Source organism: Catenulispora pinistramenti (genome assembly GCF_018274385.1).
GTDB lineage: Bacteria > Actinomycetota > Actinomycetes > Streptomycetales > Catenulisporaceae > Catenulispora > Catenulispora pinistramenti.
In genome coordinates this window covers 1-57,671 of the sequence record NZ_JAAFYZ010000039.1, presented here as the reverse complement: position 1 = coordinate 57,671, position 57,671 = coordinate 1, and the positions used below count along the sequence as shown (strand labels likewise).

Below are 57,671 nucleotides of genomic sequence, written 5' to 3'. Positions count from 1 at the left end.
CAGCGGCGCGCCGCTGCTTGCCAGCAGCTGTTCGACCGCAGACGAGCCGTCGCCGTCGCCGTCGCCATCGAGGGAAACCTCCTCGATCGGCATCCGTGCCTGATGCCAGACCACCTGCACCGGCTCGGGAAGGCCATCCCACAACACCGCCGTCCGCAGGATGTCGTGCCGGTCCACCACCCGCTGAAGCGCGACCAGGAAGTCATCAAGACGCGTCCGGGAATCAAACCCCAACACAGTCGGAATCGCGTATACGTCATCGCCGTCTTCGGACCCGAGCAGGTAGTGGAAGAAGATGCCTTCCTGCAACGGCGCCAACGGATATACGTCCTTGACGTTCGTCGCACCGCCTGGAACGCCCGCGACTATCCGATCGATCTCGCCTTGGGTCAGCGCCACCAGCGGCAGCATCTCCGGCGTGATCGCCTGCGCTCCGGCGGGAATCCTGTTCGGCGGCACTTCGACCTCGCGCCGACCGGCGACTGCCGCGAGCCCGGCTACCGTCGGCGACGCGAACAGCGTCCGGACATCGATCGAGATCCCCTGCTCGCGCAGCCGCTCAACCAGCGAGACCGCCAGCAGCGAATGACCGCCCAGCTCGAAGAAGTTGTCATCGACCCCCAACGCGGGCACGCCCAGAACCTCGGCGAACACCTGGCACAAGAGCTCCTCACGGGCATCCGCGGGGCCGCGCCCGGAACCGCTCGCGTAGTCAGGCGCCGGCAAAGCTCGGCGGTCCAGCTTCCCGTTCACCGTCACCGGCAACGCGTCAAGCGCCATCACCGCCGACGGCACCATGTAGTCCGGCAACCCACCAGCCACATGGGCACGCAGCGAATCGGCCAGGCCATCATCGGCACCGACGGCCGGAACCACATAGCCGACCAGACGCTTATCCCCTGGCACATCCTCACGCACCACCACCACGGCCTGCCCCACCGACGGATGAGCCGCCAGCACCGCCTCGACCTCACCCAACTCGATCCGGAAGCCCCGGACCTTCACCTGATCGTCGGCCCGACCCACAAACTCCAGCGCCCCGCCCGCGCCCCACCGCACCACATCACCCGTGCGATACATCCGCTCCCCGGACCCACCGAACGGACACGCGACAAACCGCTCAGCCGTCAGACCCATCCGGCCGAGATAACCTCGCGCCAACTGAACACCGGCGATATACAACTCACCGGGAACACCCACAGGAACCGGGCTCAACGCATCATCGAGCACATAGACCTGAGTGTTATCCAGCGGCCCACCGATCGGTAGAACATGCGTGAGGTTCTCGCTCGTGTCCACCGCGAAATGGGTCGCACAAAGGGTTGTCTCTGTCGGCCCGTACAGCTGTCGGACCACGATTCCGGGAAGAGCCTCCAGTACCCGCCGCACTGCCGCGACGGAGACGACGTCCCCGCCGGTCAGCACCTCGCGCAGGCCCGCGAAACACTGCGGATCGTTCTCCGCGATCACCCGGAAGAGACCCGCGGTCAGGTGAAGATGCGTGAGCCCGTGCCGAGTGATCAGGGTGCGAACAGCCGACGAGTCCAGCTTCACCTCCGGGGCGACGACCACCACGCCGCCGGAGAGCAGGGGAGCCCAGATCTCGTAGGTCGAAGCGTCGAAGGCGTGCGGGGCGAGCATCAGCGCCCGGAGGGTGTCCGGGTGTGCCCAGCAATGATCGGTGGCCAACTCGACCACGTTGCGATGCGTCGTCCCGATGCCCTTGGGCGCTCCGGTGGACCCCGAGGTGTACATCACGTACGCCAGCCGATCGGGCAGCCCGGAAACCGGGAGAGCGACCGGCTCATCCGTGCCGGTCTCCGCGTCGACCAGGAGAAGACCAGCTCCCTGATTCGCCACCTCGCGGGCCAGGTCGCTCTCGCCCGCGGCCGCGTCCACCAGCATCAGCCGCACGTCAGCCGCCTGGACGATCCCGCTGACTCGGGCGACCGGAGAACGCTCGTCGATCGGCAGGTAGGCGCCGCCGGCTTTCAGGACCGCCAGCAACGCCACCAGCAGGTCCGCCGACCGCGTCATCAGCACCGCGACCAACGACTCCGGCCCCACACCCCGACCAACCAGCAACCGAGCCAACCGATCAGCCCTCGTATTCAACTCCGCATACGTCAGCTCCTGGTCGCCGAACACCACCGCCGTCGCATCCGGGGTCCGGGCCACCTGCTCCCCGAACAACTCCGGCAACGTGGCCGCAGACACGTCACGACCGGTGTCGTTCCACCCCCGCAGAACCTGCTGCCGCTCCCCCGCCGACAACACCTCCACCCGTCCGACCGGCTGCTCCGGCTCGGCGGCCACCGCCTCCAACACCCGCACGAACCACTGCGCGATCAGCTCCACCGTCTCGCGATCGAACAGGTCAACCGCGAAGGTGATCCCGCCGCGCAGTCCGGCCGACGCATTATCAGCATCGAACGCCTGGCCCAACTCGAACGCCAGATCAAACTTCGCCGCCGACGCAGCCGGCGCCAACAACTCCGCCTCGACGCCAGGCAACTCCAGAACAGCCTCGGCATTGTCCTGCAAGGACAGCATCACCTGGAACAACGGATGCCGCGCCAGCGAACGCACCGGCGCCAAGTCCTCAACCAGCCGTTCAAACGGCACATCCTGATGCGCGAACGCACCCAACCCCGCCTCGCGCACCCGACCCAACAACTCAACGAACGACGGATCGCCCGACACGTCCGTCCGCAATACCAGCGTATTGACGAAGAACCCGATCAGATCATCCAACGCCTCATCAGTACGCCCCGCAATCGGCGAACCGATCGGCACATCCGCCCCCGCCCCCAACCGGGACAACAACACCGCCAAGCCAGCCTGCAACACCATGAACAGCGTCACACCCTGCGCCCGCGCCAACCCCGCCAACCGCTCAAGCACACCGGCTGACACGCTCAACTCGACAACGTCACCGGCGTAGCTGGCGATAGCCGGACGCGGCCGATCGAACGGCAACCCCAGCTCCTGCGGCAGATCAGCCAACACCCGGCGCCAATACGCCAACTGCTCCGACAGGACGCTGCCGGGATCGTCCTCCGACCCCAACAGATCCCGCTGCCACAACGCATAATCCGCATACTGCACCGGCAACGGCACCCATACCGGCTCCGAACCAGCCAACCGCGCCGCATACGCCACCGACACATCCCGCGCCAGCAGTCCTCGTGACCAGCCGTCACCCGCGATGTGATGCACCGTCAAAGCCAGCACATGCTCATCCGGGGAAACCACCAACAAGACCACCCGGAGCGGAATCTCAGCGCTCAGATCGAAGACGTAGCCAGCCGCCGCAGCCAACACCCCGGCCAAGTCCTCAGCAGGACCGACCTGCCCGACCGTCAGCAACGAGCCGACATCCTCCGGATCCAGGATCCGCTGAAACGGCACCCCCTCCCACGTCGGAAACACCGTCCGCAGCGCTTCCTGCCGGCCGACCACATCCCGCAGCGCCGCGTCCAACGCCTCCCGATCCAGCTCCCCGCGCAACCGCAGAGCGACCGATTCGTTGTAGGCGGAGCCCGATTCCTCGATCCGGTTGAGGAACCACAACCGCTGCTGTGCGAACGACAGCGGCAGGAACTCGTTCTGCGCGGGCAGCGAATCGGCGGCGTCACGGTCAACGGTCATCTGAATCCACCCCTAGGAAACTGTCCGGCAAATGACAGAAGCACTGTCTTCGCGGGCTATCGCCGTGCCCGTAGCGCGGGCCGCTTCGTCTTCTCCAGCTTCCTGACTTGCTCGGCAAGCAGTGAGACTGATGGAAACTCGAAGAGAAGGCGCATGCTCAGTTCGACTCCCAGAGCGGATCGGACCTTGCTGATCGCCCGAGTCGCCGCCAGTGAATGGCCGCCCAGGTCGAAGAACGAGTCGTCGATGCCGATGCGCTCAATCCCGAGGACGTCTGCGAACACCTCGCACAGCGACTTCTCGAACGGATCGCGCGGCTCCCGGCCGGCGCCCTGCGCGGCGAAGACGGTCGCGGGCAGCAGCTTCAGGTCGACCTTTCCGTTCGCGGTCACCGGCATTTCGTCGAGGACCATCACCGTGGCGGGAACCATGTAGCCCGGCAGCTTCCCGGCCACGAACTCCCGCACCCGATCCGGCGTAACGTCCGCACCGTCGTGCAGCGTGACGTACCCGATAAGCCGGGCGTCTCCGAAGCGATCCGGCTGCGGAACCACCACCGCGTGCTCGACTCCGGCGAGAAGCAGGATCGCCGACTCCACATCACCCGGCTCGATCCGGAATCCTCGAACCTTGACTTGGTTGTCGCCGCGCCCGACGAATTCGAGCTGCCCATCTGCCGACCATCGCGCCAGATCGCCGGTCCGATACATCCGGGCGCCGTCGCCGCCGAACGGATTCGCGACGTACCGCGTGGCCGTCAATCCCGGTTGGCCGAGGTATCCCCGCGCCAGCTGGCGGCCGGCCAGATAGAGCTCTCCGACCATGCCGTCAGGCACCGGATCGAGCGCGGCGTCCAGAACGTAGACCTGCGTATTCCATACCGGGCGGCCGATCGGCACGGAGCCGTCGGGAACGCCCTGCCGCAATGCGGGCGACGCGGTCACGTCGACGGCAGCCTCGGTCGGACCGTACAGGTTGTGCAGGCTGGCGTCGGTGAGCTCAAGGAATTCATCGCGAAGATCGGGCAACAGCAGCTCGCCGCTACAGATCACCCGCTTCAGACTCGACGCGGCGTTGGCGTCGCCGTCCCGGAGTTCCCGAAGGAACGCGCGCAGCATCGAAGGGACGAAGTGGCATACCGTGATGCCCTCTTGCCTTATCAGCTCCGCGAGATAGCCGGGATCCCGGTGTCCGTCGGGCTTTGCCACCACCAACGTCGCGCCGACGCTGAGCGGCCAGAACAACTCCCACACGGAGACGTCGAAACTTGCCGGCGTCTTCTGCAGAACCCGGTCTGAGCCGTCGAGCTGATAAGCCGACTGCATCCACAGGATCCGGTTGACGATAGCCGAATGGCTCGTGACGACGCCCTTCGGACGTCCGGTGGATCCTGAGGTGTAGATCAGATACGCCGGTGAGTGCTGAGCGAGCACGATGTCCCGCTCGGAGCCGTCGTCGGATGTTCGCGCAGGATCGGACGCGTCCAGCGCTATCGTCACCTGATCCTCGCCGATCGCGCCGGCAAGGGTCGGCTTGAGCCCTTCGAGAGTGACGACCACGGTCGGCTCGGCGTCATCGATCATCACCTTGATCCGGTCCGCCGGGTAGCCGATGTCGATGGGAAGATAGGCGCCGCCCGACTTCACCACCGCGAGCACTGCCAGGACCAGCCACTCAGATCTGGGCAGACAGAGCGCGACGAACCGCTCCGGTCCGACGCCCTCGGCTCGGAGCGAGCAGGCCAGCCGCTCGGCGGCCTCATCGAGTTCCCGGTACGTCAATCGGGTGGCGCCGAAAACCACCGCGACCTGATCCGGCGTCTTGGCCGCCTGCGCGGCGAACAGGTCGGCGAGGGTGACCTCGGGGACCGCGTGATCCGTCTCGTTCCGGGCCACCAGCAGCGTCTGCCGCTCGGCCGGCGAAAGGACCGTCAGCTGCCCGACCCGGACCTGCGGACCGGCCTCGCGCACGCCGCCGAGCACCGAGAGCAGCCGCTGTGACATCGCCTCCAGATCGCTCAACCGAAAGCGCTCCGAGTCGGCCTCGATCTCGATGCCCAGGCTGCGGTTCTGCGCGTCCATGCGGACGTTGAGCGTCACGTCGTGCACCGGACCGGTGCTGATCGTCCGGAACTCGGCCTGGAGCTCACCGAAGCGCAGGTTCGCATTGAAGTTCATGATGTTCACCTCGACCCCGAACAGCGGGTCGGTACGTCCGGCGATCATCTTGCTGTCGTGCATCAGCTGCTCCAGGCGGTAGCGCTGATGCCCCATCACCGAGCGGACCTCGGCCGAGATACCGCGCGCCACCTCAGCGAAATCCTGCCCCGCATGCCCGGCCAGCCTGACCGGCAGGATGTTGGACATCATCCCCGGGATCGCCAGCAGCGTGTCCTTGGTCCGGGCCCCGACCGGCAGTCCGATCGGCACGTCGTACTGACCGGTCGACTTCCAGAGGAAGACGGCCACGTGGGCCAGCAACGTCGTCGACGTCGAGACCCCGATCTCCTTGGCGGCTTCGATGATGCCGACGGCGTCCGCTTCCGAGAACTCTCGGCGGTAACACAGGGTTCTGCTCGCGACCCGCACGCGGTTGCCGGAGAGCGTGACGGCCTGCGGGCGTTGGAGCAGCCGCTCGCGCCAGAACTCGGCGTCCTGCCCGATGTCGTCCCCCGCCTGGTATTCGCGGTCGCTCGCGACGAGCTCGGCCACCGCGCCGAACCACTTCGGGCTGAGTTCCCCGCCCTGTGCCAGCTCCGAATACACCTGGGAGATCCGCACCGCGATCAGGGCCGCACCGAAGGCGTCCACGACCAGATGGCTGCCCCGCAGGAAGAACAAGACGTGGTCCTCGCCGAGGTAGACAAGGGCGAATCCCTTGAGGCTCCCCGGCCCTTGCTCGTCCTCGCCCCAGATCTTGTTGCGCATCCACTCCTCGGCGTCCGCCAGCGGATCGGCCGCCTCGGCCAGGTCGAGGATCTCCAACTCGACGTCCTCGGCCGGCCCCACTATCTGCCGGACCCCGTCGTCGTCCGACTCGATGCGGGTCCGCAGGACATCCGCCTCGGCGGTGGCGACCTCGATGGCGCGGCGCAGCAGCGGAACGTCGAGGTCACCGGAGATCTCCAGATATTCGCCGATGTTGTAAACGCCCGGCGACGGCTCGACCTGCTGGGCGAACCAGACGCCGCGCTGCGCCGCTGTGAGATGTAGCGAATTACCCTCGCCGTCGCTGTTCACTGCTCGCTCCCCTTCGAATGCGGATACATGTCTGGCCCGGCGCACGGATTCGGCTTAGTGTCAGGGCTGGAAGGCAGGGCTAGAAGGCGGCTTCGTCGAGGTCCATCAGCCCGTCGTCATCCGCTTCGATGACCTGCGCTTGGGTCGAAAGCTCGGGAAGGACGGTGCGTGCGAAGAATCTGGCCGCGGTCACCTTGCCCTGGTAGAAGGCAAGGCCCGCGCCGTCGGTGCCGTCAGCGATGGCACGCGAGGCGACCTTCGCCTGGCAGAACAAGCGCCATCCGACGGCGAGGTCGCCCACGGCGAGCAGGAACCGCACGGTGTGCCGCCCGACCCGGTAGACGCTCTTCGGATCCTCCAGCGCCTCGCCCAGATATCCGAACAAGACCTGCGACATCCGCTGGACGTCCTGGAGAGCGCGGCTCAGCTGGTCGCGTTCGAAATCCAGCCGATCATCGTGGTCTGCTTCGATCGAGGCGGCGATCTCGCCGGTGAGATGGTTGAAGGCGATCCCGCCGTCCCGGGCGACCTTGCGGAAGAAGAAGTCCATCGACTGGATCGCCGTGGTGCCTTCGTAGAGCGTGTCGACCTTGCCGTCGCGGATGTACTGCTCGATCGGGTAGTCCCGCATATAGCCGGAGCCGCCGAACACCTGCAACGCGTCTGAGAGCAGATGCCAAGAACGCTCGGCGCCGAACCCCTTGATGACCGGCAGCAGCAGGTCGTGCACTTTCGCGGCGGCGGCGCTGTCACCGCCGAAGCCCGCTGTGCCGTCTTGCAGAGATGCGGTGTAGAGATAGAGACCCCGCATGCCCTCGGCATACGCCTTCAGCGTCATCAGAGTTCTGCGAACGTCGGGATGCCGCATGATCGGCACCCGCGGGGCGTTCTTCTCCAGCAGCTGGGTGAGGTCTGCGCCCTGCACCCGATCGCGGGCGAACTCCAGGGCATTGAGATACGCCGAGGACAGCGTCGAGATCGACTTGATGCCGACCATCATCCGGGCATAGGTGATCGCGTCGAACATCTGCGTGATGCCGTCGACGCGCTCGCCGAGCAGCCAGCCCTTGGCGGCCTTGCCGTGCTGACCGAAGGCCAGCTCGCATGTGGTCGAGGCCTTGAGGCCCATCTTGTCCTCGACGCTGGTCACGTAGACGCCGTTGCGCTCGCCGGTCAGTTCGCCGGCCGAAGGATCGAAGTGATGCATCGGCACGAGGAACAGGCCCAACCCCTTCGTCCCCCGCCGCGCCTCGACGCCGGGCCCTTCGGGCCGGGCGAGCACCAGATGCATGATGTTCTCTGTCAGCTCGCCCTGGGCCGCCGCGGTGATGAACCGCTTGACGCCTTCCAGGTGCCATGAGCCGTCCTCTTGGCGCACCGCCTTCGTGCTGATCTGCCCCACGTCGGAGCCGACGTCCGGCTCGGTGAGGACCATGGTCGAGCCCCAGTCCCGAGCGATGGCGAATCTGGCCCACTGCTGCTGCTCCGGCGTGCCGTTGTCGAAGATGATCTGCGCGGATATCTTGCCGCCGACATAGAAGTACAGGGCCGGATTGGCGCCGAGTATCAGCTCCGTGCAGGACCATGACAACGCGGCCGGGATGCCGAAGCCGCCGAGTTCGCCGCGGATCGAGGTACGGTCCCAACCGCCTTGCACCAGTGCGCCGACCGCCTTGACCACGGAGGCCGGCATCGTCACGTCGTGCCGCTCGGGGTCGAACGCAGGAGGATTGCGGTCAGCGTCGACCAGGGAATCGGAAAGCACGCCGGTGGCGAGACCTTCGAGCTCGCCGAGCAGCCGGCGTGCGGTCTCCTCGTCAACGTCCTGGAAGGGCGGCGCATTCAGCTTGTCCTGGACACGCAGCACCTCGAAGAGGTTGAACTCCAGATCACGGACGCTGCTCTTGTAATGGCTCATCTCAATTCACCGTCTCGCCGACATCGACTCGTGCACCTACGGAAAGGGACCGGCACGCCGCTACGAAGTCGACCAGCTCGTCGAACTTGTTCGACTTGGCGTCCACCGCGCGATTGACCACCTTGATGAGGTGCTCGTAGGCGTCCGTGTGGTCGTACGTGGCCGTGTCGGCGATCCGGAGCGCCCATCGCCAGTAGCCGCGGATCGTATCGGCCAGCGGCATCCGGAAGTCGGCGATGACTTCCCGCATCGGCTCTATCGCCGCATCGCCGTACTTCTTCAGGTACTGCTCAACCATGTCGCAGAAGAAGGCGAAGTGCCGTGCCTCATCCCGGCTCAGCCGGCCGAGTATCTCGCGCAGCAGCGGGTCACTGACCACATTCCGCAGGCGCTGGTAGTAGATCTGGGTCGCCTTCTCCTGCACCAAGGGATAGGTGAAGAACTGCACGGCGTGGTCGTAGTCGACGTCGAAGCGCTTTCGCCCCTCGATCGCGAGCTGGTGCCGCAGCGACGCGGGATCGGCGATGCCGGAAGCGATCTGGTACTCCTTGAGCACCCGGGCATGGGTGTCCTCTTCCTGCGCCCATCGCACCGAGAAGTGATACAGCTCCCTGTTGTGCTCGAAGACGTCCAGATCGACGGTGTCATCGACCGGGAAGAACTTGTCGTACATGGCGAAGTAGCCGGGCAGGTGGTCCTCTATCAGGGTGATGAATTCCACGGCCGACCGTTCCCCCTCGGTCAGCCGGTCGGCGTCCGCCGCACCCCAGTCGAAGCTGTGCTCGACGTCCCAGCGCCGATGCGGTGGCGTCGTGCGCAGGAATGAGCGAACTGCCGTGTCGACCTCCGCCGCGCCGATCAGCGTGGCGCTGATGCGGGCTGAGGCCGGATTCGAGTCGGCCATCGGTTGTCCCTTCACCGGTATTTGCCGCACACCAAGGCGTAGTGCTTTGTGGTGAACCCCCAGCCCGCGTTCGCTATCTCGAAATAGCGGAGCAGCTTGGCCGGCAGGCCGGCTTCGATGGCGTCCAACGCGTCCGCGTTGCGCTCGACATTGGCCATCCAGGCCTCGATCGTGCGCCGGTAGTCGTCGGTCAGATCGTCGACACTGACGATGGAGAACCCGGCGCCCTCCGCGGCTGCCACCAACGTCGCGAGCGGCCGCATGTCGCCGCCGCCGAAGACCGCGTCCTTGACGAACAGCGCGCTGTCGCGTTCGGCGAACTCGGCTTGCTTGGCCGGATTGCGGTAACAGCTGTCCGAGAGGTAGACGCGTCCACCCCGGCGCAGCGCGGACCAGCACGCGGCGAACACGGCGTCGATATCGGTGAGATGGGCGCTCGATCCCACCATCGAGATGGCGTCGAAGCCGCGCGGCTCCAAGTCGAGGTTCTCTATATGGCTGACGCGCAGGCTCACCCGGTCGTCAATCCCCATCTGCCGCGCGCGGCGTGCCACATAGTCGCACTGCTTCGGCGCCGGGCTCACCCCGACGACCTCACTGCCGTACTCGGAGGCCATGAAGAGGCTGAGCGATCCCCACCCGCTGCCGATGTCCAGGAGCCGGCCGCCGGGCTTCATGTTCAGCTTTCCGGCGATGTAGTGGAGCTTGTTCTCCTGCGCGACGTCCAACGTGTCGTCAGCGCTCTTATAGAGTCCGCAGGTGTACTTCATGCGCGCATCGAGGAACAGCTCGAAGACGGCGGGATCCTGGTCGTAGTGCTGATTCGTGTCGATGACCGTCATCAGAGCCCCTGCGCCTCGACGGCGGCCCGCACCGAGCGGACGACATCGTCGATCGTCTTGAGCGCGAAGACCTCCTCGTCTTCGAGCTCGATGTCGTAGGTGCGCTCGACCGCGGCGATGACCCTCAATACCTTGACCGAGTCCACGCCCTCGATCATGCGCAGGTCTGTGTCGTCGGCCACGTCGCCGACGGCCTGCCGGATCAGCCCGCTCACGGTCTCGGCGATGCTCTCGCCGGTATCCGTTGCCTTCATCGATCGCTCCTCAATGGTCTGCTCTCAATTTGGCGAGCTCACGCTCGATGAGAATGGCCTGTTCGTCGGTCATGTCTATGCGGTCGCGGTTCTCCTCGACGGCGATCGGGTGGTACTGGCCGACCGCGGAGACCACCAGGCCGCCGGCTTCGTCGAACACCTCGGCACGCGCCTGGTAAGGGCCGGGCGTCCCGCTGTCCGCGGTGGTCGTGGCGACGCACCGGTAGTCGACGCCGATGCTCGCCGACGTGATGAAGCGGACCCGTAACGTCGTGGTGAAGACCGGGATGCCGACGCGCAGGACAAGCAGGTTGCCCATGATCTCGTCGCATACGGTCGACAGGACTCCGCCGTGCACGACCCCGGGATGGGATTCGTAGTCGCGATCGAAGCGCAACGCGCAGGCGATTCCGTCGCCGTCCGGCTGGAAGGTGAGTCGCAGGCCCTTGCCATTAGCCGGCGAGCAGCCGAAACACCGGTAGTCGGGCAGCACGCGCCACGGCAACTCGATCGTCGCAGTCGGCTCGATCGGCTCAGTCTGCGCAATCTGCCCGCCGGAGGGTTCGGCCGTCATACGACGAGCCGATTCGACTCAAGCCGCTTCAGCTTCCCGCTGCTGGTGCGCGGGATGGAGTTCGGCCCGACCAGGGTCACCGCGAGTTGTTCCAGACCGGTCTCGGCGATCACTTTCGCCCGCAGCCGTTCGCGCAGCCGCGACCGCTCGTCATCGTCGTCCACGGTGGTCTCGGCCACCAGGACGATGCGCTCGGCGGCTTCCGAGCCCTCGATGAAGGCCACGCACCGCCGGCGGTAGACCTCGGCATCGGCGCGGATCAGGGCCTCGATGTCCTCGGGGTAGTAATTGACCCCGCGGACGATCATCATCTCCTTGATCCGCCCGGTCACATGCAGCTCTCCGTCGGCGAGGTAGCCGAGATCCCCGGTGCGCAGCCAGCCGTCCACAGTCAACGGCTGCTCTTGCGTGCCCACATAGCCCGGGGTGACCGGGGCGCCCTGCACCTGGACCTCGCCGACCCTGCGCTCACCGAGCACTCCGTCGTTCTTCGGGTCGGCGATGCGGAACTCGATGCCGGCGACCGGTCCGCCGAGCGCCACCACCGGCCGCGCGCCGGACGATGCCGAATCCCTGGGCACCGCGAGAGCGGACTCGGCCAGGGTGACGCGGTCGACCCAGTCCACTTTGGGCTCGCGGCCCAGCGGCGGGAAGGCCACCGCGAGCGTCGCCTCGGCCAGGCCGTACACCGGCAGCATCGCCTCAGGTCTGAACCCGGCGGGCTCGAAGTGTGCCAGGAATGCCGCCACCGAGTCCGCCGCGATCGGTTCGGCGCCGTTGAACGCGACCCGCCACCGGCTGAGGTCGTAGCCCGGCACATCATCGGCGGGAACGGCCTGGCGCAAAAGGTCGTAGGCGAAGTTGGGCATGGCGCACGCGGTGTGGCCCCCGTCGGACACCTCGCGCAGCCACCTCGCCGGGTCCTTCACAAAGGACGACGGCGACCAGATGCTGACCGGGATGCCGGTCACCACCGCGGCGAGCATGCCGACCAGACCCATGTCGTGAAAGAGCGGCAGCCAGACGCCCGCCCGGTCGCCGGGCCGGCCCAGATCCACGCCCAGCCGGATGGCGTCGAGCCCGGCCAGCAGGTTGGTCTGGCGAAGCCGCACGCCCTTCGGACGCGACGTGCTTCCCGAGGTGAACTGGACGATCAGATCATCGTCCCCTGATACCTCGGGGAACTCCCCCGCTTCGCCATGCGCTAGTTCGTCTGCCGGAAGCTGGGAGACACCTGCCAAGGCCTGCGCGAGCAACGATTTCAGCCGCGCGAGCTTGCGCGAGACGACGACCTGCCGGACCCCCGCCGCGGCCAGGATGCCCTGCACCTTCTCCGCGTAGCCATCGCGTCCCGAAGTGGGCAACGACAGGGGGCACGCGCACGCGCCGAGGCGGCTCAACGCGACCAGGGAGATCAAGAAGGCGGGTTCGTTGGCGAGCATCAGGCCCACGCGATCACCGCGCCGGACGCCCGATTCGGCCATGACGAGCGCCATCGACCTCGACTGTGCGCACAACTCGTCCAAGCGGAGTTCCACCCGCTCGTTGACGAAGCTCACCAGCTGCCCCGGTTGGGAGCGTGCCGTCCGATCCAGCTCTCCGTGCAAAGTACGACCGTTGTCAGACACCACGCCGTCCCCCACCCCTCGAAGGGCATCCCGTCAGATCAGGCGGCCCAACCGCCGGGAGTCTGGCGCACCGGTCGGGGGCCTTCCTTGATCACTTTCAGATCCTACGAGGCGACCCGAAGCGAGCGCAGCGCCGATCGGGTACCCCGATCGGACTCCCCGATCGCGGTATTCGGACCGCTGCCTGGGCTGGGAGGGTCAAGGCGGCCGCTCTGCGATCGCCGAACGGGCAGACTTGAGCAGACGAACAGCCTTGAGCGGATGAACGCACGGGCCTTCGGCTCGACGCGTATCAATACCCTGTATCAGGCCGTCGAACGAGAACGGTCGGGGACCCGGCTATCGTGAGCTGCCGTGATGGCGGGATCGCGGGACCGCACGCGTACCGCCTCAGGGCCCGAGCAGCGCGCCCGGGCCGATGACGCGCTGCTGGAACCGCTTAGGCCAGCAAGCCCTGCTGGAGCGCGTAAGCGACGGCCTCGGTCCGATTCGTGCAGTTCAGTTTCGCCAGGACGTTCGTGACGTGGCGTTTGACTCCGTGCTCTGAGATGCCGATCCTCGGGGCGATCTGCTTGTTGCTCAGCCCCTCCGAAAGCAACACCAGGATGTCGAGCTCGCGCTGGGTCAGCTGGATTCGCGGCCAGGCAGCGCTCAGATGGCGCCAGGGGCGGGGAGCCGGCCGGCGGCCCGGTTTGGCGGGCGGCTCGACCTGGTCGTCATCGGCGGCCATGCCCTGCAACACCCGGCTCAGGTTCTCGACGTTCAGCGCATCGAACGCGATCGAGCCGGAGGCGGCCTGCTCGGCGACATCGCCGAGCCGCGACGCGTCGCCGTTGTTCAGCACCATCAGGAGTTCGACACCGGCGGCCGCGGTCAGTTCCTGGAGCCTGGCCAGCGCATCGGGGTCCAGGGACTCAGAGGCCAAAACGGTGTCGGCGGCGCTCTCCCCCTGGTCGTCGAAGAGCGCGTCGACCTCGGTCATGGTCACGACCCTGGACACGAAGCTCATGGACGACAGCATCGCGACCAGCCCGAGGCGGATGACCTCGCTCGGTTCGATCACCGCTATCGCCCGGCGGGCCGGGTCGCCGCCGTCACCGTGCCGCCGGCCGGATGGGCGCCGCATGTCAGGAGCCTGACCCGGCGTCGCCTTCGATCACTGACAAGACAAGTACCCCCGCGCCAGCCGATTCGAACAGTACTGCCCGCCCCGCGACCGACTGAATCAGGATCCTGCTCTGACGGTCTGTCGCCGACAATACCCCCTCGGTCACACTGGATCAACCTTTCGCCGCGCTCACCGATCTTCTGGCGGCAAAGCATTTTTCTGACGCTGATCGACTTCTTAACGCAATGTTGTCGGAATATTGCAGACATCTGTCCGCACTGTTACGTTCCTCCGTGCATCGCCGCCCCTTGACGATCGCGATCACTTCATGGTCCTCACGTCGAAAGGAATCAGGGGTGTCACAGAAGATCCCAACACTGCGAAGAACCTTGGGCGCGGCGGGCGGCGCCGTCCTGATGGCCTCAGCTCTGACCGCGACCGCCACCGCCGCCACGACGCCCGCTTCCGCCCCGACCGCGGCCACCACCGCCACCCCGGCGGCAGCCACCGGCGGTGCCGGGGCGAGCCTGCCGTATACCGAGGTGGAGGCCGAGAGCCAGGCGACCAACGGATCCGTCATCGGCCCCAGCTTCGCCGCGGGCCAGCTCGCCGACGAGGCCTCCGGCCGCAAGGCGGTGACGCTTCAAGGCCAGGGACGGTACGTCGCCTTCACCACGCCGGTGGCCACCAACTCGATCGACTTCCGTTACAGCATCCCGGACACCGCGACCGGCTCCGTCTACAACGCCCCGCTGTCCCTGTACGTCAACGGCACCAAGCAGCCCGACTTCTCGCTGACCAACGCCTACTCCTGGTACTACGGCACCTACCCGTTCACCAACAACCCGAGCAACGGCAAGCCGCACCACTTCTACGACGAGGTCCACCGGCTGCTCTCCTCGACCTATCCGGCCGGCACCACCTTCAAGCTGCAAGTCGACTCCGAGGACACCGCCTCGGCCTATACGATCGACGTCGCGGACTTCGAGAACGTCGCGGCGCCGGCAAGGCAGCCGGCCGGTTCGGTGTCGGTGACCAGCAAGGGTGCCGACCCGACCGGCGTCGCCGACGCGACCGCCGCGTTCAACGCCGCAATAGCCGCGGCCGGCGCGGGCGGCACGGTGTGGATCCCGCCGGGGACCTTCAACGTCCCGGGCCACATCGCCGTCAACGATGTCACCGTCGAAGGCGCGGGCATGTGGTACTCGACCGTGGCCGGAGCGGCTCCCGGCTTCTACGGGAACGCCGCGCCCAACCCGAGCACCAAGGTGCACCTGTCGAACTTCGCGATCTCCGGCAACGTCCAGATCCGCAACGACAGCGCGCAGGTCAACGGCATCGGCGGGGCGATGAGCAACTCCACGGTGTCCGACATCTGGATCGAGCACATGAAGGTCGGGGCCTGGATGGACGGCCCCATGAGCAACCTGACCTTCTCCGGCATGCGGATCCGCGACACCACCGCCGACGGCATCAACCTGCACGGCGGCGTCACCGGTTCGACCATCGCCGACAGCAATGTCCGCAACACCGGCGACGACGGCATCGCCCTGTGGGCCGACGCCAGTATCGGCTCGGATTCGCACGACACGATCTCGGACGACACCGTCCAGCTCCAGCAGCTCGCCAACGGCATCGCCGGATACGGCGGCGACAACAACACCATCACCGGGAACCGCGTCGTGGACTCCGGCATCAGCCAGGGCGGCGGCATCCATATCGGCCAGCGCTTCTCGTCCACCCCGGTCGGCCTGTACACGATCTCCGGCAACACGATGCTCCGGGACGGCGACCTCGACCCGAACTGGAACTTCGGCGTCGGGGCCTTGTGGTTCGACGCGCAGCAGGCCACCATCACCGGGCCGGTCAACGTCAGCAATGCCCTGATAGAGCAGAGCCCTTACGAAGCCGTCCAGTGGATCCAGGGCACCGTCAACGGCGTCAGCCTGGACACCGTGACCATCGCCGGGACCGGCACCTTCGCCTTCCAGGACCAGACCGGCGGCTCGGTGGTGCTGAAGAACGTCACCGGGACCGGCATCGCCCAGGCCGACCAGTGCAAGACCCCCAGCTACAGCTGCGACGCCGGCAACTTCAAAATCACCGACGCCGGCGGCAACTCCGGGGTCCTGCCGACGAGTTGCACCACCACCAGCCCGCCGCCGGTCTTCCCGCCCTACCCGGGCACCACGGGCGCCACGCGCACTACGGGCACTACGGGCACTACGGGCACTACGGGCACTACGGGCACTACGATCCAGGTCGCTCCCGGCTCGCTCGACTCCACGAACCCCACGAGGAGCGCATCATGACCCTGAGAAGACGTACGGCGTCCGGATCACGTCGCATACGAACCCTGAGTTCGCTCATCACGGCCTTCGCCCTGGCCGCGGGCTCCGCCGGCCTGGCCACCACGGTCGCGGCGGGACCGGCGCGCGCCGCCTCGTCGCCCACCACCCCGATCTGGTCCACCCAGCTCGACTTCGACAACGGCGGCGCGGCCTGGTCGGAGTCCTACTTCGCCGGCCTGGCCGCCAAGGGGCTGACGACCGCCGAGTTGAACATGCCGTGGGGCACGATCGAGCCGTCGGCCGGTACCTTCAGCTTCACCATCTGGGACCAGGAACTGGCCAACGCCGCCGCGGCCGGGATCCAGCTCATCCCCATCTTCTGGTCGTCGGGGTGGGGTGGCAGCCCGGCCCCGTGGATCACCGACCTCGAGAAGGCCAGCAGCGGGGCGGCGGGTCAGGCCCCTGACTGGTGGAACGCCACCGAGCAGTCCGAGTACTTCACCTACGTCGAGGACACCGTCCAGAACTCGCTCGCGCAGCCCGCCGGGTACGGCGGCGCGATCCTGGACTACGGCTTCCTCGACGCGCAGTGGGACATCAACGGTTCCGGCGGCGGCTACACCACCGACGACATCGCCGAGTTCCAGAACGTGTACCTGCCCGACACCTACGGCACCATCGCCACGTTCAACTCCGATGAGGGCACGTCGTACGCGTCCTTCAGCCAGGTGCCGGCCGAGGCTGCCGGGCAGTCGTTGTTTGGGGTGTTCCAGGCGTTCCGGGCTTGGAGCGTCGAGCAGACCTACGGAGCTTTGACCGCGGCCGTGCGCAACATCACCGCGAACACACCGCTGTACTACTACTACGGCGGCGGGTTCGGGAACGCGACGAACTACGCCAACAACCCGGACACGTTCTACAAGCTGGCCAAGAAGTACAACGTCACCGTCATCGCCGACTCGGCCAGCAACACCGGCATGACGTTGGCGATGGCGAGCCTCGCCCGCGCCTACGGCGTGAAGATGGCCGAGGAGTGGACGGCGCCGAGTTCGGACTCTGAGCTCGCCGCCTATGCCGTGCAGTGGCTCGACAGCTATGGCATGACGTTCCCGCAGGCAGGCGGTGAGGACTTCTTCATCCATGACGGCACAAGTAAGGACACTGTCGGATTCCCCATCTACACCAGCTGGCTACCGACGCTCAAGAGTCTGTCGGGAACGTACCCGCAGCAGCCTGCCGCGCTGTACATCGATGTCTCCCAGGGCTACGGGAACACCGCCGGCGGCAGCTTGAACAACGTGGAGACCGAGGCGGCCAGCATCTGGAACAGCTTCCAGTCCGGGCTGGCCATCGTCACCAGCCAGGAGGTCGCCAACGGCGCGGTGAGCCTGTCCTCGTTCGCGGGGGTGCTGCCGCTCAACGGTGCGGACGCGAATCTGACCACGTACAAGAACGGTGGCGGCGCGCTCCTGACGTCTCCAGCACAGCTGACTCAGTATGCGAAGGCGTACGCGGTGGTCGACGCGCCGTCCGTCGGCAACGTGCAGACCGTGCCGGTCGTCGCCGCCAACCACACCAGCGCCTCACTGACGCTGGCGAACATCACCACCGGCACCGCCTACAACGCGCCGATCGCCGTCGACCCCGCTGGGCTCGGCCTGAACGCGGGCAGCTACTACCTCGTGAACGCCGCCGGCGCCGCGCTCCCGCAAACCGTCCAGGCGAACGGGCTGATCTGCGTGAGCGCGAGCCTGGCCGCGGCGAGCCTGGCCGAGTGGACCGTCAAGGCCGGGTCCGCACCCGCCGGCACCGCCTCCTCCGGCTGTCCGACCACGTACACCGGCGCTACGACGGTGACTGCCACCGCCGGCCAGGCCGGTGGCGGACTGGACTTCCTGAACGTCGGCGGCACGAACCAGGGCTCTGACGGGAATCTCACGCAGATCACCCAGGGCGGCCAGACCGCGTACGAGACCTGGACCAGCGCACAGAGCGGGGTCACGCCGGCGAACGTCTACCTGCGGCTGGCCCCGGCGTCCGCGGTCGAAGCGGCCTCGAACATCTCGGTGCAGGTCACGTACTGGGCGAGCGCGAGCCAAGGCTTCACGGTGCAGTACAGCACCCCGACGAACGCCTACCAGAACGGGCCGAGCGTCACCAGCCCCGGCACCGGCACCTGGGCCACCGCCACCGTGCAACTCACCGGCGCCCAGCTCGATGAGCTCGAGAACGGAGGCGCCGATCTCCGGCTCGCCGTCACCGCCCCCACGGCGCCGCTGATCGTGCGCAGCGTCACCATGTCGGTGGCGAACAACAGCGGCGGCCCGACCCTGGCCGCGACACCGAGCTCGCTGAGCTTCGGCAACGTGAGCGTCGGCTCGAACAGCCCGGCCCAGACAGTGACGATCACCAACTCGGGCACCGCGGCAGCCGCTGTCTCCGGCATCACGGCCGCCACCGGCTTCGCCGAGACGAACACCTGCGGCTCCAGCATCGCCGCCGGCGGCAGCTGCACGGCCAACGTCACCTTCACCCCCACCGCCGCCCAGGCCTACAGCGGTAGCCTCACGGTCAGCAGCAACGCGAGCAACAGCCCCCTGACAATCCCGCTCACCGGGACCGGCACGAACGCGAACACCAACCTCGCGCTCAAGCAACCGATCACCGCCTCCAGCGTGCAGCAGACCTACGCGGCCACCAACGCCAACGACGGAAACACCGGCAGCTACTGGGAGAGCCGCGACGGGACCTGGCCCAGCACCCTGACCGTCGACCTGGGCTCGACCCAGCCGCTCGCCGACACGGTCATCGACCTCCCGCCGCTGACCGTCTGGCAGACCCGGACCCAGACCCTGGCGGTGCTCGGTTCGAACGACGACTCGACGTGGACGGCCATCACCGCCTCCGCGACGTACACGTGGAATCCGAGCACTGGCAACACGGTGACCATCAACTTCCCGGCGGGTACGGCATACCGCTACGTCCAGCTGAGCTTCACCGCGAACAGCGTGCAGAACGGCGCGCAAGTCTCGGAGTGGCAGATCTTCGGCTGAGGCCGACAGTCTGCAATGCCGCCAGCCCCGTGGACCGGAGTCCACGGGGCTGGCGGCATTCATCGCGCGCAGTCAGCAGCCGATATCCCCTGGGGACCTTCCAACGGCACACATGCACGGCAGGCCAATTTGCCTAAGTAACTTAGGCAGATGCATGATGGTTGTCGGCAAAAAGGAGGAAGGCTATGGCTAGAGCGGGCCTGACCCCGGAGCGATTGACCCTGGCCGGTGCGGAGCTGGCCGACGAGGTCGGCCTCGACCAGGTGACCGTCTCGGCGCTGGCCCGGCGGTTCGACGTCAAGGTTGCGAGTCTGTACTCGCACCTGAAGAACTCCCAGGACCTCAAGACCAGGATCGCCCTGTTCGCCTTGGAGGAACTCGCCGACCGAGTCGCCGCGGCCCTGGCCGGACGTGCGGGCAAGGACGCTCTGGCCGCCTTCGGCGACGCGTACCGCGACTACGCCCGGGAGTACCCGGGTCGCTACGCTGCCGCCCAGCTGCGGCTCGATACCGAGACGGCAGCCGCGAGCGCCGGGGTGCGGCACGCCCGGATGACGCGGGCGATCCTGCGCGGCTACGACCTGACAGAGCCGGACCAGACGCACGCGGTCCGCATGCTGGGCAGCGTCTTCCACGGCTACGTCAGCCTGGAGATGGCCGGCGGATTCAGCCACACCGCCGTCGACTCGCAGCAATCTTGGGAGTGGACCCTGGACTCCCTCGACGCCCTGCTGCGCGGCCAGGCCAGTTCCTGACTCACCGGGGCTTTCGCCGCTAGCAGCGGCGGTCCGTCGCGCCGCGAACCGACACACCTGAACATTCCGAAAGGCAGCCTCGGACAATGACCACCGAGCACGAAAACTGGATCACCACACCGGTCACCGCGGACCTCCTGCGCGGTTTCCTCGACCTGGAACCGACCGCACGCGGGCTGCTGCCGCATCGGCTGCCCGCCCGGGCCCGGCGGCAGATCCCCGACGACCGACTGGCCGTGGCCGAGGCTCAGCCCTCCGGCGTGCGCCTGGCATTTCGCACCCGGGCCGCGACCATCGAACTGGACACGCTGCCGACCAAGCGGGTCTACCGAGGCTTCCCGCCTCCGCCGGACGGCGTGTACGACCTGCTGGTCGACGGACGGCTCACCGCACAGGCCACGGTGCCCGAGGGCAACGTCCGCACGATCACCGACATGGTCACCCAGTCCGCCGAACTGACCGAGGGGTCCGCCGGGACCGCCCGGTTCACCGACCTCCCGGCGGGTGACAAGGACGTCGAGATCTGGCTTCCCCACAACGAGATCACCGAACTGATCTCCCTGCGCACCGACGCCCCCGTCGAGCCGGCGCCCGACCGCGGGCACAGGGTGTGGCTGCACCACGGCAGTTCCATCAGCCACGGCTCGAACGCCGCCCATCCGACCGCCACCTGGCCGGCCCTCGCCGCGGCCCGGGGCGGCGTGGAACTGGTCAACCTGGGGTTCAGCGGCAGCGCACTGCTCGACCCGTTCACCGCCCGGGCGATCCGGGACACGCCCGCGGACCTGATCAGCATCAAGATCGGCATCAATGTGGTCAACACCGACGCGATGCGCCTGCGCGCCTTCACCCCCGCGGTCCACGGTTTCCTCGACACCGTCCGCGAGGGGCATCCGACCACGCCGCTGCTGGTGGTGTCCCCCCTCCTGTGCCCGGTCCAGGAGGACACCCCCGGCCCCCTCGCCCCCGACTTCGACGGCGGGACCCTGCGGTTCAGGGCCACCGGCGATCCAGCCGAGCGCGCCGCCGGACGCCTGACTCTCAACATCATCCGCGACGAACTCGCCCGGATCGTGGCACAGCGGGCGGCCGAGGACTCGAACCTGCACTACCTCGACGGGCGTCGCCTGTACGGCGAGAAGGAGTATGCCGAGCACCCGTTGCCCGACGCTCTGCACCCCGATCCCGCTGGACACCTCCGCATCGGCGAGAACTTCGCACGGCTCGCGTACAACGACGGTGCCCCCTTCGCCGCCAAGAGCAGCTGACCAACTTGCTCCCCCGCGGACCACGCTGATAGTCGGGGTCCCCACAGGGGGACCAGCATCGCCGCCTGCGTCGCCGAGCTCAGTGATGCCCAGCCGCGTCCGGCCGCCTACTCCGGCCAGGCATTGCCCTGGATGATCCCGACGAAGTCCGCCCGCACGAACGAGGGGTCGAAGTGCGCGAGGACGTCGTCGTTCATGGTGCCGAAGGTGGTGTCGGGGCGGCCGGCCATGCCGTCGTAGAACGCGCGCAGGATCCGGTTCTTGAAGTCCGGGCGCGGGTAAGCGGCCACCACGGCGGCACGCTGCTCGGGGCTGATCTCGTCCAGTCCCAGGCCCAGGACGTCGGTCTCGACGCCGAGCGTCACGACGGCGACGTCGGGTTCGAGCTTGAGCGGGATCTCGGGGGTGGTGTGCAGTGCGATGGCGAGCCAGACCTCGCGGGCCTCACGCGCCGGCCGGCCGTGGTCGAGCAGGAAGTCTCGCGCGGCGTCGGCGCCGTCGACCTCGAAGCGCTGGTCTTTGGTGCCGTAGGCGGTGGTCAGGCCGAGGTCGTGGAAGAGCGCGCCGACGTAGGCGAGTTCGGGGTCCACCTCCAGCCCCCGGGCCGCGGCCTTGAGGGAGCCCCACAGGAAGACCCGGCGAGAGTGGTTGAACAGGGTGTCGTCGGTGGCTTCGCGGACCAGCGCGGTCGCCTCGCGGACGAGTTGGGTGTCGGGCACGGTGATCCCGGCGATGACCTCCGACATGCTTCCTCCTGGAATCGGTTGCGTTGTTGACCGATTCCAGTCTTGGTCGCAGCCTGTGGCCCGAACACCGCGCCGCCGGACAGGCATCCCACAGATCCGGACAGCCGACGCGCCTAGGCCGATCAGCGCGGGCGCAGGCGAACCAGCACAAGAACCGATCCGGACAGCCCGGCTCAACCAGCCGCGCCGTGAGTACTCCGGAACCGATGCCGATAGGCGGCGGGACTGATACCGAGCCGCGCGACGAACGTCCGCCGCATGGTCTCAGCGCTGCCGAACCCGGCCTCGCGCGCACTCTCCTCCACACCGTGCCCGCCGTCGAGCAGGGTCTTGGCGTGGTCGAGGCGAATCTGTTCGACGAAGCGGGCCGGGGTGGTCCCGAGCTCGGTCGTGAACAAGCGCGTGAGCTGCCGGGTGCTGACGCCGACCCGCGCGGACAACGCCGCCGCGCCGTGGTCCAGGGCCGGTTCGGCGGCGACCAGGCCGACCAGCTCGCGCAGCTCGACCGTGCGCGGCGGCCGGACCCGCAGCGGCGCGGAGAACTGCGACTGCCCACCGGTCCGCTGCATGTACACGACGAGCTGGCGGGCCACGCTCCGGGCCAGGTCCGCACCGTGATCGCGCTCCACCAGCGCGAGGCTGAGGTCGATGCCCGCCGAGACCCCGGCCGAGGTGAAGACCTGGCCGTCCTCGACGAACAACGCGTCCGGCTCCACCCGGACCCGCGGATACGCGCGCGCCAGCAGCTCAGCGTGCTGCCAATGCGTCGTGGCCCGCCGGTCGTCGAGCAGCCCCGCGGCCGCCAGGACGAAGGAGCCGGTGCAGATCGAGACCAGGCGCTCCGTACGCGGGGACAAGGTCCGCACCGCGTCGACCAGGTCGCCCGGGATCGGCTCGGTCACGAGGTTGTCGCCGCCGGCGACCACCACCGTCTCGGGCGCGGCGACATCGGCGGCCCGGCCGTCGACGGGCATCCGCATCCCGACCGACGTGCTGACCGGCTCGCCCGAGGCGGAGACGTAGCTGACGGCGTAGCGGGCGCCGAGCAGATTGGCCGTGGCGAACACCTCGGCGGGTCCGGCGACGTCGAGCATCTTCACGCCGTCGAAGACGACGATCGCGACTTTCTGCTCCCGGGTGCCCATGGGGACATTCTTACCAGCCGTGGGACGGAGATGATCGCCTGAGGCTGACCCGGTTCGACTTCCAGATGGGCTCGGCCTGGCACCCCGGTACCACCGCCGTCGCGAGGAGTCCCCTCCGGTCCCAGGGTTTCGCATCTCCCCGCCCTTAGCGTCGAAGGTGCAGGTCGCAACTGGTACGCGGCCGGCACGGGAGACTGGAAGGGACCGGAGCCGTGATCGAGGCACGAGGACTGAGCAAGCGGTACGGGGACAAGACAGTGGTCGATCATCTGTCCTTCACCGTGAAGCCCGGTGAGGTCACGGGGTTCCTCGGGCCGAACGGCGCGGGGATACCTGCCCGCCGCCCACTGAACCGGCCACCGGCACGAAGGGACAGGTCATGCAAGAGGACTTCGCCGGCAAGGTCGCCCTCGTCACCGGCGCCGGATCCGGTATGGGCCGCGCCACCGCGATCCTGCTCGCCAAGCGCGGCGCGGCGGAGGTCGCCGAGCGCGGCATCCCGATGCGCCGGGTCGGCACCGGCCGGGAGATCGCCACCGCCGTCGCGTTCCTGCTCTCCGACGACGCTTCTTACGTCAACGGCGCCCATCTCGCCGTCGACGGCGGTTTCCTCGCCTGAGCCGCTTTTAGCCGCCAGCCGCTTGACACAAAAGTCAAGCGGCTGTTTGAGTTTCTCCCATGGCGACACACAAGGCGGATCAGCGCAGAGAAGCCGGGCAGCGCACGAAGGATGCCCTGGTGGCCGCCACGCTGGAGCAGCTGGCGCAGCGGGGCCGGGAGGGCCTGACGCTCCGGGAGGTCACTGACAGCGCCGGGGCCAACGTGGCGGCGGTGAGTTATCACTTCGGGTCGCTGAAGGGGCTGTGCGACGCGGCGATCGAGCACGCGCTGGAGCGGTATCTGGACGCGCAGATCCAGTCCCTTGAATCGCTCACTCCTGCCTCCGGCTTGGAGGACGTGGCCAGGGCGTTCGCCGCGCCGATGGTGCACGCGCTGGCAGCCGGCGGGCAGGAGTTGGTCGTCATGCGGACCGTCGCGCGGATCGGGATCGATCCACCGCGCGGCTGGGACCGGCTGGCCGGCAAGTTCGAGCAGACTCGGCGCGACACGCTGCGGGCGCTGAGGGCGAACCTGCCCGGAGTCGGTGAGCCCGAGGCGGTCTTCCGGACCCGGGCCGCGGCCGGTCTGCTGAACTGGCTCGCGCTGGCGCCGATCGGTGCCGAGCTGGCCGCCGGGCCGGCGGAGGAGATCGAGAGGCTGGTCGTCCCGGTCGTCGCTGGCGCATTCCGGGGGCTCCCGGCAGCGGGCTGACCTGGCCGGGAGTTGTCGGGCGGGAAACAATTCAAACGGACGCTTGACAGGGTGCGGAGCTCGGCGCAGAATCTTAAGCAAGCGTTTGAATAACCTTCTGGAAGGGGAGATCCATGAGCGACATCACCACTGGCGCCGACACCACCGCGACGGGCGGCACGACGGGCACCACGACGGGCACCACCGCGACCGACGCCGAGGCGATCGTCCGCGCCGCCTACCACGCGGCCGAGGGCGGCGTGCTGGACGTCGAGGGATTCAAGGCCCTGTTCGCCGAGGACGGCGTGTTCAACAACGTCGTCGCCGGGGAGAGCTACCGCGGCGAGCACCTGGGCGACCTGGTCGCCTTCATGGGCCAGCTGGCCCCCGACCTGCACCGCGACCTGCGCAGGTTCCACGTGATGGGCAACATTGTGGCCGTCGAGCTGAGCATCCAGGGCACCGTCACCGGGCCGTTCCCCACGCCGGCCGGCGTCCTGCCGCCCAGCGGCGCCAAGCTCGACATCCCGACCGCCGACTTCTGGTACATCGAGGACGGGAAGGTCAAGGAGTTCAACTGCTATGTCGGTGTCAGCGTGATGCTGGCGCAGCTGGGCGTGCAGCCGGACTTCGCCGGCGCTGTCGCGGCCTCGAACGCGGCGTCCGCCGCAGGCAGCTGAGACCGCCGCCGGGGCGCGGGCCGCGCGGCATCGGCATGACGCCGCCGCCGATAGCAAGATCCGCTACCTATCTGGTAGGTTCTGCCCCAGACAGCGACGACCGGCGTCAGCTGCTGCTGGGAGGTGGCGAGCGCATGTTCCCGTTGCAGGACCCCGCCCCCGTGACGCGCCAGCGGGTGGCCGACCAGATCGTCGAGGATCTGCGCACCCGGATCCTCGACGGCTCGCTGCCGGACGGTTCGAAACTGCCCGCCGAGCGGGAGTTGGCCGCGCACTACGACGTGAGCGCGCCGACCGTGCGCGAGGCGATCAGGGTCCTGACGGCGATGGGACTGATCAGGATGCGGAACGGGGCCCGGGCCACGGTGACGGCGCAGGGTGGTTCGCTGCTCGCGCTGTCGATCTCCTCGGTCGTGCAGTTCGAGAAGATGCAGGTCCGGGACGTGCTCGGGCTGCTCGGCGCGCTGAACGCCTACGCCGCCGAACTGGCGGCCCAGCACGCCACCGACGCCGAGCTCGCCGAGTTCAAGGTCACGGCGGCGCGCACGCTGGAGACCGGCGACACCCCCCGCATGATCGCGGACCTGAAGGCCTTCTTCGACCAGCTGGCCGAGATGTCGCACAATCCCCTGCTGACGGCGCTGTGCCGCTGCATCACCGAGATCCAGCTCGGCCTGGCCGCCAAGGTGGCCGGGTCGGGCCGGGACGGATCGGGCGGTCCCGGGTCCGGCCGGGACGGGTCCGGCCAGGACGGCTCGGCCCGAGACGGCTTCGGCGCGGTCGCCGCCTCGGTCGCCGAGACCCGCGTGGAGATCGCCGACGCGCTCGCCGACCGCGACGCGATCCGCGCCGTGAGCCTGGTGCGCGAGTACCACCGGCGCGTCGTCGACCGCGTGCAGTCGCTGCCCCGCGCCAAGGAGCTCGCCGAGTCCGATCCGGGGCTGCGGCAGGTTCTGGCGGGCTGGCTCAACGAGAACGTGCGGCTGGCGGGCGCCGCGGAGCCTCGACAGCGGTAGTGATCGGGCTCAGCCGATATCGGCCGTGAGCCCCACGCTCTGCACGCCGAAGACCGCGCAGGTCTCATCGTTCTCGGGCCGATCCCCGCTGACGCCGACCGCACCGACGACTTCCCCGTCGGCGTCCCGGATCAGCACGCCACCCCGGGAGGCGGCGACGCGCCCCTCGGAAATGGCGGCGAGCGCGGCGAAGAACGCGGGGTCACGGGTAGCGTGCCGGGCCCCCGCGGCACCGCCGACACCCATCCCGACGCAGCCCCACGCCTTCGCGTGCGCGATGCCGGGCCGCAGGATGCCGGCGTGATCCTCGCGCTTGAGGACGATCGCGTTGCCCCCGGGATCCAGGACGGTCACCGCCAGCGGCCGGAACCCGAGCTCACGCGCCTTGGCGAGGGCGGCGTCGACGATGTCAGAGGCCCGCTGCAGGGTCAGTGTGGTCATGGAGCCAACCTACTAGTAAGCCTTCCTACTTGAAAGACTCGGGGCAGGCTGGATCGCACCTCGTGACCTACCACACCCGCCCCGACCTCGGCAGTCAGCGCTCACCACAGCCGGACCAAGCGGCAGCCAGCCCCGCATTGACACAAACCTACTTGGTTGGTTTCCTGGAACAGGACCAGGAGAACCCCCTCAAGAAGTGAGTGCTGATGAAGATCACCGTCTACGACGAGAACGCGTTCAGCATGGACCACCCGCGCGGGACCGTCTCGTTCAACTACCTGCTGATGGGCGACCGCGGCAAGCCGCTGGAGAACTACCGCTACATCCTCGGCCGCAACGAGGCCGACTTCGTCATGCCGCGGCACCGCCACACCTTCGAGCAGGTGCGCCTGCCGATCGTCGGCGACATGGACGTCGGCGAGCAGGGGATCCTGCACGAGGGCGAGATCGGCTACTTCCCCGAGGGCCAGACCTACGGGCCGCAGAACGACCCGCTGGAGCCCGGTAAGCCGAACCGGGTCCAGCTCGTCCTGCAATTCGCCGGGGCGTCGGGCCTGGGCATGGGCGCGGGACGCGGCCGCGGGCCGGGCAACCCCGAGGCCCAGCGCGAACGCCGCGAACGCCGCCCGAACAAGTTCCCCCGAGCCCGCTACCAGGGCGTCATCAAGATGGACCCGGCCCGCTTCAACTGGCTGCCGGTCCCGGGCAGCGAAGGCGTCGAGCGCAAGTTCTTCGGCTCCTTCAGCGAGCGCGCGTTCTGGATCGACATGATCAAGATCGACGCGGGCGCCACCTGGACCAGCAGCAGCCAGGACGCCCGCCGCCTGACCGTCGTGCTGTCCGGCAGCGGCAGCGTGTCGGGCAGGGGCGGCGTGTCGGGCAGGGGCGGCGTGTCGGGCAGGGGCGACGTGTCGGGCAGGGGCGACGTGTCGGGCACCGAGATCGCCAAGCTCGGCGCGATCGAGGCCGAACCGGGCGAAGACGTGGACTACACCGCCGAGGAGGAGATGGTGCTCTACACCGTCGGCCTGCCCCCGATCCAGCTCCCCGCGGTCCCCTCGGACCAGTTCGACGAGGTCACCACCGACGGCGGCATCCAGTTCGAGAACCCGGCGGACGGCCGGGAATAGGAACGCCCACGTAGTTCTGCGCCAACTCGGCGGCCGCACTGCGCGAGGAGGCGATACGGGCCAGTTGTGACAGCTGGAGCCTGGTGTCGAAGGCGGACTGGTCGGGGTCGGGGTGCGGGGTCGTGGTCATGAAGTAGGAGAAGTGCTCCGCGCGCCAGACGCGTTCCAGGCAGGTCTCGGAGTAGGCGTCGAGGAGTTGCGTGGAGCCTGTCTGCTTCAGGTGGGTCAGGGCGCGGGCCAGGATGATGACGTCGCCGGTGGCGAGGTTCAGGCCTTTGGCGCCGGTCGGGGGCACGATGTGGGCGGCGTCGCCGGCGAGCAGGATGCGGCCGTGGCGCATGGGTTCGGTGACGTGGCTGCGCGTCGGGAGGACCGATTTGACGGTGATGGGGCCGCAGGTTTTTTTGGGGCTGGAGTTCGCGTGCCGGGTTGCTGTTGGGGTGTGGTTTTCAAAGCTTTTTACGCCTTCGGTCATAGTTGTGCCGGTTCGGGGTTCGGGTCGGCGGGTGTGTGTGTCGGCTGCCGGTTCGCGCGTTCACAACCCCGCCGCACCTCAGGCCTCTTCAACTCCAGCAAGTCGGAACAAGGGCAAGAGCCAGATCAAAGACCAGATCAACAGCAAGATCAAGAGCTGTGATGAAGAGCCGGGCCTCCGGCGGGCCTCGGCAACCTCAGGGAAACTTGCGCGGTTCCCTCGGGTGGCTGGGTCGGTCTCAGCGGCTGCGGTTTGTGGGGTGGTGCGGTTCGTTCCCCTCGGTCGCGTCGTCAGCCCGGGGGGTACAGCACCGGTGTCCGGGGGTCAAGTCCGCGCGCTTGCGGTCATGCGTGTGAGCTGCGGTTTTGATAGCGCGAACTTGACCCCCGGCCACCGGCACTGTAGGCGAAGCCCTGCCGACGCGACCGAGGGGAACGAACCGAAAACCAGCCGGAGAAATACAAAACGGGGGGTGCGGGTACCGGCGGCCCGGCGAGTTCGACCGCCGGTCCCGGTGCTGGCCAGCGCGCCGGTATCCGAGGTGCGCGTTCCGGGTTGGCGGGCGCCGGATCGGCACGGCGGCAACAAACAACCAATACCACCACCGGGATAGCAGGTTGCTGAGACAGATCGGCGAAAATCGGCTGCAGTAGTCGCCAAGCTGGGCCTTGTCCGGGTCTTCGAGACTCATCGCGGGCACGGCCGTCCAGCACCGCATATGGGCCTGTTAACTGCACTACACCCGGGCATGTTGTCGACCACCCAACCAGCTACCCGCCGCCACGCCCTCACCGGCAGCCGCAGCAGCCAACCGGTGTCCTCGTTCCCTGCGTTTTGTATTTCTCCGGCTGGTTTTCGGTTCGTTCCCCTCGGTCGCGTCGGCAGGGCTTCGCCTACAGCGCCGGTGGCCGGGGGTCAAGTTCGCGCTATCAAAAACCGCAGCTCACACGCCCGACCGCAAGCGCGCGGACTTTACCCCCGGACACCGGTGCTGTACCCCCCGGGCTGACGACGCGACCGTGGGGAACGGACCGCACCACCCCACAAACCGCAGCCGCTGAGACTAGATCGGCCACCCTAGGGAACCGCGCTAGTTTCCCTGAGGTTGCCGAGGCCCGCCGGAGGCCCGGCCCTTCACCACAGCCCTTGACCTTGACTTTGCCGTTGATCTTGCCCTTGCTCGGACTTGCTGGAGTTGAAGAGGCCTGAGGTGGGGCGGGGTTGTGAACGCGCGAACCGGCAGCCAAGTCACAGACCCACCACCCCGAACCCCGAACCGGCACAACTATGACCGAAGGCCGTAAAAAGCATTTAAAACCCACACCCCAACCGCAACCCGGCCCGCGAACTCCAGCCCCCGTTGTACTGCAGTCGCGCTGCCGTCAGAACAGCGTCGGCGCGTCCTCGACGACCGAGTACGCCTCATCAACAATCAGGACGCTGCGCCACTTGTCGAAGGTCGTGCAGGGGTGTGACACCGACAGACCGACCGCGTCACCGACCGCCAGTGGATGGTCGGCGGGGAGCCGGAGGATGAGGTGTTGGTCGTTGAGGGCCGTCACCTCTAGGCCTTGGGGATCCAGGGTGGCGGTGGCGGTGGCGGCGGCGGCGGCGTGGCTGTGGCCGTGGCGGCGGATGTGCCGTACTGAGGGGAGCCCGGCGTCGTGGGACACGTCGCGGCGGCCGATTCCGATGACGGCCGACTTCGGTTCGGGGCGGGAGAGCACGGTGCCCCAGACCTCCAGTGCCTCGCGGAGGCGGTATGGGCCGGTCGCGTGGCTGCCGAAGGGGGACAGCCGGTCGTAGTAGCCCCCGTCGTGGGTGACGTAGCAGCCGCTGCGCAGGACCAAGCGGGGGGCGAGGTCGGGGAGGGCTTGGACGGCTCGGTCGAAGTGGACGCTGCCGCCGAGGGTCACGATGCCGTCGAGCCGCTGCGCGAGGGCTGACAGGCGTTCCAGCAACGTATCAAGGCGGGGTCCGGGGTCGAGGATACCCTCGAACGCCGCGATGCCGCCGAGGGTGAGGGGTCCGGCCTCGATCCGGCGGGCCAGTTCGAGGGCGGCTGTGTCGTCCCGCAGGCCGGTGCGGCCGGCGGGGACGCCGAGCTCCACCAGGACCCTGAGTCCGGGGAAGGCCACTGACTCCAGGGCTTCCAGTGAGGCTGTCGAGTCGGCGTAGCAGTAGACCTCGCGGTCGCGCAGGACGTGCAGCTGTCGTAGGGAACCGGGGTCCACGACCTGGTTGGCGATGAGGATTCGGGGGGCGTCCAGGACCAGTGCCTGGCGCGGGTTGGCCACTGTGACGGCCCACGCGCCGGCCTGGAGCTGGCGGGCGACGATCGCGGGGCACATCGTGGTCTTGGCGTGCGGGGCGAGGCGGACGCCTTGGGCGCGGCAGTAGGCTGCCATGGTCGCGATGTTGTGCTCCAGTGCGTCACGCAGGACGACGGCTCGCGGTAGGGCGATGGTCCCGTCGAACAGACCGTCCGCCACATTCAGACCGTCCGCCACATTCAGACCGTCAGCCACGGCGCAGCACCTTTCCCGGACGCTCCGCGCCCACTTTGCCGTCCCGCGCCACGACCCGGCCCGAGACGATTGTCAGCGCCACCCCGGCCGGCGCCTGGCGGGGCTCGGTGAAGGTGGCCCGGTCGGAGATGGTCTCCGGATCGAAGGCGACCAGGTCGGCGACCGCCCCGGCCCGGATCCGGCCCCGGTCGGCCAGCCCCAGCCGGTCGGCCGGAGCGCTGGTCATCCGGCGGACCGCGTCGGCGAGCGCCAGGTCCCCGCGCTCGCGCACGTACCGTCCCAGCACCCTGGGAAAGGTGCCGAAAGACCGAGGGTGCGGCTTTCCCCGGCCCGCGACCGGAACCGCGTTGCCGTCCGAGCCGACCACGGCGAGCGGGTGGGACAGGAAGGCCCGGACGTCCTCCTCCCGCCGGTAGTGCAGTACCGCCTGGGCGGACCCGCCGTCCGGGGCCGCGCACAGGTCCAGTACCACTTCCTCCGGGGAGCGCCCCCACAGATCGGCGATCTGGCCCAGCGTCAGCCCGACGAGCGCCGGATCGGCGGCGTCGGAGATGGTGACGCGGTCCCAGTGCCAGGGGATGCCGCCGTACCAGCCCTCGCCGATGGCGGCGAGGGCCCGGCGCCGGTCGGCTCCGGCGGGGTCCTTCTGGACCCATTCGGGCAGGTACTGGATCAGCGCCGAGGAGGAGGCGTCGTAGGGGTAGACGTCGAAGCCGGCGTCCAGTCCCGAGGCGGTGGCCGTCTCGAACCGGCGCAGCGCGTCGGCGTGGCGGCCCCAGTTGGCGGGCTCGTTCAGCGCCAGGTGTGAGTACTGGAGCCGGACGCCGGTGCGGCCCGCCGCGCCGAGCGCTTCGTCGACAGCCGCGAACTCGCCGCCCGCGACGGCTCTGGCGTGGGTGGCGTAGAGCGCGCCGTGCCGGGCGGCCACGGCGGCCAGTGCCTCGATCTCCGGTGCCGGGGCGTAGGAGGAGGGTGTGTGGGTCAGGCCGGTGGACATGCCGTAGGCGCCGGCGGCGAGCGCCTCGTCCAGCAGCCGGGCCATGGCGGCGACGTCCTGCGGGGTCGCCGGGCCGTAGGGGTCGTCCATCGCGGCGATCCGCAGCGCGCCGTGGCCGACCAGCGTGGCGACGTTGAGGGCGAGCGGGCCAAGGGCCGCGCCGTAGGCGTCGAGCCCGGTCCAGCCGATCTCGGTCGGCGCGTCTCCGAGCCGGCCGAGGTGGGCGGTCAGGTTCGCGACGTGCCTGGGACCGGGCCCGACCGGGAACGCCGAGAAGCCGCAGTTGCCCAGGACCTCGGTGGTCACGCCCTGCAGGACCTTGCTCTCCCCGGCCGAGTCGTGCAGCAGGCTGACATCGGAGTGGGTGTGGATGTCGATGAAGCCCGGGGCGAGGACCAGAGCGGTCAGGTCGATGCTGTCAGCGGCGGTATGAGCACCCTCGCTGATCCGAACCTCGCTGATCCGGTCCCCGACGATCGCGATGTCCCGCCGGATCGGGGCGGCCCCGGTGCCGTCCAGGACCAGCGCTCCGTGCAGCAGCAGATCGGCGTGCACCGCGAACCCCTCGCCTCGGCCCTTGTGGATTCCGATCAGCGTAACTAGGTTTGCGGATCAGGGCAACGAAAATGGAACGCGAGGTTCATTAATGCGCATCGGCATCGGCGGCATCTGGCACGAGACGAACTCCTTCGTCCCGGAGCCGACCGGGCTGGCGCGGTTCCGCGCCTATCAGTACTTCGCGGGCGCCGATCTGGTCGACGCGCTCCGCGGCACCGGCACCGAGTTGGGCGGCGCGCTGGAGGCGGTCCCCCGCGCGGTCCCGCTGTTCTTCGGCGCGGCGCTGCCCTCCGGCCCGGTCCGCCGGGAGGCGTTCGAGGCGATGCTGCGCGATCTGGCGGTCCGCACCCGGGCCGCGCTGCCGCTGGACGGCCTGGTGCTCAGTCTGCACGGGGCGATGATGGCCGACGGGCACCCCGATCCCGAGGCCGAGATCGTCGGCACCCTGCGGGCGATCGTCGGTCCGGTCCCGATCGCCGTCACCCTGGACTATCACGCGAACCCGGGCCCGGCCCTGGCCGGCGCCGCCGATTTCCTGGTCGGCTACCGCACCTATCCGCACTCCGACATGGCCGAGCGCGGCGCCGAGGCCGCCGAGCTGGTGCTGCGCAACCCGCCGGTCGCCCACAGCCTGCTGCGGCTGCCGCTGCTCACCCCGCCCGCCACCCAGGAGCACCGAGCCGAGCCGATGCGCTCGATCCTGGCCGCCGCCGACCGGCTGCGCGCCGAGCCGGGGGTCTGGGCGGTCAGCACGCTTCCCGGCTTCGCCTACGCCGACTGCGACCGTCTCGGCTTCGCGGTCTACGTGGCCGCGGAAGCCCGGGCGGCCGAACGGGCCCGGGCCCTGGCCGCCGAGGTCTGGTCCCGCCGCGCCGCGTTCACCGCCGAGCTGAGCGATCCTGACGACGCCGTGCGCGAGGCGCTGCGCGAGCGGTCGAAGGGACCGGGCTCGGGCTCGGGCCCGGTGGTCCTGGTGGACGTGGCCGACAACGTCGGCGGCGGCGCACCCGGCGACGGCACGGCGGTCCTGCACGCGTTGGCCCGGCAAGGCGCGACCGACGCGGTCGCGGTGCTGTGGGACCCGGCAGCCGTCGCGGCCGCCCACGCCTCGCCCGGAGAACGGCTGGAGCTGCGGATCGGCGGCCACAGCGCCGACCTCATGGGCCCACCGATCACGGTCCGCGGCCGGGTCGACCGGCGCGGGCCGGTGACCTATGCCAGGGCCGGTGCCTACATGCGCGGTCAGCAGGTGGACATGGGCCGGGTGGCCGTGGTCGAGACCGGGTTCGGGAAGGCGGTGCTCACCGAGAACCGGGTCGCGCCCTTCGACGACGACCACCTGCGGGCCGTCGGCATCGTCCCCGAGGAGGCCGCCTTCCTGGTGGCGAAGGGCGCGATCGCCTGGAAGTCCGGCTTCGGCGGCTACGCCCGCAAGGCCGTGTACGTCGGCACCCCCGGCTACTGCCCGGCGGATCTGGCACAACTCCCGTACCGCTCGCGGCCCGCGCCGATGCACCCGCTGGAAAGCGTCGGCCGCGACGACCTCCCTTTCCTGCCCTTCCCGCCCCTCGTCGAGGACGGACACTGATATGCGGATCCTGATCACCGGCGCGCGCCGTGGAATCGGCGCGGCCATCGCCCTCGGGCTGGCGGAGGAGGACTTGGTCCTGCACCACCTGGGAGCGGCGCGGGAGTGCGAGGCCATCGCCGCCGGCTGCCGGAACGCCGAGGTGATCGAGGCCGACCTCGCCGACCCGGCCCGGGTGCTGGCGCTGGCCGCCGAGGCCGGTCCGGTGGACGTCGTCGTGAACAACGCGGCGTTCGCGTCCTACACCGCGTGGGACGCGGTCGCGCTCCAGGAGTGGAACACCGCGTTCGCGGTGAACGTGACCGCTCCGATGCTCCTGGCCCAGGCGCTCGCGCCGGGGATGCGGGACCGGGGCTGGGGACGCATCGTCAACATCACGTCGGCGACCGTGCGGATGGGCGGCCCGTCGGGTCCGGCCTACGTCGCGGCCAAGGCGGCACTCACCGGCCTGACCGGCTCCCTCGCGCGGAGCCTGGGCCCGTACGGCATCACGGTGAACGCGGTCTCCCCCGGCGCCATCCGCACCGAGAGCGAGACCGAGGGCCTGGGCGGGCGGACCCAGGAGCAGCTGGACGCGGACGTCCTGGCCCGCCAGGCGGTCCAGCGCCGCCTGGCGCCGGACGATCTGGTCGGGTGCGTCAGGTTCCTGCTCTCCGACGGTGCCTCGGCGGTGACCGGTCAGGTCATCGAGGTCGGCGGCGGCCTCATCGCGCTGTAGCCGTTCACTGCCCGGTGGTCGCTCGGCGGTCCCGGCGGGTGACGCCGTCGATGAGGTAGTGGGTGAAGCCGAGGTAGGCCAACAGGTCGCCGCCGGCCTCCACGCTCGGCCGGTCGGCGGACCCCCAGCCGGGCTCGTCCTCGACCCACGGCCGGCAGCACTCGTAGTACTCGGCGAGCGGCTCCCGATAGGCCTGATGCGCCAGGGCGCGGCTGGCGCCGGACAGTTCGCGCGCCTCGGCGAGCCGTCCGTCCGGCAGTTCCACCGAGACATCGAAAGTCGGGTCGAAGAAGGCCCAGCGGCCGTCGAGGCCGAGTTCGACCGCGGTGTGTCCGCAGCGGAGATTGTCGTGGTAGACGAAGCACAGACGACCGGCGACCCCGCCGACCTCGCACAAGGAAATCAGCACCCTGGCCTGCTCGTTGCACCAGCCGGCGCCGGAGGCGACGATGTCCTCCTCGGACAGGGCCCGGTCCGGCGGCACGCGTTCGTCCACGTGGTGCGGATGGACGACGTGCTCGTTGACCCACCGCATCGCGGCCTGGGCCCGCTCCCGTGCCGTGCCGCCGCCGAGCGTCGCCGCGATCGCCTCCAGGACGGGACGCGAGCCGGGCTCGTACTTCAAAATTTGATGCTGTGGCTCCGGCGGATACAGGGCACCGTCCGTCTCGGGGCAGTACCGCAGCTGGCACTGCGCCTGAATCCGGTCGACGCCGCCGACCCCGACCGCGGCGATCGCCGCATCCAGGCCGCCGGGGAAGCCCCGCGCGATGTAGTCGCTCAGCAGCATGGCCCACCACTTTCCAGCCGCGGTGCGCGCGCGGCCATCGCCGAGGGCTGCTCGCCCTCGGTCGGATCGGCATCGAGCAAATCACCGATCGCCTTGATCACGATAGCCTCCGACGTCGGCGCGACCCGCGACGGCGGCCCGGTCTCATAGCCGCCCTGACTGTAGGAATGCGTTGTGCCGATGTAGCCGGGGCCGTAGTCGCCATACGCGGCCAGCGCGACGAACAGGTCGGGGCGCAGCGCCTTGGCGAACAGCTGGTACTCCACGAACAACTCCCCCGGCAGGTGCAGCACCCGCGCCGGTCCCAGCCGCAGGCAGCCCACGTCGATCGTGCTCCCGGCCGCGCAGCGCCGGCTCCACGCCAGATCACGAGCGGCGGTGAAGTCAGGCCGCTGCTCGAAGGCCGCCAGCGCACCCCCGTCGGCCAGATGCGGCGCCAGCGGCAGCGCGATCGACCGCGTCTGCCAGTCGAGGTCCGCGTCAGCGGCGGGCACTCGGTTCGCGGCCGACGCCTCCAGAGCCGCCGCCAGGCCGTCTGCCAACCGCCCGGCCAGCACCGGGCGGTTGGCCGGGCTCCCGTCGTTGTATTTGCCCGCGGTGATGTTGCCCGCGGCGCCACAGAAGTGGACGAACACCGCCCGCGGATGCGCCGCCTGCACGCGGTCGCGGGCCATCCCGACGAAGTCGTGGGTGACGAGGCGTTCGCTGTAGTGGCTCTGCGGATGGGTCGCGTAGTAGGTCAGCGCCGCGAGCAGCACCTCGCCGTTCCACAGGCTGATCACCTGGGCGTCCGGATCGATGAGACCTTCGGGGGCGGCGCGGACGTGCGGCTCGGCGGTGCTGCTGTAGCGCACGTGCGCGACCGTGCCGTCCGCGCCGAGCACCCGCCGCGTCGAGGCCACCCGGTGCACGCGCGCCGCACCGGTCCCGACGTGGGTGACCTCGGCCGGGTGGCCGAGCGCCGCCCGCACCGCGGCCCGCACGCGCAGCAGCGCCGCGTCCACGAAATCAGTGTCGTGACCGCGACCCGGCAGACCGTGCGCGGCCATGATGGCTTCGGCGCCGGGATCGGAGCCGGGCGCGTCGTGCTGGTGCAGCGCGTGCACCGCGACCCGGTCCGGCGTGGTCCCGGCCGCCTCGGCCAGCACGGCCCGCCAGGCGTCGTGCCCCTCGCCGGCCACCCCGGCCCAGTCCAGCGCGCACAGCACCAGCGGCGGACCGGAGCCGAGCAGGATCACGCCCCGGCAGGTCAGCGCGTCCGTGACGGCCACCGCCGGGGGGACCAGCCCCAGACACAGCGGGCTTCCCGGCGGTGGCGTCACATCGGCCACGAAGGTTGCGACCTGCATGAGGGTGGTGCGCTCCTTCTGGATGCGATCAGACTCGGCTGATCGGACTCAGGTGATCGGACTCAGGTGATCGGACTCAGATGGTCGGACTCAGATGGTCGGACTCAGGTGATCGAGATCGTCGCGGCGGCGGGCGAGCCCACCGTGTAGGACGAGTCCGGCTGGATCGTGACACTCACGGTCCGGGTGTCGGTACCGGTGTCGGGACGGCGCGTGCCGAACGACACGGTGACCGAGGACTGCCCGGCCGGGATCACCGCGGCTCCCGGCAGCCCGTCGAAGTCGTAGCGCTGCCCGGCCGTCCCGCCGACCGCGTAGCTCACCGGCAGCGGCGCGCTGACATCGGCGCTCGCCCTGGTGAAGGTGAGCTGGATCGGCGCTCCGGCCGCGACCGTGGCCGCGGAGGCGGCCACCGAGACGGTCGCGGCGGGCAGCGCGGGCATGTGCGTGATGGCGAAGGTGATGTTGCGCGGGCTCGACCCCAGGCTGGTGGAGACGCCGCTCGGGTCGACCACCGTCAGCGTGCCGCTCAGGTTCGCGAGCGTCGAGTGCGCCGTGGTGTCGTCGATGGCCTGCATGAACGGCGGTGCCTGGTCGGTGACCATCAGGAAGTTCGAGAACACCACGCCGCCGTACTCGCTGACCGGAGCCGCACCGCTGAATCCGTCCGCCTGCAAGGTGAACGGCTTGTACGTGCCGGCCGCGTTGCCGAGGTCCAGGCTCGCGGTGTTCGTCAGCTTGAGCTTGGTGCCGGTCGGCGGCTGCACCCCGCCGTTGGGATCGACGCCGCCGGACCAGCTGTGGGCGACCAGGATGCTCCCGGAGTTCGGCGAGGTGCGGATCAGGGAGTTGCTGAGGGTCACGGCCCCGCCGGGGTCCTTGCCCTGGTCGCCGGGACCGGCATACATGAAGCTCGGCTCGGGCGCGTCCTGCCCGGCGGCCGCCTGCTGCGGGCCGATCAGGATGCGGTCCAGCGTGATGCCGATCGGGCTGGTGGTCGGCGCGCCGGTGAGCCAGGCGGACTGGACCAGCACCCCGGAGTTGACGTTGCCGCCCATGAAGCAGTCGGTGACCGTGATGTTGGCCAGCCGGTTGTAGACCGGCTGGGTGTAGGGCGAGGGCGGCTTCAGGGCGGGAAGCGGCTGGTCCGGCTCGAAGTCGATGCCCGCCGACGGTCCGGTGCCGTTGGAGTTGGTGAACGCGCTGCCCGAGACGGTCATGCCGTCGCACGAGTTGACGCTCATGCCGTTGCGCCGGTTGTTGTCGCAGTGCACGTTGACGACCGTGACGTTGCCGCAGTAGCCGTTCACGGCGTAGTTGCCCTTGGTCGCGGTGACGGCGATCCCGTCGCCGCCGGAGTCCCGCAGCGTGAGCCCCTCGATCCAGATGTCGCCCGCACTCACGAGCTTGATGACGTGCCGCTGCTCCCCGGTCGTGTACTCGCTCTTGTTCATCGCCAGCGTCGCCCCGTAGCCGCTGAGGGTGACGCCGACGATCCCGAAGCCGCGGTTCGCCGTCGTCGACCGCGCGGCGTTCCCGCCGTCGATGGTGAGCAGGCACTGGGCGTCGGGGTAGGCCCCGGGCCGGGCCTGCACTGTCACGCCGGGCTGGAACAGGACCGTGAGTTTGAGGGCTCCGTTGCTGATCGGCGTGTGGTCGATGAGCAGCGGGTCGGTGACCCAGTTCTGGCCCACGTCGGGGATGACGACGGTGGCCGCGGTGCCGCCGGAGGCCGCCGCGGCGTCCAGCGCGGCTTGGATTCCGCTGGTCGGGTCGGAGGGGGTGAAGACCGCTGTGAAGGTCGGGCCGCCGTCGGCGTGAGCCCGGCCGCCGGCCGCGATGGGCAGTCCCGCGGCGACGACGGCCGCCGCGGAGAGTTGGAGAAAGCTTCGTCGCTTGGGGCCGAGACTATGGTCCTGGGAGTGTGCCGACATCGGATCGTCCTCCGGTTCGGTCAGGCGGCTTGGATGATGATCGGGTTCGAGGTCACGTGTCCGCCCGCGGCGAGGAACGCGCGGGCCAGCAGGGTGTGCGGGCCGGGCTCGGCACAGACGGCGGCGATGTTCGGCGGCGTCGTGGAGTAGTCGATCCGCTGGCCGTTGTGGTAGAACTCCACGCGCTCGACCGAGGCGGGGTCCGAGGCGACGGCGGTGACGACGACCGCGCTGCCCGCCGCCACCTGGGCGCCGTTGGCCGGTCCGCTCAACACCAGCGAAGGCGAGGTCGTGAAGGTCGCCGCGGTGTCGCGGTGGTCGGGGTAGCTCAGGTACTTCGACATGTCATAGCCCAGCGCCTCGCCCTGCTGGAGCTTGGCCTGCACGGCGCGGACGCCGTCCGCGGCGCCGGCGAAGGCGGTGCCGGACCACCAGCTCATCTTCTCGCTGTAGAGCCACACGTATTCGCTGCTCTTGAGCGCCGCGTGGTAGAGGTTGTGCTCGTACCACTGCTGGAAATCGCTCTGTGCGTAGGTCTTGTAGCAGCCGTAGACGGCGGCGATGTTCGGTGACGCGTGGCCGAGCGTGAGGTCCAGGTAGACCGTGGAGGCCAGCACGTTCTCCGCCCACTTACACCGGTTCTCCGGCGACACCGCGAACCAGCCGCCGCGCTGGTACTGCGCGTCGTAGACCCACAGCGTGCTCTCGTCGAACCAGTAGTCGGTCTCGCTGCCGTCGTGGATCGTCGCCTGGGGGCCGCGCGCGTCGAGCATCCCGTCCACGAAGGACAGGAAGAGCGCGTAGGGGTTGCTGGACAGCTGGCCGCCGAGGAACGCCTGGTACTGCGGGGTCAGGTACCGGAGCAGCACGGACATGTGCAGGATCAGCACCTTGATGTCCGGCCGGGCCGCCTGGAGGGCGGACATGAACTGCCCGCCGCGCATGCGTACCTGGGCCTGCGCCTGCTCGAAGGTGTTATCGGGGAAGAGCGTGGCGTTGTACTGCCAGGCGACGTTACCCGCCGAGTTCTCCGGGTCCAGGAAGACGCCGACCGCGCCGGAGGCCTGGACGGCCTGGCCCAGCAGCCCCAGGTTGGCCTGGATCGCCGTCCACTGCGTGTCGTCGAACCAGTTCATCGGGGTCGCCGGCGGCCGGCCCGCGGTGAGGACCAGGAAGTTGTCGGTGAAGGTCTGCCAGCCGATCGCCGACAGCACGTCGAGCTGGATGCCGGCGGCGGTCAGCGGGGTGGGGTCGAGCGGGTTGACCAGCTTGGTCGCCCCCGTGCCGCCGGACAGGGCCGGGTTCTCGTAGAGGTTGAAGGCGACGCCGTCCAGCGGCATCTGCTCCATCGCCTGGATGTGGTCGCGCAGGTAGACCGGGCCGGGCACGTCCCAGCCGTACTCCACGAACTTGCGGCGCGCGGTGCCCGGCGTGCCCGCGGCGCCGGCGAAGGGCTTGGGCGCCGGTCGCTGTCCGGGCTTCGCGGGCGCCGCGGCGGCTTCGGCGCGCCCGGCGCCGAGCAGCACCGCGCCGGGCGCCGCGGCCCCGCCGATCTTGATGAACGACCGTCTGTTCAGACCGCTCACGGTGGCCTCCGGCTCAGGAAGGGGAGTGTTTCAGTGAATGAAAACGGGTTTTCATGGTGGCGTGGAAGTGAAGATAGAAGCCCGCGGACGGGGTGTCAACAGTCAGCCCGTCGCCCCTTGGGTGCGAAATTGAAATGAATGTTGCATTGAGTGAATCGCTTCGGTCATACTCCCTGACATCGCATCCACCGATCTCCCAGGAGCCGACCCGATGCCGCTCGCCCTCCACGGCGGAACCCCCGTCCGCACCGAGCCCCTGCCCACCTCCCTGGACTCCTCCGGGCGCATCCTCGGCCGGGCCGAGCAGGAGGCGGTCGAACGCGTCATCGCCTCCGGCGTCCTGTGGCGCGTCACCGGCACCGAAGTCGCGGCGCTGGAGACCGAGTTCGCCGCCTTGCTCGGCACCGCGCACGCCGTGGCCAGCACCTCCGGCACCTCGGCGCTGCACCTGGCGGTGGCGGCCGTGAACCCGGAGCCCGGGGACGAGGTCATCGTCCCGCCGGTCACCGACTTCGGGACCGTGATCGCGGTGCTGGCCTGCAACGCGGTCCCGGTCTTCGCCGACGTCGACCCGGTCACCGGCTGCCTGACCCCGGAGAGCGTCGCGGCGAAGATCACCAGCCGGACCCGCGCGGTGATCGCCGTGCACCTGTTCGGCGGCCCCGCGCCGATCGGGGAACTGGTGGAACTGTGCCGACCGCGCGGGATCACTGTCATCGAGGACTGCGCCCAGGCCTACCTGACGGTCCCGCACGGCGGCACCGGCTACGCCGGCACCCGCGGCGACATCGGCTGTTTCAGCCTTCAGCAGACCAAGCACATCACCGCCGGCGACGGCGGACTCACCGTCACCGACGATCCGGAGCTGGCGCGCCGGATGCGGCTGTTCGCGGACAAGGGCTGGCCGCGCGACACCGGCGAGCGCACCCACCTGTTCCTCGGCCTCAACTACCGGATGACCGAGCTGGTCGGCGCGGTGGCCCGGGTCCAGCTCACCCGGCTCGGGGAGATCGTGGCGGCGCGGCGCGCGGTGGCGGCGCGGCTGACCAAGGAGCTCGACGGCCTCGCCGGACTCCGGCTGCCCTCGCCGGAGGAGATCAGCCGGCACTCGTTCTGGCTGTACCCGATCCTGCTCGATCCCGAGCTCGTCGGCACGGACAACGCGGACTTCGGCGCCGCGCTGCTCGCCGAGGGCATCCCGGCCTCCGCGGGCTATCTCGACCGCCCCGTCTACCTCACCCCGGCGATGGCCGAGCGGCGCACGTACGGCATCTCGGGGTTCCCGATCGACGGACGGCATTACGCCAAGGGCGACTGCCCGGTCGCGGAGGACATGATCGAGCGCACTCTCGTCGTCCTGCAGTGCAACGAGCGCTACTCCGATCAAGACGTGGACGACATCATCACCGCGGTCCGCCGGGTCCATGCGCACTTCGCGCACTTCGCACACCTCGCGGGCTGAGGCCCGGTGAAGCCGACCGACGTCCGGATCGTCGCGGCGGTCCCGAGCTTCCGGCAGGTACCGTTCGCCGTGCCGCTGACCCTCAGCTCGGGCCCCATCACCGGACTCACCGAAGCAACGGTCACCGTGTCGGTGGAGGCGCGGAACGGCCGCACCGCGAACGGGGTCGGCAGTGTTCTGCTGTCCCACCCCTGGGCCGGCGGCACCGACGACGCCATGCGCGCCACCGTCCGCGGCCTGGCCGCCGCGCTGCCCGCGTTCGGCACCGCCGACCCGCTCCAGCACGGCGCGAGGCTGCTCGACCTGGTCGCGCGGTCCTCCGGGCCGCGCCTGGCCGCCGAGGTCGCGGCGGGCCCGGTCGACCAGGCCGTCCACGACGCCTGGGCCAGGGCCGCCGGGCTCAGCGCCTACCGCATGTACGACGAGCGGTTCCTGAACGCCGATCTCGGCGCCTACCTCGGCCCGGACTTCGCCGGCAGCTGGCCGGGCGATCAGCTCTCGGCCACACCCGCGACAACGCTGCCCGTGCAGCACGTCCTGGGCGTGGCCGAGCCGGCCGCCGACGCCGCCGGCCGGCACTGGGTCAAGCTGAAGCTGACCGGCCGCGTCGACGCCGACATCGCGCGGGTGCGCGCGGTCGCCGCCCACGGGGCGCGGATCTCGCTCGACCCGAACGAGGCCTACACCGGCGCCGCGGATCTGGCCCGGCTGCTCAGCTCGGTGCGGGCCGAGTACGCGGGGCACGTCGAGTACGTCGAGCAGCCGGTGCCCCGCGGCGCGCCCGGTCCCGGCGCCGCCGGTCCCCTCCCGGTCCTGGCCGACGAAGGGCTGCCGGACCCGCGCGAGCTGGACGCCCTGACCGGCTGGGACGGCATCGTGGTGAAGACCTGTCGCGGCCAGAGCTCGGCCCTGCTCGCGTACTGCTGGGCGCGGAAGCGCCGGCGGTTCGTGGTGCAGCAGGACCTCACCCACGTGGGCCCGGCGCTCGCCCACGCGGCGGTGTTCGCCGCGCACTGCTCCTACTCAGTGCCCGCATTCGAGTGCAACAGCCTGCAATACGCCCCGGCGGGGAACGCGGAGCTCTCCGTCGAGCGGCCCGGGCTGGTCACCGAGCGGGACGGCTGCCTTGAAGTCTCGGCCTCAGGCGTCGGCATCCGCTAGTGCGGTGACCGCGGACATCCGCCGGGCTGGCGAGCAGAGACCCGCCGCTCGCCCACGTCCCACCCCTATCCTCAAGAAATGGACGCCATCGAGCCCGCCGACGCCGCCCTCCGCGCGTCCGACGCCGACCGGGAACGCGCGGCGCAGGTCCTCCAGGCCGCCACGGCCGACGGCCGCGTGACCCCGGCCGAGCTGGAGGAACGCCTGGAGCGGGTCTTCGCTGCGAAGTCCCGCGGCGAGCTCGCGACGATCGTCAGTGACCTGCGACCCGCCCGCCCGGCGGACGCCGCGCCGACGGCCGCCAAGGACCTGGGCGTGCTCAGCGACATCAGCCGCGGCGGCGAATGGGTGGTCGGCGACGGCTACACCGGCACCGCGGTGATCGGCTCGGGCGTCATCGACCTGCGGAACGCCGAGTTCACCGGTTCGGAGACGACCATCCGCGTCAACGCGTGGGTGAGCACGGTCTACGTGGTCGTCCCGCCGGACGTCGAGGTCCGCGTCGAAGGCAAGTCGGTCCTCGGTGGCTTCACCCGCGGACGCGACGAGCCCGGCCGCGCCAGGTCCGCGGCACACCGGATCACCGTTACCGGCGTCGCCGTCCTCGGCACCGTCCATGTGGTCCACGAGCTTCCGCCCGACAAGCTGCGGCGGCTGCACAAGCGGGAGCAGCGCGGTATCGAAGGCTAGTAGCCGACCCGGCGAACAATCCCGGTCACCGCACCGGCGGTAGCGGACGCCTCCCGTCCGGGGCGGAGACCGTCGCCGCCCCGGATGCCGGCCCTGCGAGCGCCGCCATGGCGGGTGCTGATTCAGCGGATCCGTCCGGCCAGCGCACGGCCCACAACCGGTCGTGCAGCGCGGGAACGAACTGCAGCGCGGCGCCGACGACGTGGTCGGCCACGCCGCTGGCCGAGATCGGATCGCTCGCGCCAGCGCCGGCGCTCGTGCCGGCGTCCGGCGTCCAGAACAGGTCGTGGCTTTCGCGCCATGCCTGTAGGTAGGCCGGGTCTCCGGTGCTCACCGAACAGTAGGCCAGCAGACGTGCCAAGGTGTCGTGGTGCCAGTACGGCGGCGGGGTGGGCAGCGGGTAGACCTTGCCGGTCCGTAGATCCTCGTGGGTCCGGCGGCCGTCGTAGTCGTGCTGGTAGGACCAGCCTCCGGCGCCGCGTTCGGCCAGCAGCCAGTCGCCGAAGCGGAGCACGGCGTCGTGCAGGGGGCCGAGGGCCGCCTCGTCCGGCGAGGTCCCTTCGGGCCGGAGTTCCAGACGGTCCAGCAGGCCGCCGAGGGCCAGCAGCCCCATCCACGGCTTGGTGATGTACCCCATCCAGGCGTGCATGCCCGCGCCGCCGCCCTGGTCGCCGAAGGTGCCGTTGGCTCGCTGGCTCGCCGCCACGGTCTGTGCGCCCTCGTCGGCCAGGCGGAGGAAGTATTCGTCGCCGAGGTAGCGGTAGAGCAGGATCGCGGCGCGCAGGTAGCACGCGTCGCGGCCGACGGCGAGGCGTGGCCAGGAGTTCAGGTGCGTGGCGTGCGCACTTTCCACCACAGTCTGCGCGGTGCGCAGCAGGAAGGGGTCGCCGGTCTCCAGGTAGGCGGCGATCGTGCCCTGCATCCGGCTCATCGGCAGCGACAGCGCGTTCGGCGGGTGGCCGTGCATCCGCATGAGTTTCGCGGCGTGGTCGACCGCGATGTCAGTGATCGCATACGCGGCACGCAGCGCGTCCTGGTACCCGTCCCCGGTCCGCCAGGCGTCGAGCAGCAGCGCGTACGGGAGCTCGCCCTCCCAGCCGGGTTCGTAGCGCGGGCCGTCGGGCAGGTCCCACCGCTGGAAATCGTTGCGCGGGACGGTGGCGTCCTCGAACCCGCCGCGCACCATATGTTCGCGTACCCAGCGCCGCGCCGCCCCCAGGCTCCGCTCGTCGTCCGCGGTCGTGACCGGCAGCACGGATCGGGTGGTGAGCTCTTCGCAGAGGCCGTACCACCAGTCCGGCGCGAGATAGCGGACCACTGTGGGTGAGCGGTCGGACAGACTCAATGAGAAGCGAAGCGTCCGCGCCATTCCGCGCGGGAAGGCCCGGTCTTCGGACCGGAAGAGGAACGGGTCGCCGGTCTGCTCATCGGGACAGGCGCCGCCGAACAGCTCGACCCCGGCGTAGGGCTGGAGGACCACCCAACCGTCTTCGCTCCTGATGTCGCCGGGCCGCGTCGGAGTCGCCAGCCGGGCCACCTCGGCGAAGTCGAAGCGCGCGGCGCCGACCGTGAGCCGGCGGGACGAGCCGTCCCAGCGCTCAGGCAGGCCAGGGGAATCGGCCGGCTCGGCGGTCTGGATGCCCAGGACCGGGACGACGTCCTCCAACGCCAGCCCGTCGTCCACGAACCGCGCGTTGACATGCCGAGCGAAGACCTCGCACACGCCGTTGCGGTGCAGCCGCACATGGATGCTCGCGTTGAGCCAGTTGTGCAGGTGGACGAACGTGTTGGTGTAGCTGGGCTGCTCGCGGTGGTCGGCGCCGGTGAGGTGGCGGTGCGCGATCGTGCCGCCCATCTCGACCGTGAGGCGTTCCTCGGTCTGCTCCACGACGACCAGGCGGCAGGCCTCCCACCAATGCACCGTCCCGCCGGTTCGCAACCCCATCGCCAGGCCGACCGACCGGCCGCCGAACCCCAGTCTCAAGAGGCTGCGTTCCCAGACGTAGCCGGGCTCCGGGCTCCGCTCGAAGACCTCCGTCGCCGCCCACGGCGGAGAGCCGTCGCCGACGGCGACATCCCCTCGGACAACCGGGAGCATCGCCGGCGCGGCCCCGGCCTCTCCGGCGTCCGCCGCGAGAATCAGCCGGCGCGCGAACCCGGTGCCCGGCCACGCCCCCAGCCGCAAAGCATCAGTAGGCTGCCCGCCGAGCGACACCGGGCCCGGTTCGGCACGCGGCCACGGCAGCGACGTGAGCAGCAGCCCCGCCTCCTCCTCGTCGCCCACACGCGTCAGAGGCAACCCCTCGACCAGCCCCAGCAGCTCGCTCAGCACAAGCCCGCTCATCACAGCTTGACGGTGTCGCCGGTACGCGCGGACTCGTAGAGCCCCAGCACCGTGGCCAGCACCCGCCGCCCGTCGGCCGTGCCGATCGCCGGCGGCCGGCCGTCGCGGACGGCGGCGACGAAGTCCCGGTACTGGGCTTGCGCCGCACCGTAGATGTCGATGGCGTCACCGCCGGACAGTGCGGAGTGCTCAGGGTAGGCGGCCGTCTCGGCGACCCGCTCGGTCCCCGGCTGGAGGCGGGTCGTGCGCAGGTACCCGAGTTCGCGCTCGCCGACTTGGGCGCTACCGAGGTCGCCGTATACCGCGACCCGTGAGTCGCGCCCCGGGTAGGCCGCGGTGGTCGCGCTGACCCCGGCGACGGCGCCGGAGGCGAAGCGGACGGTCCCGACGAGCGTGTCCTCGACCTCGATCCGCTCGTGCGCGAGCTGTCCGGCCTGCGCCTGCACCGCGACCGGCTCCCCCAGGAACCACAGCAGCAGGTCCAGGGAGTGCACGCCGAGCGTCATCAGGGCTCCGCCGCCCTCGACGGCCGCCGTGCCGCGCCAGGGCGTCGAGTCATAGTAGGACTGCGGCCGCCAGCTCGTCGTCTCGGCCATGCCGGACGTGAGCCGTCCCAGGTCCCCGGCGTCGATCGCCGCCTTGACGCGGACGGCCGCGGGCTCGAAGCGGCGCTGGCTCATCACGCCGACGGTCAGCCCGGTCCGGCGCTCGGCCTCGATCACCCGGTCGGCGGCGACCAGGCTGATGTCCAGCGGCTTCTCGACCAGCACGTGCTTGCCCGCTTCCAGCGCGGTCACGACCGCGTCGGCGTGCAGGCCGTGCGGGATGCTGACGCTGATCGCGTCGACGTCCGCGCGCCGGCACAGCGCTTCCAGACCCTCGACCGCTTCGCAGCCGAGCTCCCCGGCCACCGCCGCGGCCCGGTCCGGGACCGCGTCGGCCACCGCGACCAGCCGGGCCTGATCGGGCATCGAGGAAATCACCTTGGCGTGGACCACGCCGTACGAACCACAGCCGAGCACTCCGAATCGCATGTCCTCATCAGACTATCCGGGGCGGCATTCCGTCAAGCAAAATGCTTATTTCATTTTTTTGGAGCGCTGGGGACACCGGCAGCACCGGCAGCACCCGGCAGGGCCGCCACGTCGGGGGCCGCGGTCAGCGTCGCCGCCGCGGCCTTCAGCGCGGTCGCGACCTCCTCGACCTGCCGCAGCGGGAACCGCGCCGAGGGCGCGCTCAGGCTCAGCGCCGCCGGGAACGGCGTGCCCTCGATCGGCACGGCCAGGCAGCGTCCGTCGATCTCGTTCTCGCCGTCGTCGAAGGCGTACCCCAGGCGGCGCACCCGGCCCAGCTCGTTGAGGTAGTCCTCGGGCGTGGTGATGGTGTTGGCGGTGCGCGCCGGCATCCCGGCGGCCAGTATCCCCCGCACCTGGGCCTCGGGCAGGCGGGCCGCGATGGCCTTGCCGAGCGCCGTGGAGTGGATCGGGTCGCGGTCCCCGCGCGTGGCGGCCAGCCGGACGCCCCGGCGGCTCTCGACGATGTCGAGGTAGATCGTGGTGTCGCCGTCCAGCACGCCGAGGTTCAGCGTCTCGCCGAGTTCGTCGCGCAGCCGCTCCAGCACCGGGCGCGCGCGCTGGCGCAGCACCTCCAGGTGCCGGGACTGCATCCCGACGAACCCCAGGCCCAGCCGGAACATGCCGGTGGCGGGGTCGCGCTCCACGTAGCGCCGGGTCTCCAGCGTCCACAGATAGCGGAACGCCGAGGACTTGGGCAGGCCGGTGGCCTCCGCGACGTCGATGAGCGACACCCCGTCGACCGACTCCTGCAGCAGGTTGAGGATGGCGCAGACCCGCGCGACGGCCCGCACCGAGTAGTCACGCTCCTCCGAGCCGTCCGCAGCGCCTTCCTCTGGGGCCTCTGGAGCTGGGGCCTCTGGAGCCCGGGCCGGCTCCGTCGGCTCCTCGGGCTCGTCCGTCCTCCGCTTGGCCGACCTGGTCACTGCCACCGCATGCCTCGTGTCTCGATCAGTGAATGATGTGTTTCATCTTATCGACGGAACGCCGGGAGCTCCAACCATGACGGGGCATCAGGAGCGTGGACGACGGTCAGCGTATAGCGGTCTGGCAGGGCCGCAAGGCGTGGCCAGGAAGCCGGGGCGACGCAGAGCCGGATCCGGTGGCCCGGCCGCACCCGCCACGCGGTCGAGCCCACGTCCAGCACGAGGTCCTGATCGCGGTCGGGCGCGCTGAAGAGCCGGTGGCCGTGTTCGGCGACCGGATAGGACCGGCCGTCCGGATACTCGTCGCACAGCCGGAGCACCACATCGGCGACGGCTGTCGAGGCGCGGACCCGCAGCCGCGCCCGGACCGTGCCGACCACGTCCAACTCGGCCGCCAGCGGCGCCGAGGTGTAGGTGAGGACGTCGGGCCGGCGCTCGACCTCGGCCTGGTCCGCCGGGCCGGGGCGCGGCCACACGCCGAACAGCCGTCCGCCGAGGGACGGCGCCGGATCGTGCGGATCGTGCGCGACGGTCCGCGGGCCCAGGCCGACCGTCGCAGTCCCCTGTGAAGCCTCGCTCAGCACGCCGTCGGCGCCCAGCCGCAACGTCCGCCGCCCGGCCTCGGCCTCCGTCTCCGGCGGCGGCCAGTCCGGCAGCTCCAGCCACCGATCCGCGCCCATCTCGAAGACCGACACCGTCACCCCCAGATCGGCCGCCTCCGGCTTGAGCGCGGCCCGCAGCCAGCGCAGGCGCTCCTCCGGAAGCCCCACTCGGGCGGCCTCGGCGTTCACCCCTTGGTCCAGCTCCCCCGCGACGCGTCCGCCGACGTCGCCGTGCGTCCACGGCCCGACGACGAGCCGCTGCGGCTTCCCGCTCCGCCGGGCGGCGCGGAAGGCGGCCAGCGCGCCTTCGCAGAACACGTCGTGCCACCCGGCGACATGGAACCCGGCGACCGGCGGCGCGGGCCCGCCCCCGGAGATCGCCGCCCAGTACTTCTGCTTGGGCGAACACTCCCAGTTCCTTGCCGGTGGAAAGATCTCGTCCCACGGTTCCCGTGCAGTCGGATCAGGCGCGAGATCACGCAGCTCCGCCGCGCGCCGGGCGGCCGCCTCGTCCGGCGCGGACCCGCTCGCGGCCAGCCCCAGTGCCCAGGCGCGGGTGAACCCGAGGACCGGCACCCCGCCCTCGAACGTCCAGCCCTCGGCGAACCCGGCGGGGCTGACGTACGGCGAGATCGCGACGAGGCCGGGCGGCCCGGCCCGGGCGGCGAGCCACTGCGTGGCGGCCCGATACGAGGCGCCGAACATCGCGACCCGCCCGTCCGACCACGGCTGCCGGGCACACCACCGGACCGTGTCCGCGCCGTCCGCGATCTCCTGGTGGAAGGGTTCGAAGACGCCGCCGCTCTCGCCCCGGCCGCGCACGTCCTGGACCACCACGGCCCACCCGGCCCGGGCCATCCCGACGACGTCCTCGACCTGCCGTGAATGGGCCCGGCCGTAAGGCGTCCGGGAGAGCAGCACCGGCAGCGGCCCGCCCCGGTCCGGACGCAGGACGTCGGCGGTGAGGACCGTCCCGTCCCGCATCGGGACCCGGGCCGTCTCGACGATCAGGCCCATGCGGTCAGGCCGTCCCGGTATCGGCCGTGAGGGCGGCGTCGACCCGTTCCAGCGCGTCGGAGAGCTCTGCGTCCCCGTGCGCGGCCGAGACGTACCAGATGCCGCGGCCGGCGACCCATACCCCGTGCTCGGCCAGCAGCCGGGAGAATTCGGCGTACCGGACGAGGTCCAGCTCTCGCAGACCGCTGAGATCGCGGACCGGCGCGGAGCCGCCGACGGACCGCGGCCCGCCGAAGGAGACGTGGAAGGCCGCGGGCAGGCCCTGGATCCGCAGCGGCACCTGGTGCTTGTCGCCGAGCCCCGCCAGCCCGGCGCGCAGCCTGGTCCCGTGCTCGGCCACGCGCTCGTACGGCGGATCCTCAGTCAGCACCTCCAGGGTCGCCACCACCGCGGCGGCGGCCATGACCGAGGCGTTGAAGGTCCCGGAGTGGTTGACCTCGCCGGTGCCGAACCGGCCCATCAACTCCTCGCGCCCGGCCAGTGCGCTCACCGGCCAGCCGCCGGCCAGCGCCTTGCCGTACACGGCCAGGTCCGGCGTGACCCCGTAGTGCTCGGCCGCGCCGCCGAGCGCGAGCCGGAACCCGGTGATCACCTCATCGAAGATCAGCACCGTCCCGTGGGCCGTGGTCAGCGCGCGCAATGCCTCCAGGAAGTCCGGCTCGGCGACGATCGCCCCCTGGTTGCACATCATCGGCTCCACGATGACGGCCGCGATCTCCTCGCCGTGCGCCGAGAACACCTCGGCCAGCGCGTCGGTGTCGTTGAACGGCGCCACCAGCCAGTCGGCCAGTGCGTCGGCGGGCTGGCCGAGGGTGCCGGGGCGACCGCCCTCGGCCCCGAAGTCCATCAACACGTTGTCGATCCAGCCGTGGTAGTGCCCGGCGAACCGCAGCAGGCGGCGCCGTCCGGTGGCGGCCCGGGCCAGGCGCAGCGCGCCCTGGACCGACTCGGTCCCGGAGACCCCGAACCGGACCAGGTCCGGCCACCGCACGGCCGCGATGAACCGCTCGGCCGCCTCGACCTCCAGGGCGTGCTGCGCGCCGTAGACCATGCCGGAGCGCACCGCCCGGGCGACCGCCTCGGTGACCTGCGGGTGGGCGTGGCCGAGGAACGCCGGCCCCTGGCCGAGCAGGTAGTCGACGTAGTCATTGCCCTCGACGTCCCACAGCCTGGGCCCGGCGCCGCGCTCGAAGAACACGCGCGGTGCCAGGAGCCTGACGTTCGAGCTGACGCCGCCGGGTATCACGGCCTCGGCGCGGTCCCGCAGCCCCGCGGTCCGGGTGGCCGCCTGCGACGTGGTCACGCGCGGTCCTCCGGCTCCGGGATCCAGAACACGGCGTCGGCCTCGATGTCGAAGCCGGGCAGCGCGACCGGCACCGTCGTGCGGGCCGGATAGGGCTCACTCAGCCGAGCCGCGCAGACCCGGTTCCACTCGCCGAAATGCGCGTGGTCGCTGAGGTAGGCACCGAGCCGGACGGCCCGGTCCAGACCGGTCCCGGCCGCCGCCGCGAGCGCCGCGAGGTTGTCGAACACGGCGTGCGCCTGCTCGGCGAAGGTCTGCCCGCACCGCTGCCCGGCCGCGTCGAAGGGCCCTTGGCCGGACACGAACAGCAGGTCACCGACTCGTAGCGCCGGGGAGTAGGGACCGGCCGGGGGCGCTCCGGACGGGCTCGCGACAGCTTCGATCACGACGACGCTCCTCATTAAGAAATGAAATACTCGTTCTGCTCACTAAACTAGAGCCCAGAAAGCAAGGAGCGTCAACCCTCGCCTCCCGCTACCGCCGGGCCAGGGCCCCGCCACGCACGCTGAGCGGCACTGTCAGGTGCGGAGACCCTTGACAACGAGAGGCGGGAGGGTCGAACCTCTGCACAGCAGAGTTTCAGCAACCGATACGGCGAGTTCACTAACGGAAGCGAGTGAGCCATGCGGCGACGACAACCTCCCCTCCTGGCGGGTGTGGCTCTGGCGGGAGTGGCGCTGTGCGCGAGCGCGTGCGGCGGCAGCAGCAGCGGTGGCGCCGGCGCGGCGGGTTCCGGGGCAGGCGGCGACCACCTGACGATCTGGAGCCAGTGGCTCAAGGGCCAGCCGGGACAGCAGTTCCTCCAGGCCGCCGTCGACGACTTCCAGAAGCAGACCGGCATCAAGGTGACGGTGCAGTGGAAGGGCAACGCCGTCGTCAAATCCCTGCTGCCGGCGCTGAACTCCCCGGATGTGCCGACCGACGTCGTGGAGACCAGCGCCAGCCAGATCCAGAACGTGCTCTACCCGGCCGGCGGCATGCTGGACCTGACGAGCGCCTACCAGCAGCAGGTGCCCGGCACCGGCCAGACGGTGGCCCAGGTCGTCGGCCCGGCCGCGACCTCGCTGGCCACGCCGACGGACGCCGCCGGGCAGACCACGGGCGGACCGGTCGTGGTGCCGTACTGGGCCTCGGCGACCGGCGTCGTGTTCTACAACGGCCAGAACTTCCCGGCGCTGGAGAGCGCCGCGCCCAAGGACTGGGACGCGTTCTTCTCGATCCTGGACGCCCAGAAAGCCAAGAACCGCCGGCCGTTGGCCCAGGACGGCAGCGTCACCTCCTACAACGCCGTGTTCTACAACGACTTCCTGGCCTCGATCCTCGGTCCGGACGCGCTGAACAAGGCCGAGACCGACAAGACCGGCCAGACCTGGAAGCAGCCCGGCTACCTGCAAGCGGCACAGCTCGTGGAGCGCCTGGCCAAGGGCGGCTACTTCACCGACGGCTATGACGCCTCGAAGTTCCCCGCGATGGAGAACAAGTGGGCCAACAACGACGCGGACTTCAACGTCAACGGCAGCTGGCTGCCCAGCGAGGTCGGCCCGGTCGCCGCTCCCGGGTTCGACTACCGGTCGTTCGCCTTCCCGGCCGTGGCCGGACACAGCGCTCCCCCGCTGAACGTGACCGTGAGCGGAATCGGCGTCCTGAAGTCCTCCAAGCACCAGGCCGCCGCTGAGAAGTTCGCCGCCTTCCTGCTCCAGCGCGGTTATCAGGAGCAGGTCGCGACCGAGATGCAGAACATCCCGATCGCCAAGGACGTCCCGGCGCCGCCGGCGGTCCAGGCGGTGAAGCAGGCGATCGACGCCGGGCAGGTCAACACCGTCCGCTCCCCGGCCTCACTGGCCGACTACAACGCGAAGATCTACTTCGGCCTGGACGACAAGCTCATCTTCGGCAAGCTGAGCGCCGCGCAGTTCATCGACTCGATGAGCTCGGACAGCGCCGACTACTGGAAGTCGAAGGGCTGAGGATGGCCTCGGCAATCGTGGTCGGCTCCACGACGGAAGACGGCCGCCGGCCGGTCGGGCCCGGCCGGCGGCACTCACCGTTCCACCGTGCGCGCCGGCGGATGTTCGTCCCCTTCGTCTACCCGGCGCTGGCCGTCTACATGCTGATCATGGTCGCGCCGACGCTGTTCACGCTCTGGCTCAGCCTCAACCGGTGGGCCGGCGCCGGGCCGATGCAGTGGGCCGGGCTGCACAACTACACGGCGATGTTCCGGGATCCGGTGTTCCGGACCTCCTTCGTCAACACCTTCTGGATTGTCGTCGGCGTGGGGGCCGCGGTCTTCGCCATCGCCTTCGGCATGACCATCCTGTTGCAGGACATGGCGGGCCGCAGGTTCGCGCGGGCCGTGGTGTTCTTCCCCTCGCTGGTGCCGGGCATCGCGATCTCGATCATGTGGGGCTACCTGTTCAACCCCGACGGTCTGGTCAACACGCTGCTCGCCGACGTCGGGGTGCACAGCCACCCGGAGTGGCTGGCGCAGGACAACATGTTCAAGGTCATCCTCATCGGCATGACCTGGCTGTCCTCCGGCGTCTACACGGTGATCTTCATGGCGGCCGTGGACCGGATCCCGCCGGAGCTCTATCAGGCCGCTGAGATCGAGGGGGCGAGCGCCTTCCAGCGGTTCCGCTACGTCACCTTCCCGCTGATGAAGGACGTCGTCAGCGTGTGCTCGGTGCTGTGGTGCGTCGGCGCGCTGAAGACGTTCGAGTTCCTCCTGGTGTTCTCGGCCGAGTCCGGAGCGCTGCCGCCCACGAACATCTGGAACTTCGCCATGTACTCCTACGCCGAGGCGTTCAACCCCGACGGCACGGCCGACTACGGGATCGCCGCGGCCTGCGGCGTCATCGTCCTGCTGCTCACCGGCCTGCTGATGGTCCTGGCGCGCCGCGTGCTGCGCCGGGACGCCGACACCTACTAGAGGCCGGGGAGCATCGATGACGAAGATCAAACGGCACCGCGGCTGGGGACATCTGGTGACGGTGCCCGTCGCGTGGGCGATCGTGGCGGCCAACGTCCTGATGATCGTGTGGATCGTCCTGTCCTCGCTGAAGTCCACCCGGGAGATGGCGCTGCACCCGTGGTCGTGGCCGAAGCACTTCATCTGGAGCAACTACCGGACCGCGTGGGTCTCGGCGCAGTTCGGCGCCGGTGTGGGGAACTCGCTGCTGCTGATCGTCGGCTCGGGGCTGGCCTGCATCCTGCTCGCCGCTCCGGCCGCCTACGCGCTGTCCCGGTTCCGCGTGCGCAGCAGCGGCGTGCACACGGCGTTGTTCGTCCTCGGCCTCGGGATCCCGGCGCAGACGATGTTCATCCCGTTGTATGTGGCCTTCGACCGCGTCGGGCTCGTCGACTCCGTCTGGGGCCTGATGCTGATCTACACCGGAGCCGGGATCCCCTACGCGCTGTTCCTGCTGACGGCGTTCTTCCGGTCGCTTCCGGTCGAACTCGAAGAGGCCGCCGCCCTGGACGGGGCCGGGCCGGGTTACACGTTCTGGCGGATCATGCTGCCGCTGGCACGCTCCGGCCTGATCACGATCTTCGTGCTCCAGGCGATCGGGCACTGGGGCGAGACGTTCTTCGCGCTCGTCATGCTGCACACCAAGACCACGCTGTCGCTGTCGCTCTACAACTTCACGCAGACGATGCAGTACACCGGATCGCGCTACTCGGTGCTGTTCGCCGGTCTGGTCATCCTCATCGCGCCGCTGCTCGTGCTCTACATCGTGCTCGGGCGCCGGATCATCGAGGGCATCTCTGCCGGATACAGCAAATGACCGGGACCGGAGGTTCCGCGACCATGAGAATCGGCCTGGTCGGTACCGAGAGCACGCACGTCGACCACATGATCCGGTACTGCAACGCTGAGCGGCGCGGCGGGGACGCACGCATCGTCGCCGTCGCCTCGCAGCCGGACTCCGCGGAGGAACGCGACGTCGGGCTGCCCGTGGTGCCCGCCGTCGAAGACCTGATCGGGCTGGTGGACGCGGTCATCGTCACCGACCGGCACGGCGGGCAGCACGCGGCGCACGCGCTGCCGCTGCTGGCGGCCGGGCTGCCGGTCCTGGTCGACAAGCCGCTGGCGGTGAGCGTAGCCGACGCCGAGGCGATGATCCGCGCGGCCGAGCGCCATGGCGCGCCGCTCACCTCGTATTCGGCGCTGCGGTGGCTGCCCGAGGTTCGTGCACTGATTCAGGACGCGCCGCCGTCCGCCGTCGCCGCCACCGGCCCGGTCGATCCGGACAGCCCGCACGGCGGCGTCCACTTCTACGGAGTCCATCCCGTCGAGATGGCGCTGACGCTGTGTCGCGGGGACGTCGGGGAGGTCCAGGTGACGCGGACCCGGGACGCGATCGTGGCCTGCGCGCCGGTCGGCGGGACCGCGGTCACCGTCACCATGGTCCGCCCGGATCCGAAGCCAGTGCCCTTCCACCTCTGTGTCGTCGCAGAGGACTGCTCTGTCACCACCGCCCAGCCCGTTTTGGACGACCACTACCTCTATCCCGGACTCGACGCGTTCTTCGCGATGGTGCGCAGCGGTGTGCCGCCGGTCCCCTACGACGAACTGCTCCGCTCCGTCCGCTTCCTCGCCGCCGTTTCCGAACCAGGAGCCCACCTTTCATGACCACGACACTGGCGGAGATCGCCCGGCGGGTCCACGAGCCCGACGAACGACTGATCCACGAACTCGCCAAGACCGAGGGCGACCTGGTGGTGCTCGGCGCGGCCGGGAAGATGGGCGTCAGCCTGGCGCGCATGGCCGCCGCGGCCTTCGACCGGCTGCCGGGCGGGCGCACCGTCCACGCGGTGTCACGGTTCTCCGACTCCTCGGCCCGCGCCGAACTGGACCAGGCCGGGGTGCGCACGGTCAGCGCGGACCTCGCCGACGACTCGGCGCTCGCGGGCCTGCCCGACGCACCGAACGTCGTCTACATGGTCGGCCGCAAGTTCGGCACCACCGGCGACGCCGCGCCGACCTGGGCGACCAACGTCTACCTGCCGGGCCGGGTGGCGCAGCGCTATGCGGGGGCCAGGATCAGCGCCTTCTCCAGCGGGAACGTCTACCCGCTGCTACCGCCGACCTCCGGCGGCGCGGACGAGAACGTCGCACCGGACCCGGTCGGCGAGTACGCGCAGTCGTGCCTGGGACGGGAGCGGATCCTGGCCTACCAGGCGGCGGCGACCGGCAGCCCGCTGGCGATCATCCGCCTGAACTACGCGATCGACTGCCGCTACGGGGTGCTCACCGACATCGCCCGCGCGGTGCTCGCGGACACCCCGGTCGACCTCGGCAACGGCCTGGTCAACGTGATCTGGCAGGGCGATGCGAACCGCTACGCGCTCAGCGCCCTGGCCCACGCCGACGGCTCCGGCAAGGAGCCGCTGGTCCTCAACGTGACCGGCCCGGAAACCGCCTCCGTCCGCTGGCTCGCCACCGAACTCGGCCGCCGCCTGGACCGCGAACCCGTCTTCGCCGGCGCCGAATCGCCGACCGCGCTGCTGTCCAACGCGGCCCGCTGCTTCGGCCTGTTCGGCTACCCGGAGGTGTCGCTGCACCAGATGCTCGACTGGACGGTCCTCTGGCTCCAAGAAGGCGGAGCACTCCTGGACAAACCCACCCACTTCACCGAGCGCGCGGGACGGTTCTGATGCTCACCGACGACAAGCGCCGGCGCCTGCGCGAGGGAATGGTCATCCCCGCCCACCCGCTCGCCCTGCACGAAGACCGCACCCTGGACCCGAAGCGCCAGCGCGCACTGACCCGGCACTACCTCGACTGCGGCGCCGGCGGCATAGCGGTCGGCGTCCACACCACCCAGTTCGAGATCCGCGACCACGGCCTGTACGAACCGGTCCTCCGCCTGGCCGCCGAAGAAGCCGGCCCGGACCCCATCCTGGTCGCCGGAGTCCTCGGCCCCACCCCCTCGGCCCTGGCCGAAGCCCGCATCGCCGCCGACCTCGGCTACGACCTGGCACTGGTCGCCACCCCGGGCTGGGGCACCGCCCCGGAGCAGGAGATCCTCGAAGGCGTCGCCCGCATCGCCGAGATCCTGCCCGTCTTCGGCTTCTACATCCAACCAGCCCTGGGCAAACGCCGCTTCGGCTACGACTTCTGGCGCCGGTACGCCCAGATCCCCGGCGTCGAAGCCATCAAGATCGCCCCCTTCGACCGCTACGCGACCATCGACGTCATCCGCGCCGTAGCGGACACCGGCCACGCCGAGGACATCGCCCTCTACACCGGAAACGACGACAACATCATCGTCGACCTCCTCACCCCCTACCGCGTCAACGGCACCACCCTGCACATCGTCGGCGGCCTCCTGGGCCAATGGGCCATCTGGACCCGCGCAGCCGTCGCCCTCCACACCGAAGCCCGCACCATCGCCCGCACCGGCGCCCCCATCCCCGCCGACCTCCTCACCCGAGCCGCCGAACTCACCGACGCCAACGCAGCAGCCTTCGACGCCGCCAACACCTTCGCCGGCAGCATCGCGGGCATCAACGAAATCCTTACCCGCGATGCGCTGCTGCCCGGCAACTGGTGCCTGTCTGAGCACGAGCGGCTTTCGGCTGGTCAGGCTGGTGAGATTGATCGGGTGATTGCGGCGTATCCCGGGATTGTTGG

The 57,671-nt window shown here is 69.8% G+C and carries 45 protein-coding genes and 1 pseudogene (1 of these 46 running past the window's edge); 21 read left to right on the top strand and 25 right to left on the bottom strand.

From position 1 onward, the window contains the following. From KGQ19_RS14285 to KGQ19_RS14245, 9 genes are all read right to left on the bottom strand, one after another. Nucleotides 1–3,651, bottom strand: part of the annotated coding region (locus tag KGQ19_RS14285; protein WP_212009612.1) for a non-ribosomal peptide synthetase (this coding region is incomplete at its 3' end). The annotated region extends 2,780 nt beyond the left edge of the window; 3,651 of its 6,431 annotated nt are in view. Between the two features lie 56 nt (nucleotides 3,652–3,707). Further along, a complete protein-coding gene (locus tag KGQ19_RS14280) occupies nucleotides 3,708–6,890 on the bottom strand; it encodes a non-ribosomal peptide synthetase (RefSeq protein WP_212009611.1) in 3,183 nt (1,060 codons plus the stop codon). Between the two features lie 79 nt (nucleotides 6,891–6,969). Further along, nucleotides 6,970–8,808: an acyl-CoA dehydrogenase gene (locus KGQ19_RS14275; RefSeq protein ID WP_212009610.1), complete on the bottom strand. Its 1,839-nt coding sequence runs from the start codon at nucleotides 8,806–8,808 to the stop codon at nucleotides 6,970–6,972. 1 nt (nucleotide 8,809) lies between these two features. Beyond that, nucleotides 8,810–9,712: an acyl-ACP desaturase gene (locus tag KGQ19_RS14270; RefSeq protein ID WP_212009609.1), complete on the bottom strand. Its 903-nt coding sequence runs from the start codon at nucleotides 9,710–9,712 to the stop codon at nucleotides 8,810–8,812. Nucleotides 9,713–9,723: 11 nt separating this feature from the next. Beyond that, nucleotides 9,724–10,554, bottom strand: coding sequence for an SAM-dependent methyltransferase (locus KGQ19_RS14265; RefSeq protein ID WP_212009608.1), 831 nt, complete (start codon nucleotides 10,552–10,554; stop codon nucleotides 9,724–9,726). Continuing rightward, complete coding sequence (locus KGQ19_RS14260) at nucleotides 10,554–10,808, bottom strand: acyl carrier protein (protein WP_212009607.1); 255 nt, start codon at nucleotides 10,806–10,808, stop codon at nucleotides 10,554–10,556. The genes KGQ19_RS14265 and KGQ19_RS14260 overlap by 1 nt, the downstream gene beginning before the upstream one ends. A gap of 10 nt (nucleotides 10,809–10,818) precedes the next feature. Continuing rightward, nucleotides 10,819–11,382, bottom strand: a complete 564-nt coding sequence (locus KGQ19_RS14255; protein WP_212009606.1) for a PaaI family thioesterase — start codon at nucleotides 11,380–11,382, stop codon at nucleotides 10,819–10,821. After that, nucleotides 11,379–13,010, bottom strand: coding sequence for an AMP-binding protein (locus tag KGQ19_RS14250; protein ID WP_307856418.1), 1,632 nt, complete (start codon nucleotides 13,008–13,010; stop codon nucleotides 11,379–11,381). The genes KGQ19_RS14255 and KGQ19_RS14250 overlap by 4 nt, the downstream gene beginning before the upstream one ends. Nucleotides 13,011–13,449: 439 nt before the next feature. Beyond that, nucleotides 13,450–14,136 carry a helix-turn-helix transcriptional regulator gene (locus KGQ19_RS14245; RefSeq protein ID WP_212009604.1) on the bottom strand — a complete coding sequence of 229 codons (687 nt, stop codon included), beginning with the start codon at nucleotides 14,134–14,136 and terminating at the stop codon, nucleotides 13,450–13,452. Between the two features lie 338 nt (nucleotides 14,137–14,474). Here KGQ19_RS14245 and KGQ19_RS14240 point away from each other — a divergent pair, with 338 nt between their 5' ends. The 4 genes from KGQ19_RS14240 to KGQ19_RS14225 all read left to right on the top strand — a co-directional run bounded on the left by KGQ19_RS14240 (nucleotide 14,475) and on the right by KGQ19_RS14225 (nucleotide 21,485). Then, a complete protein-coding gene (locus KGQ19_RS14240; RefSeq protein WP_212009603.1) occupies nucleotides 14,475–16,430 on the top strand; it encodes a glycosyl hydrolase family 28-related protein in 1,956 nt (651 codons plus the stop codon). Beyond that, entirely contained in the window at nucleotides 16,427–19,462 is a 3,036-nt protein-coding gene (locus tag KGQ19_RS14235) for a choice-of-anchor D domain-containing protein (RefSeq protein ID WP_212009602.1), read from the top strand. The genes KGQ19_RS14240 and KGQ19_RS14235 overlap by 4 nt, the downstream gene beginning before the upstream one ends. Before the next feature lie 185 nt (nucleotides 19,463–19,647). Continuing rightward, complete coding sequence (locus KGQ19_RS14230; RefSeq protein ID WP_212009601.1) at nucleotides 19,648–20,217, top strand: TetR/AcrR family transcriptional regulator; 570 nt, start codon at nucleotides 19,648–19,650, stop codon at nucleotides 20,215–20,217. An 86-nt stretch (nucleotides 20,218–20,303) separates the two neighbouring features. Then, nucleotides 20,304–21,485 (top strand): GDSL-type esterase/lipase family protein, encoded by a 1,182-nt coding sequence (locus tag KGQ19_RS14225; protein ID WP_212009600.1) that lies wholly within the window; start codon nucleotides 20,304–20,306, stop codon nucleotides 21,483–21,485. A gap of 107 nt (nucleotides 21,486–21,592) precedes the next feature. Here the strand turns inward: KGQ19_RS14225 and KGQ19_RS14220 are convergent, their stop codons facing one another. Together KGQ19_RS14220 and KGQ19_RS14215 are read right to left on the bottom strand one after the other, a co-directional pair. Then, nucleotides 21,593–22,231, bottom strand: a complete 639-nt coding sequence (locus tag KGQ19_RS14220; RefSeq protein WP_212009599.1) for an HD domain-containing protein — start codon at nucleotides 22,229–22,231, stop codon at nucleotides 21,593–21,595. 173 nt (nucleotides 22,232–22,404) lie between these two features. Next, on the bottom strand, nucleotides 22,405–23,376 hold the full coding sequence (locus tag KGQ19_RS14215) for a GlxA family transcriptional regulator (protein ID WP_212009598.1): 972 nt from the start codon (nucleotides 23,374–23,376) through the stop codon (nucleotides 22,405–22,407). Between the two features lie 212 nt (nucleotides 23,377–23,588). On the opposite strand from KGQ19_RS14215, the pseudogene KGQ19_RS49560 reads away from it, so the two are divergent. From KGQ19_RS49560 to KGQ19_RS14195, 5 genes and pseudogenes are all read left to right on the top strand, one after another. Then, nucleotides 23,589–23,705: pseudogene (locus tag KGQ19_RS49560) on the top strand (ABC transporter ATP-binding protein); the annotation flags it as partial. 50 nt (nucleotides 23,706–23,755) lie between these two features. Beyond that, nucleotides 23,756–23,995 (top strand): SDR family oxidoreductase, encoded by a 240-nt coding sequence (locus KGQ19_RS53415; RefSeq protein ID WP_212009597.1) that lies wholly within the window; start codon nucleotides 23,756–23,758, stop codon nucleotides 23,993–23,995. Nucleotides 23,996–24,054: 59 nt separating this feature from the next. Next, the gene (locus KGQ19_RS14205; RefSeq protein WP_212009596.1) at nucleotides 24,055–24,687 is read left to right on the top strand and encodes a TetR/AcrR family transcriptional regulator; all 633 of its coding nucleotides are present in this window, start codon (nucleotides 24,055–24,057) and stop codon (nucleotides 24,685–24,687) included. Between the two features lie 113 nt (nucleotides 24,688–24,800). After that, nucleotides 24,801–25,346, top strand: a complete 546-nt coding sequence (locus KGQ19_RS14200; protein ID WP_212009595.1) for an ester cyclase — start codon at nucleotides 24,801–24,803, stop codon at nucleotides 25,344–25,346. A gap of 134 nt (nucleotides 25,347–25,480) precedes the next feature. After that, a complete protein-coding gene (locus KGQ19_RS14195; RefSeq protein WP_212009594.1) occupies nucleotides 25,481–26,362 on the top strand; it encodes a FadR/GntR family transcriptional regulator in 882 nt (293 codons plus the stop codon). Nucleotides 26,363–26,371: 9 nt separating this feature from the next. On the opposite strand, the gene KGQ19_RS14190 is transcribed toward KGQ19_RS14195, so the two are convergent. Further along, on the bottom strand, nucleotides 26,372–26,803 hold the full coding sequence (locus tag KGQ19_RS14190) for a GlcG/HbpS family heme-binding protein (RefSeq protein WP_212009593.1): 432 nt from the start codon (nucleotides 26,801–26,803) through the stop codon (nucleotides 26,372–26,374). Between the two features lie 206 nt (nucleotides 26,804–27,009). Here KGQ19_RS14190 and KGQ19_RS14185 point away from each other — a divergent pair, with 206 nt between their 5' ends. Next, nucleotides 27,010–27,933, top strand: a complete 924-nt coding sequence (locus KGQ19_RS14185) for a hypothetical protein (RefSeq protein WP_212009592.1) — start codon at nucleotides 27,010–27,012, stop codon at nucleotides 27,931–27,933. Here the strand turns inward: KGQ19_RS14185 and KGQ19_RS14180 are convergent. From KGQ19_RS14180 to KGQ19_RS14170, 3 genes are all read right to left on the bottom strand, one after another. Then, nucleotides 27,881–28,408: an FAD-dependent monooxygenase gene (locus tag KGQ19_RS14180; RefSeq protein ID WP_230418631.1), complete on the bottom strand. Its 528-nt coding sequence runs from the start codon at nucleotides 28,406–28,408 to the stop codon at nucleotides 27,881–27,883. The two genes, KGQ19_RS14185 and KGQ19_RS14180, sit on opposite strands and share 53 nt — an antisense overlap. Nucleotides 28,409–29,790: 1,382 nt before the next feature. Beyond that, on the bottom strand, nucleotides 29,791–30,936 hold the full coding sequence (locus tag KGQ19_RS14175) for an alanine racemase (protein ID WP_212009591.1): 1,146 nt from the start codon (nucleotides 30,934–30,936) through the stop codon (nucleotides 29,791–29,793). Further along, nucleotides 30,929–32,488 carry an N-acyl-D-amino-acid deacylase family protein gene (locus KGQ19_RS14170; protein ID WP_212009590.1) on the bottom strand — a complete coding sequence of 520 codons (1,560 nt, stop codon included), beginning with the start codon at nucleotides 32,486–32,488 and terminating at the stop codon, nucleotides 30,929–30,931. The genes KGQ19_RS14175 and KGQ19_RS14170 overlap by 8 nt, the downstream gene beginning before the upstream one ends. Before the next feature lie 91 nt (nucleotides 32,489–32,579). Between KGQ19_RS14170 and KGQ19_RS14165 the strand changes: the two genes are divergently transcribed. Together KGQ19_RS14165 and KGQ19_RS14160 are read left to right on the top strand one after the other, a co-directional pair. Then, nucleotides 32,580–34,079: a M81 family metallopeptidase gene (locus tag KGQ19_RS14165; protein ID WP_212009589.1), complete on the top strand. Its 1,500-nt coding sequence runs from the start codon at nucleotides 32,580–32,582 to the stop codon at nucleotides 34,077–34,079. A gap of 1 nt (nucleotide 34,080) precedes the next feature. After that, a complete protein-coding gene (locus KGQ19_RS14160) occupies nucleotides 34,081–34,797 on the top strand; it encodes an SDR family NAD(P)-dependent oxidoreductase (RefSeq protein ID WP_212009588.1) in 717 nt (238 codons plus the stop codon). A gap of 4 nt (nucleotides 34,798–34,801) precedes the next feature. On the opposite strand, the gene KGQ19_RS14155 is transcribed toward KGQ19_RS14160, so the two are convergent. From KGQ19_RS14155 to KGQ19_RS14140, 4 genes are all read right to left on the bottom strand, one after another. Then, on the bottom strand, nucleotides 34,802–35,587 hold the full coding sequence (locus KGQ19_RS14155) for a transglutaminase domain-containing protein (protein ID WP_212009587.1): 786 nt from the start codon (nucleotides 35,585–35,587) through the stop codon (nucleotides 34,802–34,804). Then, entirely contained in the window at nucleotides 35,578–36,936 is a 1,359-nt protein-coding gene (locus KGQ19_RS14150) for a hypothetical protein (RefSeq protein WP_212009586.1), read from the bottom strand. The genes KGQ19_RS14155 and KGQ19_RS14150 overlap by 10 nt, the downstream gene beginning before the upstream one ends. Nucleotides 36,937–37,040: 104 nt before the next feature. Next, nucleotides 37,041–38,870 (bottom strand): right-handed parallel beta-helix repeat-containing protein, encoded by a 1,830-nt coding sequence (locus KGQ19_RS14145; RefSeq protein ID WP_212009585.1) that lies wholly within the window; start codon nucleotides 38,868–38,870, stop codon nucleotides 37,041–37,043. Between the two features lie 20 nt (nucleotides 38,871–38,890). Then, the gene (locus KGQ19_RS14140) at nucleotides 38,891–40,456 is read right to left on the bottom strand and encodes an Ig-like domain-containing protein (RefSeq protein WP_212009584.1); all 1,566 of its coding nucleotides are present in this window, start codon (nucleotides 40,454–40,456) and stop codon (nucleotides 38,891–38,893) included. Nucleotides 40,457–40,667: 211 nt separating this feature from the next. Between KGQ19_RS14140 and KGQ19_RS14135 the strand changes: the two genes are divergently transcribed. The 3 genes from KGQ19_RS14135 to KGQ19_RS14125 all read left to right on the top strand — a co-directional run bounded on the left by KGQ19_RS14135 (nucleotide 40,668) and on the right by KGQ19_RS14125 (nucleotide 43,769). Then, the gene (locus tag KGQ19_RS14135) at nucleotides 40,668–41,918 is read left to right on the top strand and encodes a DegT/DnrJ/EryC1/StrS family aminotransferase (RefSeq protein WP_212009583.1); all 1,251 of its coding nucleotides are present in this window, start codon (nucleotides 40,668–40,670) and stop codon (nucleotides 41,916–41,918) included. 6 nt (nucleotides 41,919–41,924) lie between these two features. Further along, entirely contained in the window at nucleotides 41,925–43,079 is a 1,155-nt protein-coding gene (locus KGQ19_RS14130; protein ID WP_212009582.1) for an enolase-like domain-containing protein, read from the top strand. A 78-nt stretch (nucleotides 43,080–43,157) separates the two neighbouring features. Beyond that, nucleotides 43,158–43,769 carry a DUF1707 SHOCT-like domain-containing protein gene (locus KGQ19_RS14125; protein ID WP_212009581.1) on the top strand — a complete coding sequence of 204 codons (612 nt, stop codon included), beginning with the start codon at nucleotides 43,158–43,160 and terminating at the stop codon, nucleotides 43,767–43,769. Nucleotides 43,770–43,794: 25 nt separating this feature from the next. Here KGQ19_RS14125 and KGQ19_RS14120 read toward each other — a convergent pair whose 3' ends face one another. The 6 genes from KGQ19_RS14120 to KGQ19_RS14095 are packed head-to-tail and all read right to left on the bottom strand — an operon-like array spanning nucleotide 43,795 to nucleotide 51,420. Next, a complete protein-coding gene (locus tag KGQ19_RS14120) occupies nucleotides 43,795–46,116 on the bottom strand; it encodes a hypothetical protein (RefSeq protein ID WP_212009580.1) in 2,322 nt (773 codons plus the stop codon). Then, nucleotides 46,113–47,147, bottom strand: coding sequence for a Gfo/Idh/MocA family protein (locus KGQ19_RS14115; protein WP_212009579.1), 1,035 nt, complete (start codon nucleotides 47,145–47,147; stop codon nucleotides 46,113–46,115). The genes KGQ19_RS14120 and KGQ19_RS14115 overlap by 4 nt, the downstream gene beginning before the upstream one ends. 50 nt (nucleotides 47,148–47,197) lie before the next feature. Continuing rightward, nucleotides 47,198–48,118: an IclR family transcriptional regulator gene (locus KGQ19_RS51860; protein WP_212009578.1), complete on the bottom strand. Its 921-nt coding sequence runs from the start codon at nucleotides 48,116–48,118 to the stop codon at nucleotides 47,198–47,200. A gap of 41 nt (nucleotides 48,119–48,159) precedes the next feature. Then, the gene (locus tag KGQ19_RS14105; protein WP_212009577.1) at nucleotides 48,160–49,731 is read right to left on the bottom strand and encodes a CocE/NonD family hydrolase; all 1,572 of its coding nucleotides are present in this window, start codon (nucleotides 49,729–49,731) and stop codon (nucleotides 48,160–48,162) included. 4 nt (nucleotides 49,732–49,735) lie between these two features. Then, nucleotides 49,736–51,034 (bottom strand): aspartate aminotransferase family protein, encoded by a 1,299-nt coding sequence (locus tag KGQ19_RS14100; RefSeq protein WP_212009576.1) that lies wholly within the window; start codon nucleotides 51,032–51,034, stop codon nucleotides 49,736–49,738. Further along, nucleotides 51,031–51,420, bottom strand: a complete 390-nt coding sequence (locus KGQ19_RS14095; RefSeq protein WP_212009575.1) for a RidA family protein — start codon at nucleotides 51,418–51,420, stop codon at nucleotides 51,031–51,033. The genes KGQ19_RS14100 and KGQ19_RS14095 overlap by 4 nt, the downstream gene beginning before the upstream one ends. A 270-nt stretch (nucleotides 51,421–51,690) precedes the next feature. On the opposite strand from KGQ19_RS14095, the gene KGQ19_RS14090 reads away from it, so the two are divergent. The 6 genes from KGQ19_RS14090 to KGQ19_RS14065 all read left to right on the top strand — a co-directional run. Next, nucleotides 51,691–53,001, top strand: coding sequence for an ABC transporter substrate-binding protein (locus KGQ19_RS14090; RefSeq protein WP_212009574.1), 1,311 nt, complete (start codon nucleotides 51,691–51,693; stop codon nucleotides 52,999–53,001). Between the two features lie 2 nt (nucleotides 53,002–53,003). After that, the gene (locus KGQ19_RS14085; protein ID WP_212009573.1) at nucleotides 53,004–53,963 is read left to right on the top strand and encodes a carbohydrate ABC transporter permease; all 960 of its coding nucleotides are present in this window, start codon (nucleotides 53,004–53,006) and stop codon (nucleotides 53,961–53,963) included. A gap of 16 nt (nucleotides 53,964–53,979) precedes the next feature. Next, nucleotides 53,980–54,819 (top strand): carbohydrate ABC transporter permease, encoded by an 840-nt coding sequence (locus tag KGQ19_RS14080; RefSeq protein WP_212009572.1) that lies wholly within the window; start codon nucleotides 53,980–53,982, stop codon nucleotides 54,817–54,819. 23 nt (nucleotides 54,820–54,842) lie between these two features. Then, complete coding sequence (locus KGQ19_RS14075) at nucleotides 54,843–55,667, top strand: Gfo/Idh/MocA family oxidoreductase (protein WP_212009571.1); 825 nt, start codon at nucleotides 54,843–54,845, stop codon at nucleotides 55,665–55,667. Continuing rightward, nucleotides 55,664–56,692, top strand: a complete 1,029-nt coding sequence (locus KGQ19_RS14070; protein ID WP_212009570.1) for an NAD-dependent epimerase/dehydratase family protein — start codon at nucleotides 55,664–55,666, stop codon at nucleotides 56,690–56,692. Before KGQ19_RS14075 ends, KGQ19_RS14070 begins: the two co-directional genes overlap by 4 nt. Further along, on the top strand, nucleotides 56,692–57,671 hold a 980-nt coding region (locus KGQ19_RS14065; RefSeq protein WP_212009569.1), incomplete at its 3' end, for a dihydrodipicolinate synthase family protein. The genes KGQ19_RS14070 and KGQ19_RS14065, both read left to right, overlap by 1 nt.

What these genes read in the sequence shown, in the direction of transcription:
- KGQ19_RS14265 (WP_212009608.1), bottom strand. Translation starts at nt 10,554, where the DNA reads ATGACGGTCATCGACACGAATCAGCACTACGACCAGGATCCCGCCGTC.
- KGQ19_RS14190 (WP_212009593.1), bottom strand. Translation starts at nt 26,803, where the DNA reads ATGACCACACTGACCCTGCAGCGGGCCTCTGACATCGTCGACGCCGCC.
- KGQ19_RS14220 (WP_212009599.1), bottom strand. Translation starts at nt 22,231, where the DNA reads ATGTCGGAGGTCATCGCCGGGATCACCGTGCCCGACACCCAACTCGTC.
- KGQ19_RS14135 (WP_212009583.1), top strand. Translation starts at nt 40,668, where the DNA reads ATGCCGCTCGCCCTCCACGGCGGAACCCCCGTCCGCACCGAGCCCCTG.
- KGQ19_RS14255 (WP_212009606.1), bottom strand. Translation starts at nt 11,382, where the DNA reads ATGACGGCCGAACCCTCCGGCGGGCAGATTGCGCAGACTGAGCCGATC.
- KGQ19_RS14155 (WP_212009587.1), bottom strand. Translation starts at nt 35,587, where the DNA reads ATGCTGCTGAGCGACTACATCGCGCGGGGCTTCCCCGGCGGCCTGGAT.
- KGQ19_RS14105 (WP_212009577.1), bottom strand. Translation starts at nt 49,731, where the DNA reads ATGGGCCTGATCGTCGAGACGGCCCGGGTCCCGATGCGGGACGGGACG.
- KGQ19_RS14080 (WP_212009572.1), top strand. Translation starts at nt 53,980, where the DNA reads ATGACGAAGATCAAACGGCACCGCGGCTGGGGACATCTGGTGACGGTG.
- KGQ19_RS14145 (WP_212009585.1), bottom strand. Translation starts at nt 38,870, where the DNA reads ATGTCGGCACACTCCCAGGACCATAGTCTCGGCCCCAAGCGACGAAGC.
- KGQ19_RS14230 (WP_212009601.1), top strand. Translation starts at nt 19,648, where the DNA reads ATGGCTAGAGCGGGCCTGACCCCGGAGCGATTGACCCTGGCCGGTGCG.
- KGQ19_RS14125 (WP_212009581.1), top strand. Translation starts at nt 43,158, where the DNA reads ATGGACGCCATCGAGCCCGCCGACGCCGCCCTCCGCGCGTCCGACGCC.
- KGQ19_RS14245 (WP_212009604.1), bottom strand. Translation starts at nt 14,136, where the DNA reads ATGCGGCGCCCATCCGGCCGGCGGCACGGTGACGGCGGCGACCCGGCC.
- KGQ19_RS14200 (WP_212009595.1), top strand. Translation starts at nt 24,801, where the DNA reads ATGAGCGACATCACCACTGGCGCCGACACCACCGCGACGGGCGGCACG.
- KGQ19_RS14205 (WP_212009596.1), top strand. Translation starts at nt 24,055, where the DNA reads ATGGCGACACACAAGGCGGATCAGCGCAGAGAAGCCGGGCAGCGCACG.
- KGQ19_RS14150 (WP_212009586.1), bottom strand. Translation starts at nt 36,936, where the DNA reads ATGCAGGTCGCAACCTTCGTGGCCGATGTGACGCCACCGCCGGGAAGC.
- KGQ19_RS14085 (WP_212009573.1), top strand. Translation starts at nt 53,004, where the DNA reads ATGGCCTCGGCAATCGTGGTCGGCTCCACGACGGAAGACGGCCGCCGG.
- KGQ19_RS14115 (WP_212009579.1), bottom strand. Translation starts at nt 47,147, where the DNA reads ATGCGATTCGGAGTGCTCGGCTGTGGTTCGTACGGCGTGGTCCACGCC.
- KGQ19_RS14195 (WP_212009594.1), top strand. Translation starts at nt 25,481, where the DNA reads ATGTTCCCGTTGCAGGACCCCGCCCCCGTGACGCGCCAGCGGGTGGCC.
- KGQ19_RS14270 (WP_212009609.1), bottom strand. Translation starts at nt 9,712, where the DNA reads ATGGCCGACTCGAATCCGGCCTCAGCCCGCATCAGCGCCACGCTGATC.
- KGQ19_RS14275 (WP_212009610.1), bottom strand. Translation starts at nt 8,808, where the DNA reads ATGAGCCATTACAAGAGCAGCGTCCGTGATCTGGAGTTCAACCTCTTC.
- KGQ19_RS14235 (WP_212009602.1), top strand. Translation starts at nt 16,427, where the DNA reads ATGACCCTGAGAAGACGTACGGCGTCCGGATCACGTCGCATACGAACC.
- KGQ19_RS14180 (WP_230418631.1), bottom strand. Translation starts at nt 28,408, where the DNA reads ATGACCGAAGGCGTAAAAAGCTTTGAAAACCACACCCCAACAGCAACC.
- KGQ19_RS53415 (WP_212009597.1), top strand. Translation starts at nt 23,756, where the DNA reads ATGCAAGAGGACTTCGCCGGCAAGGTCGCCCTCGTCACCGGCGCCGGA.
- KGQ19_RS14225 (WP_212009600.1), top strand. Translation starts at nt 20,304, where the DNA reads ATGACCACCGAGCACGAAAACTGGATCACCACACCGGTCACCGCGGAC.
- KGQ19_RS14260 (WP_212009607.1), bottom strand. Translation starts at nt 10,808, where the DNA reads ATGAAGGCAACGGATACCGGCGAGAGCATCGCCGAGACCGTGAGCGGG.
- KGQ19_RS14165 (WP_212009589.1), top strand. Translation starts at nt 32,580, where the DNA reads ATGCGCATCGGCATCGGCGGCATCTGGCACGAGACGAACTCCTTCGTC.
- KGQ19_RS14185 (WP_212009592.1), top strand. Translation starts at nt 27,010, where the DNA reads ATGAAGATCACCGTCTACGACGAGAACGCGTTCAGCATGGACCACCCG.
- KGQ19_RS14075 (WP_212009571.1), top strand. Translation starts at nt 54,843, where the DNA reads ATGAGAATCGGCCTGGTCGGTACCGAGAGCACGCACGTCGACCACATG.
- KGQ19_RS14070 (WP_212009570.1), top strand. Translation starts at nt 55,664, where the DNA reads ATGACCACGACACTGGCGGAGATCGCCCGGCGGGTCCACGAGCCCGAC.
- KGQ19_RS14160 (WP_212009588.1), top strand. Translation starts at nt 34,081, where the DNA reads ATGCGGATCCTGATCACCGGCGCGCGCCGTGGAATCGGCGCGGCCATC.
- KGQ19_RS14215 (WP_212009598.1), bottom strand. Translation starts at nt 23,376, where the DNA reads ATGGGCACCCGGGAGCAGAAAGTCGCGATCGTCGTCTTCGACGGCGTG.